This window comes from Pleomorphomonas sp. PLEO (genome assembly GCF_041320595.1).
Taxonomy (GTDB): Bacteria; Pseudomonadota; Alphaproteobacteria; order Rhizobiales; family Pleomorphomonadaceae; genus Pleomorphomonas.
In genome coordinates this window covers 5,394,677-5,451,647 of sequence record NZ_CP166625.1, presented here as the reverse complement: position 1 = coordinate 5,451,647, position 56,971 = coordinate 5,394,677, and the positions used below count along the sequence as shown (strand labels likewise).

52 protein-coding genes (2 of these 52 cut by a window edge) are annotated in these 56,971 nt (G+C 63.7%); 34 read left to right on the top strand and 18 right to left on the bottom strand.

Translation table 11 applies throughout. The annotated features are described in order from the left end of the window. The 11 genes from ptsP (AB6N07_RS25195) to nagB all read left to right on the top strand — a co-directional run. A protein-coding gene (gene ptsP, locus AB6N07_RS25195; RefSeq protein WP_370675773.1) for a phosphoenolpyruvate--protein phosphotransferase crosses the window boundary here: on the top strand, positions 1-489 show its final stretch. It extends 2,034 nt beyond the left edge of the window; 489 of the gene's 2,523 nt are visible here — the last part of the coding sequence; its start codon lies beyond the left edge, outside the window; the stop codon is at positions 487-489. After that, positions 486-1,433 carry a 1-phosphofructokinase gene (gene pfkB, locus AB6N07_RS25190; RefSeq protein WP_370675772.1) on the top strand — a complete coding sequence of 316 codons (948 nt, stop codon included), beginning with the start codon at positions 486-488 and terminating at the stop codon, positions 1,431-1,433. The genes ptsP (AB6N07_RS25195) and pfkB overlap by 4 nt, the downstream gene beginning before the upstream one ends. A 77-nt stretch (positions 1,434-1,510) precedes the next feature. Next, the gene (locus tag AB6N07_RS25185; protein WP_370675771.1) at positions 1,511-3,202 is read left to right on the top strand and encodes a fructose-specific PTS transporter subunit EIIC; all 1,692 of its coding nucleotides are present in this window, start codon (positions 1,511-1,513) and stop codon (positions 3,200-3,202) included. A gap of 353 nt (positions 3,203-3,555) precedes the next feature. Then, positions 3,556-3,879: a PTS fructose transporter subunit IIB gene (locus AB6N07_RS25180; protein WP_370675770.1), complete on the top strand. Its 324-nt coding sequence runs from the start codon at positions 3,556-3,558 to the stop codon at positions 3,877-3,879. A 158-nt stretch (positions 3,880-4,037) separates the two neighbouring features. Next, positions 4,038-5,861 (top strand): glutamine--fructose-6-phosphate transaminase (isomerizing), encoded by a 1,824-nt coding sequence (gene glmS, locus AB6N07_RS25175; RefSeq protein ID WP_370675769.1) that lies wholly within the window; start codon positions 4,038-4,040, stop codon positions 5,859-5,861. 592 nt (positions 5,862-6,453) lie between these two features. Then, positions 6,454-8,376 carry a PTS mannitol transporter subunit IICBA gene (locus tag AB6N07_RS25170; protein ID WP_370675768.1) on the top strand — a complete coding sequence of 641 codons (1,923 nt, stop codon included), beginning with the start codon at positions 6,454-6,456 and terminating at the stop codon, positions 8,374-8,376. Between the two features lie 74 nt (positions 8,377-8,450). Further along, positions 8,451-9,593, top strand: a complete 1,143-nt coding sequence (locus tag AB6N07_RS25165) for a mannitol-1-phosphate 5-dehydrogenase (protein ID WP_370675767.1) — start codon at positions 8,451-8,453, stop codon at positions 9,591-9,593. Positions 9,594-9,714: 121 nt separating this feature from the next. After that, on the top strand, positions 9,715-12,261 hold the full coding sequence (gene ptsP / locus AB6N07_RS25160) for a phosphoenolpyruvate--protein phosphotransferase (RefSeq protein ID WP_370675766.1): 2,547 nt from the start codon (positions 9,715-9,717) through the stop codon (positions 12,259-12,261). A 52-nt stretch (positions 12,262-12,313) separates the two neighbouring features. Then, positions 12,314-13,201, top strand: a complete 888-nt coding sequence (locus AB6N07_RS25155; RefSeq protein WP_370675765.1) for a helix-turn-helix transcriptional regulator — start codon at positions 12,314-12,316, stop codon at positions 13,199-13,201. 91 nt (positions 13,202-13,292) lie between these two features. Next, positions 13,293-14,501 carry an ROK family protein gene (locus AB6N07_RS25150; RefSeq protein WP_370675764.1) on the top strand — a complete coding sequence of 403 codons (1,209 nt, stop codon included), beginning with the start codon at positions 13,293-13,295 and terminating at the stop codon, positions 14,499-14,501. A 117-nt stretch (positions 14,502-14,618) separates the two neighbouring features. Beyond that, on the top strand, positions 14,619-15,365 hold the full coding sequence (nagB, locus tag AB6N07_RS25145) for a glucosamine-6-phosphate deaminase (protein WP_370675763.1): 747 nt from the start codon (positions 14,619-14,621) through the stop codon (positions 15,363-15,365). Positions 15,366-15,534: 169 nt separating this feature from the next. Here nagB and AB6N07_RS25140 read toward each other — a convergent pair whose 3' ends face one another. Continuing rightward, positions 15,535-16,983, bottom strand: a complete 1,449-nt coding sequence (locus AB6N07_RS25140) for a sensor histidine kinase (RefSeq protein ID WP_370675762.1) — start codon at positions 16,981-16,983, stop codon at positions 15,535-15,537. Positions 16,984-17,369: 386 nt separating this feature from the next. Here AB6N07_RS25140 and rpmH point away from each other — a divergent pair, with 386 nt between their 5' ends. The 9 genes from rpmH to dapE all read left to right on the top strand — a co-directional run bounded on the left by rpmH (position 17,370) and on the right by dapE (position 26,749). Then, a complete protein-coding gene (gene rpmH / locus AB6N07_RS25135) occupies positions 17,370-17,504 on the top strand; it encodes a 50S ribosomal protein L34 (protein ID WP_026781973.1) in 135 nt (44 codons plus the stop codon). Between the two features lie 12 nt (positions 17,505-17,516). Then, positions 17,517-17,966, top strand: a complete 450-nt coding sequence (gene rnpA / locus AB6N07_RS25130) for a ribonuclease P protein component (RefSeq protein WP_370675761.1) — start codon at positions 17,517-17,519, stop codon at positions 17,964-17,966. Beyond that, positions 17,963-19,771 (top strand): membrane protein insertase YidC, encoded by a 1,809-nt coding sequence (gene yidC / locus AB6N07_RS25125; RefSeq protein ID WP_370675760.1) that lies wholly within the window; start codon positions 17,963-17,965, stop codon positions 19,769-19,771. The genes rnpA and yidC overlap by 4 nt, the downstream gene beginning before the upstream one ends. 105 nt (positions 19,772-19,876) lie before the next feature. Beyond that, a complete protein-coding gene (gene yihA / locus AB6N07_RS25120; protein WP_370675759.1) occupies positions 19,877-20,527 on the top strand; it encodes a ribosome biogenesis GTP-binding protein YihA/YsxC in 651 nt (216 codons plus the stop codon). Positions 20,528-20,620: 93 nt separating this feature from the next. Then, positions 20,621-21,526 carry an acetylglutamate kinase gene (argB, locus tag AB6N07_RS25115; RefSeq protein WP_370675758.1) on the top strand — a complete coding sequence of 302 codons (906 nt, stop codon included), beginning with the start codon at positions 20,621-20,623 and terminating at the stop codon, positions 21,524-21,526. Further along, complete coding sequence (locus tag AB6N07_RS25110; protein ID WP_370675757.1) at positions 21,526-22,221, top strand: pyrimidine 5'-nucleotidase; 696 nt, start codon at positions 21,526-21,528, stop codon at positions 22,219-22,221. The genes argB and AB6N07_RS25110 overlap by 1 nt, the downstream gene beginning before the upstream one ends. A gap of 115 nt (positions 22,222-22,336) precedes the next feature. After that, on the top strand, positions 22,337-24,211 hold the full coding sequence (locus tag AB6N07_RS25105; protein ID WP_370675756.1) for a DEAD/DEAH box helicase: 1,875 nt from the start codon (positions 22,337-22,339) through the stop codon (positions 24,209-24,211). 315 nt (positions 24,212-24,526) lie between these two features. Further along, entirely contained in the window at positions 24,527-25,390 is an 864-nt protein-coding gene (dapD, locus tag AB6N07_RS25100; protein ID WP_370675755.1) for a 2,3,4,5-tetrahydropyridine-2,6-dicarboxylate N-succinyltransferase, read from the top strand. Between the two features lie 174 nt (positions 25,391-25,564). Then, positions 25,565-26,749, top strand: a complete 1,185-nt coding sequence (gene dapE, locus AB6N07_RS25095; RefSeq protein ID WP_370675754.1) for a succinyl-diaminopimelate desuccinylase — start codon at positions 25,565-25,567, stop codon at positions 26,747-26,749. Between the two features lie 36 nt (positions 26,750-26,785). Here dapE and glgB read toward each other — a convergent pair whose 3' ends face one another. Both glgB and AB6N07_RS25085 read right to left on the bottom strand, forming a co-directional pair. After that, positions 26,786-29,032 (bottom strand): 1,4-alpha-glucan branching protein GlgB, encoded by a 2,247-nt coding sequence (gene glgB / locus AB6N07_RS25090; protein WP_370675753.1) that lies wholly within the window; start codon positions 29,030-29,032, stop codon positions 26,786-26,788. A gap of 181 nt (positions 29,033-29,213) precedes the next feature. Beyond that, positions 29,214-31,409 carry an ATP-dependent RecD-like DNA helicase gene (locus tag AB6N07_RS25085; protein WP_370675752.1) on the bottom strand — a complete coding sequence of 732 codons (2,196 nt, stop codon included), beginning with the start codon at positions 31,407-31,409 and terminating at the stop codon, positions 29,214-29,216. A 129-nt stretch (positions 31,410-31,538) separates the two neighbouring features. Here AB6N07_RS25085 and AB6N07_RS25080 point away from each other — a divergent pair, with 129 nt between their 5' ends. Further along, on the top strand, positions 31,539-33,113 hold the full coding sequence (locus AB6N07_RS25080; RefSeq protein ID WP_370675751.1) for a glucan biosynthesis protein: 1,575 nt from the start codon (positions 31,539-31,541) through the stop codon (positions 33,111-33,113). Positions 33,114-33,172: 59 nt separating this feature from the next. Here the strand turns inward: AB6N07_RS25080 and truA are convergent, their stop codons facing one another. From truA to def, 3 genes are all read right to left on the bottom strand, one after another. Next, the gene (gene truA, locus AB6N07_RS25075) at positions 33,173-33,910 is read right to left on the bottom strand and encodes a tRNA pseudouridine(38-40) synthase TruA (protein WP_370675750.1); all 738 of its coding nucleotides are present in this window, start codon (positions 33,908-33,910) and stop codon (positions 33,173-33,175) included. 5 nt (positions 33,911-33,915) lie between these two features. Then, positions 33,916-34,848, bottom strand: a complete 933-nt coding sequence (gene fmt / locus AB6N07_RS25070; protein WP_370675749.1) for a methionyl-tRNA formyltransferase — start codon at positions 34,846-34,848, stop codon at positions 33,916-33,918. Positions 34,849-35,109: 261 nt separating this feature from the next. After that, the gene (def, locus tag AB6N07_RS25065; protein ID WP_370675748.1) at positions 35,110-35,628 is read right to left on the bottom strand and encodes a peptide deformylase; all 519 of its coding nucleotides are present in this window, start codon (positions 35,626-35,628) and stop codon (positions 35,110-35,112) included. Between the two features lie 187 nt (positions 35,629-35,815). On the opposite strand from def, the gene AB6N07_RS25060 reads away from it, so the two are divergent. From AB6N07_RS25060 to AB6N07_RS25040, 5 genes are all read left to right on the top strand, one after another. Beyond that, the gene (locus tag AB6N07_RS25060) at positions 35,816-36,757 is read left to right on the top strand and encodes a 2-hydroxyacid dehydrogenase (RefSeq protein ID WP_370675747.1); all 942 of its coding nucleotides are present in this window, start codon (positions 35,816-35,818) and stop codon (positions 36,755-36,757) included. A 268-nt stretch (positions 36,758-37,025) separates the two neighbouring features. Next, a complete protein-coding gene (locus AB6N07_RS25055; protein WP_370675746.1) occupies positions 37,026-38,129 on the top strand; it encodes an ABC transporter substrate-binding protein in 1,104 nt (367 codons plus the stop codon). A 105-nt stretch (positions 38,130-38,234) separates the two neighbouring features. Beyond that, positions 38,235-39,113, top strand: a complete 879-nt coding sequence (locus AB6N07_RS25050) for an ABC transporter permease (protein ID WP_370675745.1) — start codon at positions 38,235-38,237, stop codon at positions 39,111-39,113. Further along, on the top strand, positions 39,110-39,892 hold the full coding sequence (locus tag AB6N07_RS25045; RefSeq protein WP_370675744.1) for an ABC transporter permease: 783 nt from the start codon (positions 39,110-39,112) through the stop codon (positions 39,890-39,892). The genes AB6N07_RS25050 and AB6N07_RS25045 overlap by 4 nt, the downstream gene beginning before the upstream one ends. A 25-nt stretch (positions 39,893-39,917) precedes the next feature. Further along, positions 39,918-40,982: an ABC transporter ATP-binding protein gene (locus AB6N07_RS25040; RefSeq protein ID WP_370675743.1), complete on the top strand. Its 1,065-nt coding sequence runs from the start codon at positions 39,918-39,920 to the stop codon at positions 40,980-40,982. Between the two features lie 77 nt (positions 40,983-41,059). Here AB6N07_RS25040 and AB6N07_RS25035 read toward each other — a convergent pair whose 3' ends face one another. Continuing rightward, a complete protein-coding gene (locus tag AB6N07_RS25035) occupies positions 41,060-41,632 on the bottom strand; it encodes an EF-hand domain-containing protein (protein WP_370675742.1) in 573 nt (190 codons plus the stop codon). A gap of 221 nt (positions 41,633-41,853) precedes the next feature. Here AB6N07_RS25035 and AB6N07_RS25030 point away from each other — a divergent pair, with 221 nt between their 5' ends. From AB6N07_RS25030 to speB, 3 genes are read left to right on the top strand one after another with little or no spacing between them, the layout of a single operon-like run. Then, positions 41,854-42,582, top strand: coding sequence for a response regulator (locus tag AB6N07_RS25030; RefSeq protein ID WP_370675741.1), 729 nt, complete (start codon positions 41,854-41,856; stop codon positions 42,580-42,582). After that, the gene (locus AB6N07_RS25025) at positions 42,579-43,970 is read left to right on the top strand and encodes an ATP-binding protein (protein ID WP_370675740.1); all 1,392 of its coding nucleotides are present in this window, start codon (positions 42,579-42,581) and stop codon (positions 43,968-43,970) included. The genes AB6N07_RS25030 and AB6N07_RS25025 overlap by 4 nt, the downstream gene beginning before the upstream one ends. Before the next feature lie 32 nt (positions 43,971-44,002). Beyond that, the gene (speB, locus tag AB6N07_RS25020) at positions 44,003-44,905 is read left to right on the top strand and encodes an agmatinase (protein WP_370675739.1); all 903 of its coding nucleotides are present in this window, start codon (positions 44,003-44,005) and stop codon (positions 44,903-44,905) included. Positions 44,906-44,909: 4 nt separating this feature from the next. Here the strand turns inward: speB and AB6N07_RS25015 are convergent, their stop codons facing one another. The 3 genes from AB6N07_RS25015 to AB6N07_RS25005 are packed head-to-tail and all read right to left on the bottom strand — an operon-like array spanning position 44,910 to position 47,765. Continuing rightward, positions 44,910-45,956, bottom strand: a complete 1,047-nt coding sequence (locus AB6N07_RS25015; protein WP_370675738.1) for an ATP-binding cassette domain-containing protein — start codon at positions 45,954-45,956, stop codon at positions 44,910-44,912. Between the two features lie 10 nt (positions 45,957-45,966). Next, on the bottom strand, positions 45,967-46,797 hold the full coding sequence (choW, locus tag AB6N07_RS25010) for a choline ABC transporter permease subunit (RefSeq protein ID WP_370675737.1): 831 nt from the start codon (positions 46,795-46,797) through the stop codon (positions 45,967-45,969). A gap of 32 nt (positions 46,798-46,829) precedes the next feature. Further along, a complete protein-coding gene (locus AB6N07_RS25005; protein ID WP_370675736.1) occupies positions 46,830-47,765 on the bottom strand; it encodes a choline ABC transporter substrate-binding protein in 936 nt (311 codons plus the stop codon). A gap of 59 nt (positions 47,766-47,824) precedes the next feature. Here AB6N07_RS25005 and AB6N07_RS25000 point away from each other — a divergent pair, with 59 nt between their 5' ends. The 3 genes from AB6N07_RS25000 to AB6N07_RS24990 all read left to right on the top strand — a co-directional run bounded on the left by AB6N07_RS25000 (position 47,825) and on the right by AB6N07_RS24990 (position 49,569). After that, positions 47,825-48,013, top strand: a complete 189-nt coding sequence (locus tag AB6N07_RS25000) for a hypothetical protein (RefSeq protein ID WP_370675735.1) — start codon at positions 47,825-47,827, stop codon at positions 48,011-48,013. Positions 48,014-48,034: 21 nt separating this feature from the next. Then, positions 48,035-48,625 (top strand): transcriptional regulator BetI, encoded by a 591-nt coding sequence (betI, locus tag AB6N07_RS24995; RefSeq protein WP_370675734.1) that lies wholly within the window; start codon positions 48,035-48,037, stop codon positions 48,623-48,625. 65 nt (positions 48,626-48,690) lie between these two features. Continuing rightward, complete coding sequence (locus AB6N07_RS24990) at positions 48,691-49,569, top strand: EamA family transporter (RefSeq protein WP_370675733.1); 879 nt, start codon at positions 48,691-48,693, stop codon at positions 49,567-49,569. Positions 49,570-49,608: 39 nt separating this feature from the next. On the opposite strand, the gene AB6N07_RS24985 is transcribed toward AB6N07_RS24990, so the two are convergent. Beyond that, the gene (locus AB6N07_RS24985) at positions 49,609-50,253 is read right to left on the bottom strand and encodes a cytochrome c family protein (protein ID WP_370675732.1); all 645 of its coding nucleotides are present in this window, start codon (positions 50,251-50,253) and stop codon (positions 49,609-49,611) included. Between the two features lie 171 nt (positions 50,254-50,424). Here AB6N07_RS24985 and AB6N07_RS24980 point away from each other — a divergent pair, with 171 nt between their 5' ends. Both AB6N07_RS24980 and AB6N07_RS24975 read left to right on the top strand, forming a co-directional pair. Continuing rightward, complete coding sequence (locus tag AB6N07_RS24980) at positions 50,425-51,180, top strand: 3-deoxy-manno-octulosonate cytidylyltransferase (protein ID WP_370675731.1); 756 nt, start codon at positions 50,425-50,427, stop codon at positions 51,178-51,180. A gap of 129 nt (positions 51,181-51,309) precedes the next feature. After that, on the top strand, positions 51,310-52,194 hold the full coding sequence (locus tag AB6N07_RS24975) for a prephenate dehydratase (RefSeq protein ID WP_370675730.1): 885 nt from the start codon (positions 51,310-51,312) through the stop codon (positions 52,192-52,194). A gap of 3 nt (positions 52,195-52,197) precedes the next feature. Here the strand turns inward: AB6N07_RS24975 and nudC are convergent, their stop codons facing one another. From nudC to AB6N07_RS24940, 7 genes are all read right to left on the bottom strand, one after another. After that, a complete protein-coding gene (gene nudC, locus AB6N07_RS24970) occupies positions 52,198-53,133 on the bottom strand; it encodes an NAD(+) diphosphatase (RefSeq protein ID WP_370675729.1) in 936 nt (311 codons plus the stop codon). Positions 53,134-53,193: 60 nt separating this feature from the next. Next, positions 53,194-53,469: a DUF6460 domain-containing protein gene (locus AB6N07_RS24965; RefSeq protein WP_370675728.1), complete on the bottom strand. Its 276-nt coding sequence runs from the start codon at positions 53,467-53,469 to the stop codon at positions 53,194-53,196. Positions 53,470-53,660: 191 nt separating this feature from the next. Next, a complete protein-coding gene (apaG, locus tag AB6N07_RS24960; protein ID WP_370675727.1) occupies positions 53,661-54,053 on the bottom strand; it encodes a Co2+/Mg2+ efflux protein ApaG in 393 nt (130 codons plus the stop codon). Between the two features lie 30 nt (positions 54,054-54,083). Further along, positions 54,084-54,932, bottom strand: a complete 849-nt coding sequence (locus tag AB6N07_RS24955) for a transporter substrate-binding domain-containing protein (RefSeq protein WP_370675726.1) — start codon at positions 54,930-54,932, stop codon at positions 54,084-54,086. 123 nt (positions 54,933-55,055) lie between these two features. Next, a complete protein-coding gene (locus AB6N07_RS24950) occupies positions 55,056-55,940 on the bottom strand; it encodes a C40 family peptidase (protein ID WP_370675725.1) in 885 nt (294 codons plus the stop codon). Then, positions 55,937-56,287, bottom strand: coding sequence for a MarR family transcriptional regulator (locus tag AB6N07_RS24945; protein WP_370675724.1), 351 nt, complete (start codon positions 56,285-56,287; stop codon positions 55,937-55,939). Before AB6N07_RS24945 ends, AB6N07_RS24950 begins: the two co-directional genes overlap by 4 nt. A gap of 48 nt (positions 56,288-56,335) precedes the next feature. Beyond that, positions 56,336-56,971: the 3' portion of an O-succinylhomoserine sulfhydrylase gene (locus tag AB6N07_RS24940; protein ID WP_370675723.1), read on the bottom strand. The gene runs 543 nt beyond the window's last position; 636 of the gene's 1,179 nt are visible here — the last part of the coding sequence; its start codon lies off the right edge, out of view — the gene reads right to left on this strand; the stop codon is at positions 56,336-56,338.

The following is a 56,971-nucleotide window of genomic DNA, read 5'->3' as shown; positions in this document are numbered from 1 at the left end:
GAGGAGATCAGGGCCGAGGTCGGTGCGCCCGCTGTGCCGCTCGGCATCATGGTCGAAGTGCCGTCGACGGCGGTGATGGCCGACGTCTACGCCGAGTATGTCGACTTCTTCTCGATCGGGACCAACGACCTCACGCAATACACGCTGGCGATCGACCGGCAGCATCCGGAGCTGGCAGCCGAGGCCGACAGCCTGCACCCGGCCGTGCTGCGCCTGATCAGGAAGACGGTCGAGGGTGCCGCCGTGCATGGTCGTTGGGTCGGGGTCTGCGGCGGCATTGCCGGCGATCCCTTCGGCGCGTCGGTTCTGGCTGGCCTCGGCGTCAATGAGCTGTCGATGACCGTGCGCGATATCCCGGCCGTCAAGGTACGCCTGCGCACCGCGTCGATGGTCGATCTCAAGGCGCTGGCCGACAAGGCGGTCGCCGCCCGAACCGCTAGCGAAGTGCGGGCGCTCGACGCCTCCTTCGGTCAGGGAGACGAGGCATGAAGCCGATCGTTACCATCACCCTCAACCCAGCGGTCGATTTGACGATTGAAGTCGGCGGTCTCGTTCAGGGTGGTGTCAACCGCGCCGAGCGGGCGCAGCTGAATGCCGGTGGCAAGGGTGTCAACGTTGCCGGTTGCGCCGCCGATTGGGGTGTCCCGGTGACGGCGACCGGCGTTTTGGGGCGCGGCAACGACGGCGCCTTTGTTGAGTTGTTCGCCATCAAGGGCATCGCCGATCGCTTCATCCGCATTACTGGCGACACGCGCACCAACATCAAGATCGCCGACACCACCTCCGGCGAGACCACCGATCTCAACACGCCTGGTCTGGTCGTCGATGCGGAGTGTCTGAAGCGCGTTACCGCCGCCGCGCTCAACGCTGCGAAAACCGGTGCCATCGTTGTCATCGGCGGGTCGTTGCCGGCCGGTATTGCTCCTGATGCGCTCGTGTCACTGGTCGCAACGCTGAATGACGCCGGCGCCACGGTGGTGGCCGATACGTCGGGCGCGCCGCTCAAGGCGTTGCTCGCCGCCAAGGGAAAGTTGCTGCCATTTGCGGTGAAGCCCAACCGGCACGAACTCGAGGAACTGGTCGGCCGCCCGCTGCCGAATCTCGATGCGCTGGTTGGCGCGGCCCAGGACATCGTTCTGAGTGGTGTGCGGCTGGTCGTCGTCTCCCGCGGTGAAGAGGGCGCGTTGTTCGTCACGGCCGATGAAAAGCTCACTGCCCGCCTGCCAGTGATCGAGGCGCTCAGCACCGTCGGTGCCGGTGACGCCATGGTGGCCGGCATTACCACCGCGCTCGCCGAGGACAAGCCTGTCGAAGCCATCGCCCGTCAGGCAGTCGCTTTCGCCGCCGCCAAGCTGGCGCGCGTCGGTCCCCATCTGCCGGAGCGCACTGTCGTCAGCGCGCTCGCCGAGCGGGCGGAGATCACCCGTCTCTAGCGGATCCTATTCAAGAATATCCCTGAATTCTCGCCGGGGAGTCTGGCAGCGAGGAAGTTCTTCATTGGAGGATGAGAATGGCAAAGTTAGCAGTCGTGATCGGCGCGAAGGAGACGGGGAGCAAGCCCCTGATCGCCGCCGAGGCCTTGAAGAAGGCGGCAGAGGCCGCCGGTACGTCCCTTAGCATAGAGACGCGCACGCCGAACGGCGTGACGACGCCGCTCGACGAGGCGACGATTTCCGCCGCCGACGCGGTGCTCATCATTGGTGACATCGCCGATGACACCCGCTTTGCCGGCAAGACCGTCCGCAAGTTGACGCTCGACGCCGCCCTTGCCGATCCGGCCGGCGCGGTTGCCGCGCTATCGGCGGTCAAGCTGATCGTCGGCATCACCTCCTGCCCGACCGGCATTGCCCACACGTTCATGGCGGCCGAGGGCGTGGAGCAGGGCGCCAAGGCGCTCGGCTATGCCGTCAAGGTCGAGACGCAAGGCTCGGTCGGCGCGCAGAACACCTTGACGGCTGAGGAAATCGCCGCCGCCGAGGTGGTGATCATCGCCGCCGACACCAACGTCGACATGTCGCGCTTCGCCGGCAAGCGCGTCTACTCCACCGGCACCAAGGGTGCGATCGCCAACGGCAAGGCGCTGGTCGAAAAGGCCATCGCCGAGGCGGTGGTTCAGGGCGCGTCGGCTGCTGGCGGCAAGCGCGATCTCGCGGCCGAAGTGGCCGCCGAAAAGGCCGCGCGCTCGGCGCAGCGCTCCGGCCCCTACAAGCATATGATGACCGGCGTGTCCTACATGCTGCCCTTCGTCGTGGCCGGCGGTCTCTTGATCGCGCTCGGCTTTGCGCTGGGCGGCATCTATGTCTACGATGACGCCCATGCCGGCACGCTCGGCCAGGCGCTGTTCACCATCGGCAAGCAGGCCTTCACGCTGATGGTGCCGTTTCTGGCCGGCTTCATCGCCTATTCGATCGCCGATCGGCCGGGCATCGCACCGGGCGCCATCGGTGGCGTGATCGCGGGCGCCATCGGCGCCGGCTTCCTGGGCGGCATCGTCGCCGGCTTCCTGGCCGGCTATGTGGTGCTCTACCTCAACCGCTACATCAAGCTCGGCCGAAACCTCGACGGTCTGAAGCCGGTGCTGATCCTGCCGCTGCTCGGCACGACCATCGTCGGTCTCTTGATGGTCTATGTCCTCGGCCAGCCGGTCGCAGCGGCGCTGACCTGGTTGACCGACTTCCTCAAGGGCATGCAAGGGGCCAATGCCCTCGTGCTCGGCGCGATCATCGGCATGATGATGGCCTTCGACATGGGCGGTCCGGTGAACAAGGCGGCCTACACTTTCGCCACTGGCCTGATCGCCAGCCAGCTCTACGAGCCGATGGCGGCTGCCATGGTCGCCGGCATGACGCCGCCGCTCGGTCTGGCGCTCGCCACCAAGCTGTTCGCCGATCGTTTCTCGGCCGACGAGCATGAGGCGGGCAACGCCGCCGCGGTGCTGGGTATCTCCTTCATCACCGAAGGCGCGATTCCCTTCGCCGCCAAGGATCCCTTCCGCGTCATCCCCTCGCTGATGGCCGGCTCGGCCGTGGCCGGAATGATCTCGATGGCGGTCGGCTCGCAGTTGCGCGTGCCGCATGGTGGCGTGTTCGTGCTGTTGATCCCCAACGCGGTCACCAGTCTCGGTGGCTACATCGTAGCGATGATCGCCGGTACCGTGGTCACCGCCGCGCTGCTGCGGGTGCTGAAGCCAAAGGCAGCCTGACGCTTCAAGCCTATTGATCTTGCGTGATTGGCCCCGTCGGAGCATGCCTCCGGCGGGGCTTTTCGTTGACTAAGCTTGCCACCTTCGGCGGGCGAGTTTCCAAGATTCCGCAGTATAAAAGGTTACCTCGTTGGGCAGTGTGTAGCTTCGGTCCGCTCCAAGGTCCTTCCGCGTTTGGGTGTCTATGCAACGGGGCGGTCTCGCCGTCATTTCGCAGGTACGCGATTCCCAGGCGACCAGGTCCTCCTGCCCCGTTTGCAGCTTTGGCGCATTTGAAGTATCAGAGCGACTTGCGTCGAAGGAGACCGCCTGCTGATTGTTCGCAGGCGTCGGCATCGGGGGAAGGAGGCGATATGGAAAGTGGCACCAGAATCGTCGTCGTCACCGCCTGTCCGACCGGCGTTGCACTCACCTATATGGCTGCTAATCGGCTGCTCGCCGCCGCCCAGCGGCTCGGCTATCTGATCAAGGTCGAAACGCAGGGCGCCCTCGGTAGCGAGGATATTCTGACGCGCAAGGACATCGGCCGCGCCCACGCCGCCATCATTGCCGCTGACGTCGATATTGACGGGCTGGATCGTTTTCAGAACGTGCCCGTGCTCACCGTCGGCACCGCGCGGGCCATTGCCGACCCGGACGCCGTTCTGGCCGAGGCCCTGGCGCTGCCTAGAGTTTGAATCCGGCTCCCGTCGGAAAGATTTCTGTAAAACTCGGCAACTATTGTTGACTTGTCCTCAGTTATTCGACGTGACACGGTCGCTTCTGATGAAGGGCTGGGTCGTCGAATGCATTTCGGCTGATAGATCGGCCTCCAGGCAAGAGAGTTAGTTCGTCAATGTGCGGAATTATTGGAATCGTTGGTCGCGAAGGCGTCTCTGAACTGTTGCTCGAGGGGCTGAGGCGCCTCGAATACCGTGGCTATGACAGCGCTGGTGTCGCAACGCTGGTCGAGGGTGCCATTGAACGCCGCCGCGCCGAGGGCAAGCTCGTCAACCTGGAGCGGCGTCTCGCCGAGGCTCCGCTAGCCGGTTCCATTGGCATCGGTCACACCCGTTGGGCGACGCACGGCGGCCCCACCGAGGGCAACGCGCATCCGCATGCGACAGATAGGGTGGCGGTGGTCCACAATGGCATCATCGAGAACTACCAGACGCTGACTGCCGAGCTCACCAAGAAGGGCCATGTCTTCGTCACCGAGACGGACACCGAGGTGGTCGCCCACCTGATCACCGACTTTCTTCAACAGGGCAAGGCGCCGGTCGAGGCCTGCCGCCTTGCCTTCCATCGCCTGGAGGGAGCCTTTGCGCTGGCCATCCTGTTTGCCGGCGAGGACAACCTCATGGTCGGTACGCGACGGGGCACGCCGCTTGCCGTTGGCTATGGCGACGGCGCCATGTATCTCGCCTCCGACGCCTTTGCCATGGCACCGCTTACCAATCGTCTCGCCTATCTGGAGGATGGCGATTGGGCGGTGCTGACGCGCAACTCGGTCGAGATCCGCTCTGCCGACGATGCGCTTGTCGAGCGCAAGATCCATGTTTCCAACGTGTCGGCCGCCTTGATCGGCAAGGCCGGCCATCGTCATTTTATGCTGAAGGAAATCTTCGAGCAGCCACAGGTCATCGGCGACACCATCAACGCCTTCGTTTCAGCCTCCACCGGCACCATCGCGCTGCCCGACCTACCGTTCGATCCCGCGAAGGTGCCGCGCCTTACCATTGTTGCCTGTGGTACCGCCTATTACGTGGCCATGGTGGCCAAGTATTGGTTCGAACAGGTGGCGCGCCTGCCAGTCGATGTCGATATCGGCTCGGAGTTCCGTTACCGCGACACCCCGTTCGAGAAGGGCGGCGTCGCCATCTTCGTGTCGCAGTCGGGCGAAACGCTCGACACTCTGGAAGCGCTGCGCCACGCCAAAAGGGCAGGGCAGCACATCGTCTCCATCGTCAATGTGCCCGAGAGCACCATCGCTCGAGAAAGCGACCGGGTGCTCTACACGCTGGCTGGGCCTGAGATCGGCGTCGCCTCCACCAAGGCCTTTACCACCCAGCTCACCGTCATGGCCTGTCTGGTCCTTGCCTTCGCCCGTGCGCGCGGCACCATCTCCCACGAACGAGAGGCCGAGCTGGCGCTGGCGCTCCGAGAAGTGCCGGCCCGCGCCGCCGAAGTGCTGCGCCACGACGATGCCATCCAGGCGTTGGCCGGCATGGTTGCCGAAAGCCGCGACGCGCTCTACCTCGGTCGTGGCACGGCCTACCCAATCGCCCTTGAGGGCGCTCTGAAACTCAAGGAGATCAGCTATATCCATGCCGAGGGCTATGCCGCCGGCGAGATGAAGCATGGCCCGATCTCGCTGATTGACGATGGTGTGCCGGTCATCGCGCTTGCCCCCTCGGATGCTCTGTTCGAGAAGGTGGCCTCCAACATTCAGGAAGTCGCAGCCCGCTCGGGACGGGTGCTGCTGATATCCGATGCCGAGGGCGTTGCCCGCCTGGGAGGCAAGGTGCGCTGGTCGATCGAGCTTCCCAAAGTTGATCCCTTCGTGGCGCCCATCCTCTATTCGCTCCCCGTACAGCTTCTCGCCTACCATACGGCGGTGGCCAAGGGCACCGATGTTGATCAGCCCCGCAACCTCGCCAAGAGCGTTACGGTCGAGTAGCCGTCAGCGCCGCTGATTCCAGCCCTCGACAGTGCAGCGCGCCGGTCTTGAAAAGCCGGCGCGCTGCTTTTTCTATTGGTAAAAGGTATAGCTGTAAGAGCCTAGATGCTCCTCATGTCGACTTAAGTATGCTTTGGGCTGGACGGTAATCGTACAATTTTCAAGTCGTGGATATCTCCCCAAGCCAATGGTTTTCATCGTTTTTCCGCGACATCCGTGGAAGAGCGTGGCGATGTGTATCTAGAGCAGGATACATTTTTACAGTCGTGTTTATATCTTTCCACTTTTAATCATAGTGATGTCATGTTTTGATCACAATCGAACGAAGACACGTAAGAACAACCATTTAAGTGTGCTGGAGTCTGAGCGTCTGTAGGCGCTCGGAGCAGTGTTTTCGTATCTCCTGATCCGGGGAATACAGGGTCAGGATGGAGGAGCGGAGAGGCTTACGAGATAAACGACCTGGCCAGCCCTTTATGGGGTGCTGGTATTTCTTCGACGCAATTCGTTTGCGGCGACGGGGTCTTTTATTCTTTGGTCTGCCGGCCTCCTCCTTCGGCGTGACAGGACTTCGTGGAGGAGTTTCTAGGACATGGCATATACCGCAACCGGAGGGGGCGCCGCATCGTCCTCCAATCTCAAGGTGCGCGTCCAGCAAGTGGGCCGCTTCCTGAGCAGCATGGTGATGCCCAATATTGGCGCATTCATCGCCTGGGGTATCATCACCACTCTCTTCATCCCGACTGGCTGGCTCCCCAACGAGTTTTTCGCCAAGCTTGTCGGACCGATGATCACCTATTTGCTGCCGCTTCTGCTCGGTTATACCGGCGGCAAGCTGGTCTATGGTGAGCGCGGCGCTGTCGTTGGCGCCATCGTGACGGCCGGCGTCATCGTTGGCACCGATATCCCGATGTTCCTCGGCGCCATGCTGGTGGGTCCGTTCGGCGGCTGGGCGATCAAGCAGTTCGACAGGCTCATTGACGGCAAGATCCGTCCCGGCTTCGAGATGCTGGTCAACAACTTCTCGGCCGGTATCCTTGGCATGATTCTGGCCATGATCGCCTTTGCGATCGTCGGTCCGGTTGTCGAGCACGTTTCGGCGGCGCTGGGCGCGGGCGTCAACGCTCTAATCAGCACCGGTCTCATTCCGCTTGCCTCGATCCTGGTCGAGCCGGCCAAGGTGTTGTTCCTCAACAACGCCATCAACCATGGCGTCTTCACCCCGCTCGGCATCCAGCAGGCTGCCACGCAGGGCAAGTCGCTGATCTTCCTGATCGAAGCCAACCCGGGTCCGGGTCTCGGCCTGCTGCTCGCCTATATGGTCTTTGGCCGTGGCAATGCCAAGCAGTCGGCACCGGGCGCCGCCATCATCCACTTCTTCGGCGGCATCCACGAGATCTATTTCCCCTACGTGCTGATGAAGCCGCGCCTGATCATTGCCATGATCCTCGGCGGCGCCACCGGTGTGGCTGCCAACATGCTGCTTGGCGGTGGCCTGCGCGCCCCGTCGTCTCCGGGCTCGATCTTCGCCGTGCTCGGCATGACCCCGGCTGACGGCTTTGTTGGCGTCATCTCCGCCGTGGTTCTTGGCGCCCTTGTGACCTTCCTGGTCGCTTCGGTGTTGCTCAAGACCGACAAGACGGAAGAGGTTGAAGACGACCTTGATGCCGCGACTGCCAAGATGAAGGCCCTGAAGGCTGAATCGAAGGGCATGGCTGCTCCGGTCGCTACCACTTCGGCCGCCATCTCCGGTCCGGTCCGTTCGGTCATCGTTGCTTGCGACGCTGGCATGGGCTCGTCCGCCATGGGTGCCTCCATGCTGCGCAAGAAGCTTGATCAGGCTGGCCTCGGCGCCATCCGTTCGAGCAACGTGGCCATCAACGCGCTGCCGGCCGATGCCGATGTGGTCATTACCCACAAGGACTTGACCGAGCGTGCCCGTAGGGCCGCTCCCAACGCGACGCATGTGTCCATCACCAATTTCCTCGACGGCGCGGCCTATGACCGCATCGTGGCGGAGATCAAGGCAAAGGCGGGTTCCGCCACGGCTCCGGCCGGCGGCAAGCCCGAGGGTGGCGCATCTTTTAATCTCGGTGAGGAAAATATCTTCCTCGGCCTCACCGCGTCCACCAAAGAGGAAGCCATTCGCTTCGCCGGCTCCAAGCTTTTGGAGATGGGCGCGATCACCCCGAGCTACATCGATGCCATGCTTAAGCGTGAGACCATCGTGTCGACCTATCTCGGGCAGTCGCTGGCCATGCCGCATGGCACCAATGAAGCGAAGAACGAGGTTCTGAAGACCGGTATCGCCGTCTGCCAATATCCCGACGGCGTTTTCTTCGGTCCCGAACCCGAGAACGTGGCTCGCCTCGTCGTTGGCCTCGCGGCCAGGGGCAACGAGCACATGGACGTCATGTCGGCCCTCGCCAGGGTCCTCGAGAATCCCAAGGTGGTCGCCCACCTTGCGACGACCAAGAACCCGGCCGACGTGCTGCGCATCCTCGATCTCGGCTGACCTCGGCTTCTTGAAAATGGGGCCGCCCATTGGGCGGCCCTCCCTCCCCAAAAAGACAGCTTTCGGAGACGACCATGCGAGCCATTCACTTTGGCGCGGGCAATATCGGTCGCGGTTTTATCGGCAAGATTCTGGCCGATGCCGGTTGGGCAGTCACCTTCGCCGACGTCAACGAGACAGTGGTCGGCCTGATTGCCCGGGACGGGCGTTACCCAGTCGATATCGTCGGTTCCGGCAGCCGCCGCGAAGAAGTGACGGGCGTTACCGCCGTCTCGTCAATCGGCGACGATATCCTCGCTCTCATCGCGTCCGCCGATCTCGTCACCACCGCCGTTGGGCCGGCTGTGCTGGCAAAGATTGCGCCGACCATCGCTCGTGGTCTTGAAGCGCGCGTCGCCGCCGGCAATCATGCCCCGCTCAATATCATCGCTTGCGAGAACACCATCCGCGGCACCACCCAGCTCAAGGAGGCCGTGTTCGGCCACCTGCCGGCCTCCGTCGCCGCCGTCGTGGACATCGAAGTCGGTTTCGCCGACAGCGCCGTCGACCGTATCGTTCCGCCGGCCCCGCCGGTTGAGGGAGAGCCGCTTGCCGTTACCGTCGAGGAATTTTCCGAGTGGATTGTCGACCGCACCCAGCTCAAGGGCTGGACGCATGACGTCCCCGGCATGGAGTTGACCGACGATCTGATGGCCTTCGTCGAGCGCAAGCTGTTCACGCTCAATACCGGACACGCCATCACGGCCTATCTCGGCTTTGAGAAGGGCCTGCCAACGATCCGCGATGCCATCGAAGACGTGAGCATTCGCACTATCGTCAAGGCGGCAATGGAAGAAAGCGGCGCCGTGCTGATCCGCCGTTACGGTTTCGACCCTGCCAAGCATGCCGCTTACATCGAAAAAATTCTCGGCCGCTTTGCCAACCGCTTCATCCGCGACGACGTGGCGCGCGTCGGCCGCGAACCGTTACGCAAGCTTGGCAAGGGCGATCGCTTGATCCGGCCGCTGCTCGGCACGCTGGAATACCACTTGCCGCACGATAATATCGTCAAGGGCATCGCCGCCGCGCTCCATTATCGCAACGACGGTGATCCCCAGGCGGTCGAAATGCAGGCGGCTATCGCTGAGGCAGGCGTCGTCGCAGCCGTCGATCGCTTTTCCGGCAACGCACTTCCGGCAGAGGTGCTTGCCGAAATCGCCGCCGCCGCCCAGATTTAGGTCCCACGAGGCACGAGAGAGCCGTTGGCCTGCGGCCCTTTTCCTCGCATCGCCATCTCCGCCGGACATCGGTCATGGAGGGGAGGCTTTGTCTCGATAGCAGGTATTGGGAGACACGCGCATGACCACCTCGACCATCTCCGTCCGGGCCCCGCTTAAGGGCCGGATCGTGCCGCTCGGCGACGTTCCCGATCCGATGTTCGCACTCGGCATGATGGGCGACGGTCTCGCCATCGAGCCGGAGATCGGCGAGGTGCATGCACCGGTGGCCGGCACGGTGACCTCGGTTCATCGCCGCGGTCACGCCGTGAAGATAATGACCGAGGACGGTGCGGAATTCCTCGTCCATGTCGGCCTTGAGGCGGTTGCGTTGCGTGGTGCCGGTCTCAAAGCCGTCGTGGCCGAAGGCGATCGGGTGGCGGCCGGCGACCCTCTCATCCGGTTCGATCTCGCCGCGCTTGCGGAGAGTTGCGGCATCGTGACGACGCCTGTCCTCGTGACCAACGAAGACGCGTTCCACGTCACCACCCGTAAGTCGGACGGCGTGGTCGACTTCGGCGATGAAGTCATGACGGTGATGCCGATCGGCGTGGAAGCGCCACCGCCAGTGTCGCGGATCGAGCGGGATATTGTCCTCGAGATGAGTGAAGGCCTGCATGCTCGTCCGGCGGCCTTGCTCGCCGCCAAGGCCAAGCAATACGCCAGCGCCGTCGAGGTCGTGCTTGGCGAGCGCAAGGCCAATGCCAAGAGCCCGGTATCTCTGCTCACGCTTGGCAGCCGTTGGGGTAGCCGGCTTGTCGTCTCGGCCGAAGGGGCCGACGCAACGGCGGCGCTCGACGGGGTTATCGAGGCGATTGCTTCCGGCCTTGGTGATCCGGTCGTACCCTACGTCGATGCCGGCCAGGAGACGCTCCCGGGCGTTACCGATGCGCCCGACGTCGAACAACCAGCCATCGATCTTACCCCATTCGGCCCCGAGGACAGGCCGTTGCTCTGCGGCGTTGTCGCCGCTCCAGGCCTCGCCATCGGCCGCGCTGTCCATCTCAAGGAAAAGGTCACCCGCCCGGCCGAGGAGGCCGGCGACATGGTGGCCGAAAGCGAAGCGCTTGATGCCGCCCTTGCCCGCGTCCACCAGCATCTGAGCGAGCAGGCGACAGTCGGCCGCACGCCTCAGCAGCGCGAAATCATGGCCGCCCACGCAGCGCTTTTGGAAGACACCGAACTTCTCGAGGGTGCCCGCGATCGCATTGCCCGTGGCAAGAGCGCCGGTTGGGCCTTTTCCGACACCATTTCCGGCCAGGCGGCACTGCTGCGCGGACTCGACAATGCCCGCCTTGCTGAACGCGCCGCCGACCTCGTCGACCTCGAGCAGCAGGTGTTGACTGTGCTGGCCGGCGGCTCGCCGGAGAGTTTGGCGCTGCCTGAGGACGCCATCGCCATTGCCGATGATCTCTTGCCGTCGCAGTTCATGGCCTTCGGCGACAGTCTGCCTGCCGCTTTCGTGGTCGCCAAGGGCGGCCGCACATCGCATGTCGCCATCCTGTCGGCGGCAAGCGGCGTGCCGATGCTGGCCGCCGTTGGCGTCGACGCCCGCCGCATTCCCGAGGGCACGCCGCTGATCGTCGACGCCGAGCGCGGCGAGATCCAGGTGAACCCAACTGAAGCAACCATCGCCGCCACGCGCAAGGCGGCGGCCGAGCGTGAAACGCGCCGTGCCGCCAATCGGGAGGCGGCGCTGACCGACTGCGTGATGGCCGACGGCACGCGTCTGCCGGTCTACGCCAATGTCGGCTCGGTGGCCGACGCGGCGCGCGGTCTTGCTTTTGGTGCCGAAGGCTCCGGCTTGCTCAGAACAGAGTTCCTGTTCCTCGACCGACCGAGAGCGCCTACCGAGGCCGAGCAGCAGGCCGAATATCAGGCGATTGCCGATGCCCTGCGCGGCAAACCGCTGACCATCCGCACCCTTGATATCGGGGGCGACAAGCCACTGCCCTATCTCAAGCAGGCGGCGGAAGAGAACCCGATCCTCGGCGTGCGCGGCATCCGCGTCTCCAAGCGGCGACCTGACCTGCTGCGCCAGCAGTTTCGCGCCATCCTCAAGGTGACGCCGGTCTCGGTTGTCCGCATCATGATGCCGATGATCGCCGACATCGGCGAACTCCGGTGGGCCAAGGCGATCTTCGAGGAAGAAAAAGCAGCACTCGGAGTCACGGCCGACGTGCCGCTCGGCATCATGATCGAGGTGCCGGCCGCCGTTGCCATGGCCGAAAAGCTGGCGAAGGAGGCCGATTTCTTCTCGATCGGCACCAACGATCTCACGCAGTACGTACTGGCCATGGATCGCGGCAATACTGAACTCGCCCCGGAGATCGACTCGCTGCATCCGGCGGTGTTGAAGACGATCGGCGACGCGGCGGCGGCTGGTGCCCGTCATGACTGCCCGGTGGGCGTGTGTGGTGGCCTGGCCTCGGAGCTGCCCGCCGCGCCCATCCTGATCGGGCTTGGGGTCACCAGTTTGTCGGCCACGCGCTCAGGCATTCCCGACCTCAAGGCGTTCATTCGTACGCTCGACAGGGAGACCTGCCGTGCCGTGGCGGAGGAGGCGCTGACGCTCGACTCGGCCGCCGAGGTGCGGGCGATGGTGGCGCGGCGCTGGCCTGACCTCTGACGATCCGCTGCCGGCAAACAGGCAATTCGTCGCCGTAACAGGGAGGCGCACTATGTCACATGCAAATATGACGCTTGACGATTTCGCCCGTGGCGATGCGCTCCCCGTGGCGGATGGCTGGCCGCGTCACATCGTCTTTGGCCTTGACGCCGCTGCGCCGCCACTCGGTGCGCTGCAGGTGCAGTTTGCGCGCTTCGAGTTGGTGATCGCCGGCACCTATACCAACGTCCTGTGTGATCGCGATGCGCAGATCAGTGAGTGCGAGCTTGGTCCTGGAGATGGGCTAGTTGTACCCGGCAACTGCTGGAATCAGCCGCTTTGGGATAAGGACGTGGAGGTCCTGAGCCTCCTTTTCGGCGCCACCCATCTCGGCGTCAGCCTTGTGAGATGGAGTGCCGGCGAGCAGCGCTTCGTCTCGGTCGAAAAACGCAATTGCCTGATCCCCGGCAACGGGCCTTTGCAATATATGGTGGAGGCCATAGCGGGCTATCGCGATGACACGGGATCGACCAGTCTTGATGCCCGCCTGCTGGCGCAGTCCATTCTCGAATATTCCCGCCGCCTGATTGCCAATCCGGTGCCGGAAGAGGATCGGCAGTCGTCGGCCTTCTTCCGCGCCGCCTGTCTCTATATCGAAGAGAACTTTGATCGGTTGATCACCCGCGACACGTTGGCTGCACACCTGCGCATCAGCCCCAACTATTTCTCGCGCGTTTTCCGCGAGCAGGGGGCCATGACTTTTTCCGACTACCTGACGCAGGTGCGGATCGGAAAGGCCAAGTTCATGCTGGAGAAATACGACTTGCCTCTGTCGCAGATCGCCCAGCGCTGCGGCTTCAACGACTTCAACTACTTCTATAAGGTATTCAAGAAGGTGGTCGGTCGCACGCCCACCGAATACAGGAATTCGGTGCAGGCCGGAGCTTCGGTCAAGGCTTGAGCAGGGGTGCCTGCGTGTCAGGGCTGTGAAGCGGCGTGTTTGGGTGTATGCATCAATCCCGTGACGTTGCTCTCAGGAGACCTGCGGCCCGATGATCCCAGACGATACCGCGACGCCGGTGCTGCGCCAGATCTCGGTGCGCGCCGTCATGGACGTGCTCCTCAACTCCGGCGCCACCTCGCGGGCCGCCCTTGCCAAGATCACCGGCCTTTCCAAGCAGACGATGTCGGAAGTGATCCGCGTACTGGAGAGCGGCGGCTTCGTCCGCGTCAAGGGCGTCACCTCGGGCAACGTCGGTCGGGCGGCGGTGATCTACGAGGTCGATCCCTCGGCCGGCTACGTCATCGGTGCCGAACTCGGCGTCACCTCGCTGCGCCTGTCACTTGCCAACATTGTTGGCGATGTCATCGCTTCGGTTGAAGAACCTTCGGATGAGTTGTCGGGAACCGCGCTGGTTTCGGCGCTTGGGCGGCTCGCAGCGGAACTTGTCGCCACGGCCGGCATCGAACGGCAGAAGGTTTTGGTCGCAGCCGTAGCCATGCCGGGCGTCGTCGAACCGGACGGCGGCCGGCTTTCGCTGTCGCCCAATCTGGAAGGGCTGGGCGATGTCGACGTTCGCACCCTGCTCTCCGCCGAGCTAGGCTGCGCGGTTGTCATTGAAAATGATATCAATGCGGCGGTCATCGGCGAGTCTTGGAACGGATGTGCCGTTGGGATCGAAGAGGTCGCCTTTGTTTCGCTCGGTACCGGTATCGGTCTCGGCGCACTCAGCGGTGGCCGATTGATCCGGGGTGCAAGTGGAGCGGCCGGCGAGATTGGCTTCCTGCCGATCGGCGGCGATCCGGCCGCCCCGGAAAGCTTGAAGCGTGGCGCTCTTGAAAGCGCCATCGGCAGGCGTGGTATCCGTGAACGATATCGAGCGCTGGGCGGGGCCTCTACACTGTCGACGGCCGATATCTTCGCCGTTGCCCAGACAAGGGAGGATGCCATCGCCATCGCCGCGGTCTGCGAGGCTGCTCACACCGCGGCTCTGGCGATGGTGGCCGTCCATGCACTGCTGGAACCCAAAAAGATCGTTGTTGGCGGCATTGTCGGCTGCTTGCCCGGCGTGGTGGACCGGATCAAGGACGAATTGCCCCGCGTCAGTCATCGCCCGATTGCCGTGGAAGTCTCTGTCTTGGGTGCGCGGGCCGCTTTGACAGGGGCCGTCGCCCTTGCCCTCAATCAAGCCCACAACCTGCTCTTCAGCCCGGCGGACCTGCCGATGCCACTGCGTCTGCCCGCCGCTACGCATGGATGAGTGTCATCCAAATTTTATGTTCGGCATCTTGACGAACTAATTATTGATCGCCATCATCTATGCAAATGGATGACTGTGGCCGCCGACAGGGCTGGTCGCCGATTGATGGAGTTTAAGATGCGGATCAATCATTTTCCCACGACCGTGGCGGCGGCCCATGCCGTGGCCGACCGCATTGCCGAGCGTCTCAAGGCGACGCCCAAGAGCGTTCTCGGTCTTGCCACCGGCGCCACCATGGAGCCGGTCTACGAGCGGCTGGTTGCGCTTTATCGTGCTGGCGAAATCAGCTTTGCCGGCGTCACGTCCTTCAATCTCGACGAATATGTCGGCCTGCCGACCGAGGATCATCGTTCCTATCGCTCGACCATGGACAGCCAGTTGTTCGATCTGGTCGACATAGACAAGGCCCGCACCTTCGTACCTGATGGCCTTGCCGCCGACCCCGCCGCTTTCGCGAGCCGCTACGAGGCGATGATCCGCGAGGCGGGCGGCATCGATTTGCAACTCCTCGGCATCGGGCGCAACGGTCACATTGGCTTTAACGAGCCGGGCGCTGATTTTGCTGCCCGCACCCGTGTTGTCGATCTCGAGGCATCGACCCTTGAGGCCAATTCGGCCTTCTTCGACGGTGCGCTGCCACCCACCCAGGCCATGACCATGGGTATCGGCACCATTCTCGATTCACGGGAGATCATCGTTCTCGCCACCGGTGCGACCAAGAGCGAGGCTGTTCGCGCCGCGATCCTTGGAGAGATCGGTTCCGAATGCCCGGCAACCGCTCTACGTCGCCACGCCAACGTCAGTTGGTGGCTCGATGCCGAAAGCGGTGTTGGCGTGACCGGTGAAAGTTTGGCGGCCGAGTAATACCAAGATGCATTGAAGCGGATTTCTCATGCCGCTGATGCAAATGAGAAACCGGCAATGGTCTCGATGAGCGGATGCGTTGGTATCTTCGCGAATTGATATAATCTGCCCACCTGCTCCGAAGAACCGAGCGACGGCGCCGACAGCGCCGTCGCTTTTTCTATGGCTTTTAGGCAGCGGCGAGAGCCGGTCTGTCGGGGATCTCGATGACGAAGGTAGCGCCGGGGCCACCGTCGATGCAGGAGATCGTGCCGCCATGCGCCTTCACCAGCTCGGCGACGATGGCAAGGCCCAGACCGGTGCCGCCGCTCCTTACAGAACCGGCAAACGGCTTGAAGAGCGATTCACGCGCCTTTTCTGGAAGGCCCGGACCGGTGTCGGACACGCGGATACTCACCTTGGAGCCATTGCGCTCGGCGGAGATGGTCAGCCGGCGGACCAGGGCGTCGTCCTTGTGCTGTTCCAGCGCCTGAGCCGCGTTACGAACAAGATTGACGAGCACTCGGAAAAGTTGATCTGAATCAGCGTCGACCTCAAGGTCGTCGGGGACTGCGTTCACCCATTCGATACTGGCGTGGTTGAGGAGACCGGTCGTTTCCGCGACATCGGTGGCCAGCCGGGACAGCGATACGAGCCGCCGCGCCGGCGGAGCTTCCTGCGCCTTGCCATAGGCCAGCACCGACTGGCAGTAGTTGATCGCCCGATCGATGGCCGACACCAGCTTGGGCGCGAACCGCTGCACCGACGGATCAGGAATGGCCGTCAGGCGGTCGGAGATAAGTTGGGCCGAGGCCAGCAGGTTTCTGAGGTCGTGGTTGATCTTCGACACCGCGAGGCCCAGCTCGACAAGCCGCTTTTGCTGTTTGAAAAGCTCCTGGATGCGCTGCTGCATGCTGGCGGCGGCGAACTCGGCGCGGCCGATCTCGTCCGTCCGGCCGCCGTAGCGGACCAGATAGGTATCCCCTTCAGGCTCCTGCGCCCACTTGTAGATCGCCTTCCCAAGGCGGCGCATCGGGATGACCATCAGGTATTGAATGGAAAAGAACACCAGCACGCCGACCAAAGCGGAAATCAAGAAGGAAACCAGGAGCAATCGGCCGGCGAAATGCAGAAGCTCCTCCCTGAGATGGGTCTCGGAGAATACGACTTCGATCTCGCCCTCGTCGTCATAGGTGCCGGTGACGCGGATGGTCCGATCTCCGCCGAACAGCATCGTGTCGATCGCCTCGGCGACAATGCCATGCGTCTGCTGGTTGTCGAAATCGATGCTGCGGGTGACCGTCGGCGGTGCATCGGCCATGGCGACCAGCTGTTTCATGCCGGACGAGCGCACCGCCACGGCATAAGCGTCGAGGCGGTTGAGAAGGTCGGCCTGAATGGTGCGCGGAAGTGCCGTTTCCGGGTAGGTCGTTAGCGTATGCGCGACGATCCCTGCCGTGCGGATCTTCGATTCGATATAGTTTCGCTGGTAGGTGGCGATGGCCGGTACGAACAGCAGCACTTCTGCGAACATCACGAAGAGAATCGTGAAGATCAGGAGTTTGAAGGACAGACTGAACGTGTGAGTAGTCGGGAAATGCGGCTTGTCGGTGCCGCCGGAGTTGTCAGTCTGGACCATTATGGAAGATTCCGAAAAAAGAATGCTCTCTATCTGTCGCTTCGCGCGGAAATTGGAAGAGGCACGCGTCCGAAATAAGGTAAAATTCTGTCGCTTTGCCACATTCCTCGCCAATATTGACCTCGACTCGTGCCCGTAGGCGTCAGTAGCGTGAAGACAGCCGGCAAAAGGCCAGCGGTCCGCCATTGATGCGTTGACGTGCCACCATCCGTCCCGTATAAGCCCCTCCGATCGGAAGGGCGCCACCGGTCTTTCGGCCGGCTTGGCCGCATGTGCTGTGGCCGATTTCCCAGTTGAGACACGAGAGCTATCCGAAGGCGGGGCGCGCGGCGCACCGAGGCCGGACAGCCGCAAGAACGAGGGGCCCGCCGGGCGGGCAAACGACCATGAAGCGGACTTACCAGCCGTCCAAGCTCATTCGCAAGCGCCGCCACGGTTTCCGTGCGCGCATGGCCACCGCCGGTGGCCGCAAGGTGATCGCCCGCCGCCGGGCCCAGGGGCGCAAGCGTCTGTCGGCGTAATCGGCCTCGTCCATGGCGGACGCCGGCCATCCGGCTCGCGAGGCGCCTGACATGCAGCGGCTGAAGAAGCGGAACGACTACGTGAAAGTCGCCCGGGGTGCCAGAACGCCCCGGCGCGGCTTTTTGCTGCAATCGATCCGTCGCCCTGAAGGGGCGGCGGACGGAGCCGAAGCGGACGCCCGTTTCGGTTTCACGGTGACCAAGAAGATGGGCAATGCCGTGGTGCGCAACCGCATCCGGCGCCGTCTCAAGGAAGCGGTACGGCTCGCCGGTGCCGCGGCCGCTGATCCTGGGCGCGATTTCGTGCTGGTCGGCCGCCGCCCGGCGCTCGAGATGCCGTTTGCCGACTTGGTTGCCGATGTCGTCGGCGCCGTTCGCGCCGCGGCCTCCGGCAAGACGGGGCCGCGCGGCGGCAAGGAGGCGCTGAAGCCGGCGCCGAGCGAGGAAGAAACAGGTCCATGACCGAAAACCGCAATATGATTCTGGCCATCGCCCTGTCGCTGGCTGTGCTGCTCGGCTGGCAGTATTTCGTCGCCGGGCCCCGGCTCCAGAAGGCGCAGATCGCCGAGCAGTCGGCCCAGCAGCAATCAGCCGGCCAGAGCGCGCCGGCCGACGGCAAGGCGGCCGGGGGCACCACCGCCGAGGGTGGCGTGGCGCCGACGGTCGGCCTCAACACCACGGCGGCCTTCGTGTCCCGCGAGGAGGCGCTCGCCAAGAGCCCCCGCGTTGCGATCGACACGCCCGAGCTGACCGGTTCGATCAGCCTGTCCGGCGCCCGTATCGACGATCTGTCGCTGAAACTTTACCACGACACCATCGAGCCGACGTCGCCGCTCGTGAAACTCCTCAACCCCTTTGGCACCAACGATGCCTATTACGCGGAATTCGGCTTCAAGGCCGCTGCCGGCGGCGGGGTTGCGCTGCCGGGCGCCGAAACGGTCTGGACGGCGCCGGAGGGCGCGCGCCTGACGCCGTCGACGCCGGTGAAGCTGACGTGGGACAATGGAGCTGGCCTCGTCTTCACCCGCGAGATTTCCGTCGACGACCACGTTATGTTCACGGTGAAAGACAGCGTCGCCAACAATTCGGCGACTGCCACAACCGTTTATCCTTATGGCCTCGTCACCCGTTACGGCACCCCTCAGGTGCCGGGTACCTGGGTGCTGCACGAAGGCTTGCTCGGCGTGTTCGGCAGCGAAGGGCTTACCGAGGCGACCTACAAGAGCCTCAAGGACAGCGAAGGCGTGAAGCCTGCCCCCGTCAGCACCGGCTGGCTCGGCATCACCGACAAGTATTGGGCGACAGCGCTGATCCCCGACGGTGGCGTCAACTTCCAGCCGCGCTTCTCCTGGGCGCTGGCCGGCAATATCGATACCTATCAGGCTAATTACCTCCGCGATCCGCTGCAGGTGCCGGCCGGCGGTAGCGCCGTGACCGAGACGCGCCTGTTCGCCGGTGCCAAGACGGTGGCCCGCGTCGACGCCTATGAAAAGGAATTGGGTATCGTCAAGTTCGACCGGCTGATCGACTGGGGCTGGTTCTACTGGATCACCAAGCCGATGTTCTGGCTGATCGACTACCTCTACAAGCTGGTCGGTAACTTCGGTATCGCCATCCTGCTGGTGACGCTGATCGTCAAGGCCATCTTCTTCCCGCTCGCCAACAAGTCCTACGCGTCGATGAGCAAGATGAAGATGCTGCAGCCGGCCATGGCCGACATCAAGGCCAAGTACCCGGACGACAAGGTCAAGCAGCAACAGGAAACGATGGAGCTATACAAGCGGGAGAAGATCAACCCGCTGGCCGGTTGTCTGCCGATCGTCGTGCAGATTCCCGTGTTCTTCTCGCTCTACAAGGTGCTCTACGTGACCATCGAAATGCGTCACGCGCCCTTCTTCGGCTGGATCCATGATCTCTCTGCCTCCGATCCGACCACCATCTTCAACCTGTTCGGGCTCATCCCGTGGACGCCGCCGCACATGCTGATGCTGGGCATTTGGCCGATCATCATGGGCATCACCATGTTCGTGCAGATGAAGCTCAATCCGACGCCGCCCGATCCGACGCAGGCGATGCTCTTCACCTATATGCCGATCGTTTTCACCTTCATGATGGCGTCGTTCCCGGCGGGTCTTGTCATCTACTGGTCGTGGAACAACTCGCTGTCGATCCTGCAGCAGTCGCTGATCATGAAGAAGCACGGGGTCAAGATCGAGCTGTTCGACAATCTGAAGTCGACCTTCGCCAAAAAGCCGAAAGCCGGCTGACGCCCAGGGCTCACGGCTCACACGACCTACGGACCGGCTTTCACGCCGGTCCGTTTCTGTTATGAGGGCTGAGAATGCCCACTGCTTTCCTTGAGGAATGCCACGATGGACGACACGCGCACCGCGACTGATCCAGAGGCGACGCGCCTCCTGTTCGCTCGGCCCTGGAATTTTGTTCGCGGCATGGCGCAGGCGGATGATCTGCCGCCATTCGCCGGTACCATCGAGGTGGCCTTCGCCGGACGGTCCAATGTCGGCAAATCGAGCCTGATCAACGCGCTGACCGGTCAGCAGGGCCTTGCCCGCACCTCCAACACGCCCGGCCGCACGCAAGAACTCAACCTGTTCCGACCGGAGGTCGATAGCGGCCTGCTGATCGTCGACATGCCCGGTTACGGCTATGCCGAGGCGCCCAAGGAAAAGGTCGACGTCTGGAACGCCATGATCCGCGACTATCTGCGCGGCCGCCCCAATCTCCGCCGTGTCTACGTGCTGATCGACGCCCGTCACGGCCTCAAGAAGAACGATGAAGACGTTCTGACGCTGCTCGATAAGGCGGCTGTCTCCTATCAGATCGTGCTGACCAAGGCCGACAAGCTGAAGCCGGGTGGCATCGACAAGGTGCTCGCCGAGACGGCCGAGCGCATTCGCAAGCGTCCGGCCGCCTTTCCTGAGGTTCTCGCGACGTCCAGCGAAAAGGGTGCCGGTGTGGAGGAGCTTCGGGCGGCGATTTCACGGTTGCTCGCCGGCGCCTGACGGATAACTGGGCGCCCGGCAGGCGGTTCAGCCGTTGAGCCTTGCCCCTCGATCGGCTATAGGCCTTGTCGATCCAAACGACGCGAGGCCGTCATGACCACATCCACGCCCGAATCCACCGAAGCGATGCTGTCGCGCGCCCGCATCATCTCGGAGGCGCTGCCCTACATGCAGCGCTACGACGACAAGACCATCGTGGTGAAATACGGCGGCCATGCCATGGGCGACCCCGATCTTGCCCGTGCGTTCGCCCGCGACATCGTGCTCCTGAAGCAGTCGGGCATGAAGCCGATCGTCGTGCATGGCGGTGGCCCGCAGATCGGTGCCATGCTCGATAAGCTCGGCATCAAGAGCGAATTTAAGAACGGCCTGCGCGTTACCGATCGTGCCACCATGGAAATCGTCGAGATGGTGCTGGCCGGCTCCATCAACAAGCAGATCGTCTCGGCGCTCAACGCCGAGGGCGGGCGGGCCATCGGCCTCTGCGGCAAGGACGGCAACATGGTTACCGTCGAGAAGGCGACGCGCACCATGCGCGACCCCGACAGTGAGATGGAGAAGGTCATCGATCTTGGCTTCGTTGGCGAGCCCAAGGTAGTCAACCCGGCCGTGCTCGACATGGTGGCCAAGGAAGACTTGATCCCGGTGGTGGCGCCCGTCGCCCCTGGTGTCGATGGCGAGACCTATAACGTCAACGCTGATACCTTCGCCGGCGCCATCGCCGGCGCCCTGCACGCCGCGCGCCTGTTGTTCCTGACCGATGTGCCGGGCGTGCTCGACCGCGACCATCAGCTCCTCAAGCAGCTGACGCGCGCCGAAGCGCAGGCTCTGATTGCCGACGGCACCATTTCCGGCGGCATGATCCCCAAGGTGGAGACCTGCTTCGACGCGCTGAAACGCGGCGTCGACGCGGCAGTGATCGTCAATGGCAAGACGGCGCACGCGGTTCTCTTGGAGATCTTCACCGAGACAGGCGCCGGCACGCTCATCAGACGCTGATGACGACCGACAAATTGCCCGCCGGCGATAACCTCTCGGTATTCGCCGGCGTCCGAGACTGGATCTTCGATCTCGACGACACGCTATATCCGCCGGAAACTGGCGTCTTCACCGCGGTGATGAGCCGCATCCGTGCCTATACGGCGCGGGTGACGGGCGTCACGGCCGAGGACGCTCTCGCCCTGCAACGGAACTACGCCGCCCGTTATGGCACGACGCTGCGCGGGTTGATGGAGGAGCATGGCGTCGATCCGGAGGACTTTCTAGTGGAAGTCCATGCGGTCGATCGGTCGGTGCTCACCCCGAATCCGGCGCTTGCCGCGGCGCTTTCTCGTTTGCCTGGGCGCAAATTCATCCTCACTTCCGGCACTCACGCACATGCGGGGGAGACGCTTTCGCGTCTTGGTCTCGATGATCGCTTCGACGGTATGTTCGATATCGTCGATGCCGACTATCTGCCCAAACCGGCCGAGGCCACTTACGCCGCCTTTCTCGCTCGTTTTTCCGTCGAGCCCACGGCCGCCGCCATGTTCGAGGATACGCCGCGTAATCTCGTTGTGCCGCGCGCTCTCGGCATGCGCACCGTTCTGGTGGTCGGACAGACAGCGGCACGTCACGACGTGCCCCCCGCCGATTTCATCACCGCCGATCTTCCCGCCTTTCTGACCCACGTTGCCGATACGCTTTCCGGCTGACGAGCCATGCACTACCGGGGCTGGTGGAACGGGGCTTTCGCCTGTATGAGAGGGTTCCTTTTTCTCGCGCCGTGCTGGCCTTGCCGTTGCCCGCGCGTTCCCTCCCAGGAAGCTCATGTCTTTTTCTCAAGCTCATCCCGCGTTGGCGCGAGCACTCGCCGCCCGTGGTTACGCCGATCCTACCTCCGTCCAGTTGGCCGTCGCCGCGCCTGAACTTGCTGGCGCCGACATGCTGGTGTCCGCCCGCACCGGGTCCGGCAAAACCGTTGCCTTTGGCATGGCGCTTGCCGAGCGCCTTCTCGGCCCGGCGGAAATTTTCGCGCCGGCCGGAAAGCCGCTCGCTCTCGTCGTCGCGCCCACCCGCGAACTCGCGCTGCAGGTGGCACGCGAACTCGCCTGGCTCTACGGCGAAACCGGCGCCCGCCTTGTTTGTTGCGTCGGCGGCATGGACCCGCGCCGTGAGCAGCGGCAGCTGGCGCAGGGCGCTCATATCGTCGTTGGCACGCCTGGCCGCCTCTGCGACCATCTCGATCGCCGCAATCTCGATCTGAGCGACGCGGTGGCCGTCGTGCTCGACGAGGCCGATGAGATGCTCGATCTGGGCTTCCGAGAAGACCTCGAGAAGCTGCTCGGCGCCGCTCCTAGCGATCGCCAGACGCTGCTGTTCTCCGCCACGCTGCCGTCCGATATCGTCCGTCTCGCCCGCGACTTCATGCGGCCGGATGCAACGCGCGTCGATGTCGCCGAGGACGGCGAGGTCCACGCCGATATCGACTATCACGCCGTTCGCGTCTTCCCCCACGAGATCGAGAAGGCGGTGGTCAACCTTCTCCGCTTCCACGATGCGATCACCTCCCTTGTCTTCTGCGGTACCCGCGAGGGCGTGAAACGCCTCACCGGCGCGCTTCTCGAGCGCGGCTTTTCGGTGGTGGCTCTATCCGGCGAGATGGGGCAGGGCGAGCGCAACGAGGCACTGTCGGCATTGCGCGATGGCCGCGCCCGCGTCTGCGTTGCCACCGATGTGGCGGCGCGCGGGCTCGACGTGCCTGATCTCGGCCTCGTCGTTCACGCCGATCTGCCGCATGACAGCGAGGTGCTGCTGCACCGTTCCGGCCGTACTGGCCGGGCTGGTCGCAAGGGTGTCTCCGTCCTGCTGGTTCCCTCCAACCGACGCCGTCGTGCCGAGAGCCTTCTCGCCGGCGCCGGCATCGAACTGTTCTCCGAAGCAGCGCCGTCGGCCGATACGATCCACAGGCTCGATGAAGAACGCCTCCTCGCCGATCCGCTGCTCAGCGAGGAGATGGGTGAGGACGAGCGCGCCTTCGCAAGCCGGCTTGCCGAGGGGCGGACGGCCGAGGAACTGGCAGCCGCCTTCGTTCGCCTCGCCCGCACCCGACTGCCGTCGCCCGAAGAGATCAGCGACCCCGTCGAGCCCAAGTCTCGCCGCGCCGACGCACCCGAGCGGCCTAAGCTGCGTGAGTCGGTCGATTTCACCGGCTCGGCCTGGTTCCGCTTGTCGGTCGGCCGTCGCGACGGCGCCGAGGTAAAGCGCATACTCGCCTTCCTGTGCCGCCAATCCGGCTTGAAGGGCCGCGACTTCGGCGCCATCCGCCTCGCCGACGGCGAGACCTTTGCCGAGGTGGCACCGGGCGGCATCGCCGCCATGGAGCGGCTCTCCGCCGCTGGCAACGACGAGAATGTTATCATCTTCCGCGCCGACGGACCGCCGTCAGCGGCACCGGCCGGTCCCCGCAAGGACAAGCCGCGGCGTGAGGACGATCGCCCCAAGGGCAAGGTGAAGCCGCCGCGCGACGGCAAAGCGCCGTACAAGGAAGCGCCACGCGACGGCAAGGCGCCGTACAAGGAGGCGCCACGCGACGGCAAGGCGCCGTACAAGGAAGCGCCACGCGACGGCAAGCCACCTTACAAAGAGCCGCGCGACGGCAAGGCGCCCTATAAAGGCAAAAAGAAAGACCGAAAGGCCGGCTGATCGATTGCCAGCTGCAAGGGCTATCGAGATAAATACTTATGCGACCCTCTGCTTGTGGCGCCTGGAGCTGTCTTCTCGGAGCGTCAGGCGCCGGTTTGCCCATCTCCGCCCCATGGCGACGGGTATAACCCTTTGAGTCGGAGATGGTTTCGCCGGTCTGAGCTGACCGTTGTCATGCCGTGCCATCTTCGCGGCGACGGGCATAGAGGCGTAAAGCGTTGTGTCGTGGCAAGTGCCGCTTTTGTTGCGCGCGCCGGGCAAAACCCCTAAAGCACGAAACCGATGCCAACCCTGCATGGCCATTCGGAGATCATCATGACCGAGACTGCCGCCACGGCCGCCTATGCCGACCTCGCCGCCACACTCGACGTTGCTTGGGAGGACCGCGCCTCCGTCACTCAGGAGACGAAAGGCAAAGTGCGCGACGCCGTCGAGGCGGCTCTCGATCTGCTTGATGGCGGTAAGGCGCGCGTCGCCGAGAAGATCGATGGCGAGTGGGTGGTCAACCAGTGGCTCAAGAAGGCCGTGCTGCTCTCCTTCCGCTTGACGCCGACGGCGTTGATTGCCGGTGCCCCCGGTGGCGCCGCCTGGTGGGACAAGGTCCCCTCGAAGTTCGAGGGCATGGATGCCGCCGCCTATGAAGCCGCCGGCTTCCGCGCCGTTCCCGGCGCCATCGTCCGCCGCTCTGCTTATATCGCGCCGGGCGCGGTGTTGATGCCGTCCTTCGTCAACCTCGGCGCCTATGTCGACACCGCCACCATGGTTGACACCTGGGTTACCGTCGGTTCCTGCGCCCAGATCGGCAAGAACGTCCACCTCTCGGGTGGCGTTGGCATCGGCGGCGTGCTCGAGCCGATGCAGGCCGGCCCGACCATCATTGAGGACAATTGCTTCATCGGCGCCCGTTCCGAGGTTGTCGAAGGTGTCGTTGTCGGCGAGGGTTCGGTCATCTCCATGGGCGTCTTCATCGGCAAGTCGACCAAGGTCATCGACCGCGCCACCGGTGAAATTCACATGGGCAAGGTCCCGCCCTATTCGGTGGTGGTCTCCGGCTCGATCCCCGGCAAACCGCTGCCCGGCCAGAACTGGGGCCCGTCGACCTATTGCGCCGTCATCGTCAAGAAGGTCGACGCCCAGACCCGCTCCAAGACCTCGATCAACGAGTTGCTTCGCGACTGACCGAGCTGTCAATTCGTGTTATCCGAACGGCCGGTGGGAAACTGCCGGCCGTTTGCATTCTTGAGCAACTCCAGCAAAAGTGGAAACCGGTTTTGCGTCCGGAGTTGCGTCTTTACAAAGGACGGAGCTTTTCCGGTGAACATGATTTCAGCGGAAAAGCTCTAGGAGAAGGACATGCCCCACGATCCCGTCGCCATCGCTCGCGACCTTCTGATGTGTCCCTCGGTGACGCCAGCCGAGGGTGGGGCACTCGCCTTTCTGGACAAGCTGTTGGCGCCGGCCGGGTTTCAGGTGAAACGACCCATCTTCAGCGACTCGGGCACGCCCGACATCGAGAACCTTTTCGCCGGCATCGGTGCCGGCAATCGCCATCTCACCTTTGCCGGTCACACCGACGTGGTGCCGCCGGGCAAGCCGGAGCTCTGGAGCCACGGACCGTTTGCCGGCGACATCGAGGGGGGCAGGCTCTACGGCCGCGGCGCCGTCGACATGAAGGGCGGCATCGCTGCCTTCGTCGCGGCTGTCCTCGATTTCGTCGAGGATAATGACGACTTTGGCGGTCGCATCTCCTTTCTCATCACCGGCGACGAGGAGGGGCCGTCGATCAACGGCACGGTGAAGCTGCTCGACTGGGCAGTGAAGCGCGGTGAGCGCTTCAGCCACGCCATCGTCGGCGAACCGACTAACCCGACTGCCCTCGGCGATATGGTCAAGGTCGGCCGGCGTGGTTCTCTGTCAGGTTTCGTCAAGTTGAAGGGCGTTCAGGGCCACGTCGCTTACCCGCATCTTGCCGATAATCCGCTGCGCGTAGCGCCGTCCGTGATCGCTGCCCTGATGGATCCGCCGTTCGACGTCGGCAACGAGCGCTTCCAACCGTCCAACCTCGAAGTCACCTCGGTGGAGACGGGCAACCGCGCCACCAACGTCGTGCCGGCCGAAGTGGAGATCGCCTTCAACATCCGCTTCAACGACATCTGGACGGTCGAGGCGCTCCATGAAGAGATCGCGGCGCGAGTGCGCTATGCAATCGAGGCGGCGCCACTACGCACTGGTCGGTCGGAGCCACTCGCCTATGAACTGACGTTCGAGCCGACCAACGCCGTCTCTTTCCTGACCCACGATGCGACGCTGATCGGCGGTCTGTCCGATGCGGTCGAGGCAGTCACCGGCCGCCGGCCGGAACTATCCACCACCGGCGGCACCTCGGACGCGCGCTTCATCAAGACCTACTGTCCGGTTGTCGAGTTCGGCCTCGTCGGCCAGACCATGCACAAGGTCGACGAGAACGTCGCGCTTGACGATCTTCACCGTTTGAAAGCGATCTACAGAACGTTCCTGGACAGGTATTTCGCAGAGTAGGGAGGCCTCGTCGGCCTCCCATCCAGGCGAGACGTCTCAGCTCTGCGCCTTGCTTTTCTTTGCCGGTTTCGGCTCCACGGCCGGCACCTCTCCATCCCAGCGCAGGATGACGACGGAGAGCGGCGGCAAGGTCAGGTCCAGCGAGAAATTCATGCCGTGGCTCGCAGTGTCCGAAGCCGTGAGCCGCCCCTTGTTGCCCATGTTGGAGCCGCCATAAATCTCGGCGTCGGAGTTGAACACTTCGCGCCAAAGGCCGGCGCGCGGCACACCCACCCGGTAGCCCGAGCGCGGCACCGGTGTGAAATTACCGACGACGAGGCAAGGCGCATCCGTCTCGAAGCCCCAGCGCATATAAGCGAGCGTCGATTGCTCGTTGTCGTCCACCACTACCCACTGGAAGCCTTCCGGCTCGAAGTCGCGGGCGTGCAGCGCCGGCTCGGCCCGGTAAAGCGTGTTGAGGTCGCGCATCAGCCGCTGGACGCCGAGGTTGCTCGCCCGGCCCTCCAGCCAGAGGTCGATGGTGCCGTCGTTGTTCCATTCCCGGCCCTGGGCGATCTCGTTGCCCATGAACGTCAGCTTCTTGCCGGGGTGCGTCCACATGAAGGCGTAGTAGGCGCGGATGTTGGCGAAGCGCTGCCACTCGTCGCCGGGCATACGGCCGAAGATTGAGCGCTTGCCATGCACCACCTCGTCGTGGCTGAGCGGCAGCACGAAGCGCTCTGAGTAGGCGTACATCAGCGCGAAGGTCAGCTGATTGTGGTGAAACTTGCGATGGATGGGCTCGAGCGCGAAATAGTCGAGCGAGTCGTGCATCCAGCCCATGTTCCATTTGTAGGAAAAGCCCAGGCCGCCATCGGCGAGCGCGGCGGTAACGCCCGGCCAGGCTGTGGATTCCTCGGCAATCATCAGGGCATCGGGCACTTCATGGGCGATGACGCCGTTGAGGTGCTTGATGAACGATACGGCTTCCAGGTTTTCCCGGCCGCCATACTTGTTGGGGATCCATTCGCCCGGCTTGCGCGAATAGTCGCGGTAGAGCATCGACGCGACGGCGTCGACCCTGAGGCCGTCGATGTGGAAGCGCCTCAGCCATTCCAGCGCCGACGCCACCAGGAAGCCGATCACTTCGGTGCGGCCGAAGTTGTAGATCAGCGTGTTCCAGTCCTGGTGAAAGCCTTCGCGCGGATCCCGGTGTTCGTAAAGCGGCGTGCCGTCGAAATGCGCAAGGCCGTGAGCATCGGTCGGAAAATGCGCCGGCACCCAGTCGAGAAGGACGCCGATGCCAGCTTCGTGGCAGGCGTCGACGAAGCGGGCGAAGTCGGCCGGCGAACCGTAGCGGGCGGTTGGTGCGAACAAACCGAGCGGCTGGTAGCCCCAAGAGCCGCCAAACGGATGCTCCATGATCGGCAACAGCTCGATATGGGTGAAGCCCATGTGCTTGACGTAGGCGACCAGATGCTCGGCAAGGAAGCGCCAAGTTACCGGCTTACCGTCCGGCCGCTGCCAGGAGCCGGCATGAAGCTCGTAAATGGTGAGCGGCGCCGTCTTCGACTGGAAGGCGGGGCGGTTACGCATGAAGGTGGCGTCATGCCACTCGAACGGCTTGGGATCGGCGACGATGGAGGCCGTCGCCGGTGCCAGTTCATATTGGCGGGCGACAGGATCAGCCTTGTCCGGCAGAAGTTCGCCCTGTGCGCCGATGATCTCGTATTTGTAAGCTTCGCCGATGGGAAGGCGTGGAATGAACAGCTCCCAGACGCCGCATTCGCGACGCAGCCGCATCGGATGGCGACGGCCGTCCCAGGAATTGAAGTTGCCCACCACCGAGACGCGCCGTGCGTTGGGTGCCCAGACGGCAAAACGAACGCCCGGCACGCCGCCTACCTCGGTAACCACGGCGCCCAGCATGTCGGCGAGGTGCCGGTGTTGGCCCTCGGCGAGCAAATAGACGTCCATCTCGCCGAGCAACGGCCCGAAGGAGTAGGGGTCTTCTGACTCCTGGCTGCTGTTCGGCCACTCGACGTGGAGACGGTAGAGACCCGGATCGCCTTGCGCAAAGGCGACCCAAAGACCACCCTCGACATGCTGGAAGTCGGTGAGCTTGCGCCCATCGGCTGAAATCAATGTGATGGCGCGAGCATTGGGCTTGAAAGTACGGATCACCGTGCGTGCGCCGGATACCCGATGCGGCCCCAGCAGTGCAAAGGGATCACCATGGGTTCCCTCGGTGATCGCCCGGACCCCACCGTCCGTCAGTCCCTCACGCACCCCGAGATCCACCATCGACCCGCCTCCCGAATTAGATCGTTGTTCCCCGACGTTACGCGTAAGCCAAGGCGAGGGCAAATGGCTTTCTGACCAATCAAAGCATGCAATTGGGACCGCTTATGCCGACGTCCGGCTTCAAGCGACGCGGCACGAAACGGGCATTTCGAAGCGTCAATCACCTGTCGTCCGGGACGGGTCAGCCGGCCAACATCGACTTAAGACGTGTAAAGCGGCGTCGGATCCGGTCGCCGGAAAGCGCCATCTCAAGCGCCCGTGGTTCCGCCACCAGAACGACCAGTTGCCGGCCGCGCGTCGCCGCCGTGTAGAGGAGGTTGCGGGCCAGCATGATCGCATGGTCGCGCAAGAGCGGGATCACCACTGCCGGGTATTCCGAGCCTTGGCTCTTGTGAATGGTGATGGCATAGGCGCGCGTCAGCGACTCAAGATCCTCAAGGCCGTATTTGACGTCGCGACCGTCGAAGGAAACGACGATCTCGTCCTCTGTCTGCCGGATCCTTTTGAGAATGCCGAGGTCGCCGTTGAACACGTCGCGATCGTAGTCATTCTCGATCTGCATCACCTTGTCGCCGGTGGCATAAGTCTGACCGAAGCGCTCGATGCGGTCGAGCGGCGCGCCGTTCAGCAGCTCGGCAAGGCGGTCGTTGAGATTCCGAGCGCCACAGATGCCCTTCTGCATCGGCGTGATGACCTGCACGTCGCGCATCGCATCGAGTCCGAAGCGGCGTGGAATGCGGTTGCCCACCACCTCCAGGATCTTGGCGAGCGCGTCGTCGGCGCCGCGCGCTTCGATGACGTAGAAATCGGCAAGCTCACCGGAGGGCGGCGGTTCGGGCCATTCGCCACGGTTGATGCGGTGGGCGTTGACGATAATCCTGCTTTCCTCGGCCTGCCGGAAGATCTCGGTGAGCCGGGCGACCGGCACCAGGCCGGAGGCAATGACGTCGGCGAGCACCTGTCCCGGCCCGACGGACGGCAACTGATCGACGTCGCCGATCAGAATGAGCGCCGCGTTGAGCGGGATGGCCTCGACCAGCGCGGCCATCAGCGGCACGTCGACCATCGACGCCTCATCGATCACCACAACGTCGGCCTCCAGCGGTTCGGACGCCGAGCGTTTGAAGCCACCGGTGGTCGGGTCGATTTCCAGGAGACGATGGATCGTCTTCGCCTCGCGCCCGGCCTGTTCGGCCATGCGGCGGGCTGCCCGGCCGGTTGGGGCGGCCAGCGCCACCGTCAGCTTTGCCGCCGCGACGGTGGCCAGTAGCGCTTCGAGCAGCGTCGTCTTGCCGACGCCCGGGCCGCCGGTGATCACTGACACTTTCGCACCAGCCACCAACGCCAGCGCCTCGTGCTGCGATGGGCTGAGCTTCATGCCCTTTCGTGTCTCGAAGCGCTCGACGGCGGTGTCGACATCGATCCGCCCCCAGGGTGGTCGCCCCTCGGCCAATGCTTTCAGGCGGCTGGCGACGGAGCGCTCGAAGCGAGCGAGGCGACGAACGGCCAGATAAGCCGTGCCGTCGATGTCGAAGGTTTCGACTTCGCCCTGGGCGATCGCCCCCTCCACTTCAGCCGCGACGGCGTCGGCGTCGATGCCCAGCAGGCGCTCGGCTCGTTCGAACACATCGGCGCGCGGCACGGCGGTATGGCCGTCGTCGGCGGCGCTTTCGATGGCGTGGGCGATGCCGGCCCTGATGCGCTCCGGCGCGGATCGGTTGATGCCGAACTTCTCGGCAATCTCGTCGGCGCCCGCAAAGCCGATGCCGCGTACCTCGCGGGCAAGACGGTAGGGATCTTCCTCCACCAGCTTCACCGCGTCCGGACCCAGCACCTTCCAGATGGAGACGGCACGCGCCGTGGCGATGCCCTTGTCCTGGAAGGCGATCATCACGTCCTTCACCGCTTTGCGCTCGCGATAGCTCTCGGCAATGCGGGAGGCGGTCTGTTTGCCGAGGCCAGGAACGGTGACGAGCCGCATCGGCTCTTTCTCGATGACGTCGAGCGCCTTGGCGCCGAACACCTGCACGATGCGCTCGGCCATGGCTGGCCCGACCCCAGAAATCAGGCCGGAGCCGAGAAAACGAATCACCGCGTCCTTGCCGGTCGGCTCGTTCGTTTCGATGCGATCGGCGCGGAATTGCAGGCCGTGGACCTTGTCGGTCATCCATTGGCCCTCGGCGTCGATCTTTTCGCCGGCGGCAATCGTCGGAACGTGACCGACAACGGCCACCGGATCCTTGCGGCCGCGCACGCGCACCTTCAGCACCGAGAAGCCATTTTCCTCGTTGTGGAAGGTAACGCGCTCCACCGTGCCGGTAAGGCGCTCGAACAGCCGCTCGTCCGGAGGGTGGGATTGTCGGGAATCATCAATCATCACATTAGTTATGCCGCGTTCGCCTACTGTTCGTCGAGCCTTGATCGGTCTATGTATGCGCCCGTCGCGCCTCGCCCCGGTATCAGCCGGCAAAGTGGGTGCCGATCTTCGCCGGAGTAATACCCTCTCATGTCGTCCGAGCTCACCCGCCGTGACCTTCTGGCCATGCTGGCCGCCCTCGGGCTCGTCCCGAACCTTTCCGTGACCGAGGCGCGCGCCGTCGAGGCGTCGACCAGGCTCGGCAAGCCCAAGCCCTTTTCCTTCAGCAAGTTGATGACGGCCGCGAAAGACCGCGCCGCTGCCGCCTATGTGCCGGAGGTGCCACGCGCCTTCGATGCCCTCGAAGCCATCGACTACGATCGACATTGGGAAATCAAGTTCAAGGACGACCATACGGTGCAGGCTGCCGGCGGCAAAGCGCCGCTTCGCTTCTTCCATCTGGGCCGCTATTTCAAGCTGCCGGTCGGCATCTACCTGATCGACGGCGACAAGGCGCAGGAAGTCCTCTACTCGCCCGACTACTTCACCATCCCCAAGGATAATCCGGCGGCCGGCCTGCCTGGCGACATTGGCTTTGCCGGCTTCCGCGTCATGGACGAGACCGGCCAGCGCGACTGGTTGGCTTTCCTTGGTGCCGCCTATTTCCGCTCGTCGGGTGCACTCGATCAATACGGTCTGTCGGCACGCGCGCTGGCCATCGACGTCGCCATGCCGACGCCTGAGGAATTCCCGCGCTTCACCAATTTCTATTTCGGCGCCTCCAAGGACGGCCAGTTCGCCATCTATGCCGACCTGGAAGGGCCCCGCGTTTCCGGCGCCGTGCGGTGGGACGTCAGCCGCGACGAAGATCGGACGGTCGTCATGGATATGGCCGTGCGCTTCTATCCCCGCGAAGACATCGCCCGCTTCGGTGTCGCGGCCCTCACGTCGATGTTCTGGTACGACGAGACCAACCGTCAGCGGGCGCCCGACTGGCGGCCGGAAATTCACGATTCGGATGGTCTGTCGATCTGGAACGGTGCCGGCGAGCGCGTCTGGCGACCACTCAACAACCCGCTCAACGTGATGACGTCGACCTTTGTCGACAAGAACGTCAAAGGCTTTGGCCTCTGCCAGCGTGACCGCAATTTCGAGGACTACCAGGACGACGGCGTTTTCTACGAGAAACGGTCGACGGTGTGGGTGGAGCCAAAGGGGGAGTGGGGCGACGGCGCCGTGCAACTCGTCGAGATTGCCACCGATGACGAAATCCACGACAACATCGTCGCTTACTGGCTGCCGGCGGAGCCGGCCAGCAAGGGCAGCGAGATTGCCTTCGACTATCGTCTGACTTGGGGTTCCAATGAGCCGCGTCCGGCTTCGGTCGGCCGTGTCTACTCGACACGTCTCGGCTTTGGTGGCGTTCCCGGTCAGGAGCGTCCGGCTGGTGTCGTCAAATATGTGATCGATTTCGACGGTGGCGACCTCAAGGACTACAACCAGTCATCGGGCGTTGAGGCGGTGGTGTCGGCGTCTTCCGGCTCAATCTCTGGGGTCTACACGCTGCCAGTGGTCGGTACGACCCGCTGGCGTGCTGTGTTCGATTTCAAGGGTGATGGTCCCAACCCGGTCGACATGCGCCTCTATCTCCGCGCCGGCGACAAGACGCTGACCGAGACCTGGCTCTACCAGCATCTGCCGACGACCTTCGTCTGGCCGAAGTGAGGCGGACGTTCATCTGATTTGGCGAGGGCGGGGAGGAAACTTCCCGCCCTTTGCTTATGTCAGTAATCCACCCGCATCAGGCAGAGCCCTTCCGGTGGCGCCACCGGTGCGCAGGCGCAACGGTCGACGGCCTCCAGCGAGGCCTGGAGGTCGGCGGCCGTCCAGCGGCCGTCTCCGACTTTCCTCAGTCCCCCCACCATCGAGCGCACCTGATTGTGCAGGAACGAGCGTGCCGAGACCAGGAAGTGAATCTCGCCGCCGGCTGCGACGACGTCGAGCTGGTCGAGCGTCTTCACGGGACTTTTCGCCTGGCAGTCGGAGGAACGGAAGGTGGTGAAATCGTGCCGGCCGAGAAGAACTTTGCTGGCTTCCGCCATACGTTCTACGTCAAGCGGCACCGGTACGTGCCATACGAGATGGCGCTCTAGGGTCGGCGGGGCTCGCCGCGAGAAAACGCGATAGAGGTAGTGGCGCCTTACGGCGGAGAAGCGAGCATCGAAGCTATCCGGCACTTCCTCGGCTGAAACGATGGTGATGGCATGCGGCCGAAGATGCACGTTGCCGGCATCACGGATGGTGTCGGTACGGAGCGTCTTGGCGATGTCGAAATGGCAGACTTGGCCCAGCGCGTGCACACCCGCGTCGGTGCGCCCGGCGCCTTTGATGACGACCGTCTCTCCGGCAAAGCGGAAGATCGCCCGCTGCAGATAATCCTGGACGCCGGTTCCCTCGGCCTGCGACTGCCAGCCGCAAAAGGCGGTGCCGTCATATTCGATGAGAAGCCGGTAGCGGGGCATGGCGGTCAGCCGAACTTGAAGCCGGAGGCGAGGCGGGCGCCACGCGCGAAATCGGCGAAAGCCATCGCCTTCGAGCCGGCGCGTTGCACGGTGACAAGGCGCACGGCGCCCTCTCCGCAGGCGACGACACCGTCGGGCGACAGCAGTGTGCCGGCCGCTCCCGCCCCATCCGCTCGCTCGCTGCGGAGAAGCTTGATCCGTTCCTCGCCCTTGCCAAGGTCGGCGGCAAACCAGGCGCCTGGAAAGGGGGAAAGACCGCGAACGTGGTCGTGCACCGCCGAGCCTGTCAGCCGCCAGTCGATGCGTGTCTCCTCGTTGGTGATCTTCGAGGCGTAGGTGACCCCGTCCTCAGCCTGGGCGGTGAAGGTGAGCGAGCCGCCCTCGATCTTGCCGAGCGCCTCAGCCATCAGCGCGGCCCCAGTCGGCGAGAGAGCGTCGTGCAGCTCGCCGGCCGTCATGTCCGAACGGATGACGACACGGGCAGTCAGCGCCACCGGGCCGGTATCGAGCCCTTCTTCCATCTTCATGACCATGACGCCGGACTCCGGATCGCCGGCCATGACGGCGCGGTTGATCGGCGCGGCGCCGCGCCAGCGTGGCAGCAGCGAGGCATGCAGATTGAGGCAGCAGAAGCGGGGAGCGTCGAGCACGGGCTTGGGCAGGATGAGGCCATAGGCGACAACTACGGCGACATCCGCGTCGTGGTTGGAGAAGGCCGCCTGCGCCTCCTCGGTCTTCAGAGTTTTGGGCGTCAACACCGGAATGCCGAGTGCGTCGGCCCGCGCATGCACCGGTGAGCGCCGGAGGTCCATGCCCCGCCCGGCCGGCTTCGGCGCCCGCGTATAGGCGGCGACCACCTCGTGCCCCGCTCCGACGATGGCGTCGAGCACCGGCACCGAGAAGTCGGGCGTTCCCATGAAGACGACCCTGAGCGGCATTTCGACCCCGTTGACGGTTGTTCTGCCCGCCTTTCATACCATGCGGGCGGCGCCGTCAAGCGTTAGGGGGCGTATCGATCCTATGAAGCCGCGTCAGCGGCTTCCGGCGCCAAGCGGCGCCCGCGCGGAGCGCGAAAGCCGAGGGCCGGAGGCCCGCCGGCGATTGAGGCCGGAAAAACTGCGTCAGCGGCTTCCGGCGCCAAGCGGCGCCCGCGCGGAGCGCGAAAGCCGAGGGCCGGAGGCCCGCCGGCGATTGGCCAACTAAATTCGCGCCTTTTCCTTGGACGCCTTGATGAACTTCTTGGTGACGCGTTCGCGCTTCAGCCTGGAGATGTGGTCGATGAACAGCACACCTTCGAGATGGTCGATCTCGTGCTGCAGGCAGGTGGAGAGCAGACCGTCCGCCTCCAGCTCCTCCGGCTCGCCGGCGAGGTTGGTATAGCGAACGCGGACGCGGGCAGGGCGCTCGACTTCCTCGTAGAACTCGGGGATGGAGAGGCACCCTTCCTCATAGACCGACAGATCTTCGGACTTCCAAAGGATTTCCGGATTGATGAAGACGCGCGGCTCCTTGACGTCCTCGTCGTGCGATACGTCGATGGTGATGAGGCGGGTCATCTCGCCCACCTGCACGGCGGCGAGCCCGATACCCGGCGCCGCGTACATGGTTTCGAGCATATCCTCGGCGAGCTTGCGAACGCCGTCATCGACGCGGGCAATAGGAGCCGAGGTCAGACGAAGCTGCGGGGCAGGGAGAATGACGAGAGGACGTGTTGACATGAAAAGTCAGATACGCAAGGCAGCTATTCTCGTCAATAGCAACCATCCGGGCAATCCCTGAAAGCGGTAAGGGCGGCCTCAGGCATTGTGGGTGAAGCTTGGGCGTGGCGAAAGGGAAAGGAGCGAGGCTTGCCTTCCCTGCGTCCTGCCGGGCAATGTGGCGCCACCTTCATACTCGGGAAACGCCATGACCATTCTCGTTGCCGTTCGGGGCTGGAAGCCCGACCACTGGATCCATGCCTTGCGGGAAGCCGCGCCCGATCGGAGGGTCGTCCTGCCTGGTGATGACTTCGACGTCGCCACCGTCCGTTACGCGCTGGTCTGGAAGCCGGAACCCGGCTATCTCGCGACCTTCCCCAAGCTTGAGGCAATCTTTTCGTTGGGTGCCGGTGTTGACCACCTCACCACCGATCCCGATCTTCCAGACCTTCCCGTCGTCCGGATTGTCGATCCCGACCTCACAGGCCGGATGACGGAATGGGTCGTGCTCAATGTGCTGCTGCATCACCGTCGTCACGCCGCCTACGCGGCGGCGCAGGCTACCGGCAACTGGCGGCCGCTTCGTCAGTGGGCGGCGAGCGCCGTGCGTGTCGGTGTCATGGGGCTTGGCGAACTCGGTCGTGACGCGGCGCGAGCGCTGACGGCGCTGGGATTCAAGGTGAGCGGCTGGAGCCGGACCGAAAAGCAGATGGATGGCGTCGACTGCTTCCACGGTGAAGAGGGCCTTGCTCCCTTTCTTGCGCGCACCGACATTCTCGTTTCGCTGCTGCCATTGACGGCCGAGACCGAGAACCTGATCGATCGTGCGGCCATTGACGCGCTCGCCAAGGACGGGCCGCTTGGCGGGCCGGTGATCCTCAATGCCGGTCGAGGCCGGTCACTGGTGGAGGCAGATGTTGTCGACGCACTGGCGGACGGCCGGCTGAAAGGCGCCAGCCTCGATGTTTTCACCAGCGAACCATTGCCGCCGGAAAGCCCGCTCTGGCAGGCTCCCAATCTGTTCCTGACGCCGCATGTCGCTGCCGAGAGCGACCCGGTGGCGCTCAGCCGCTACGTGATCGGCGAGATTGCCGCTTACGAGGCTGGCCGGCCGCTCCGTCATCTCGTCGATCGCCGCAAAGGCTACTGAGAGCGCAAGGAAAGACGTTAGGCGGCGAAAAAGGCACCCCCCCTAAAGGCCTGGGTGAATTGACGGGGCTCACAACAAACTGTCATATAACTCAGGTAACGAAGAACGCGGAGACGGCGAACCTTTCCCGGACCGCTCGCGGCATCCTGGATCGGCGCGTCATCTGAATCGCGCAGGCTCGCTCGCTTTTTTTCGAAGGCGGGACTGGCCGTTGCCGAAGAGTGGGACATCCGGGTGCAGGGGCACCCGGCCAACAGGGGAACCCGTCATGTCGTTCAAGCTGTTTCTCGCGTCGACCATCGCCGCGCAGGCCGTCCTGTGCGCAGCCGCGCCGGCATTTGCCGCCTCGCTCGACGATCTTGTCGCCGCCGCCAAGGCGGAAGGCAAGCTGACCACCATCGCTCTGCCGCACGACTGGTGCGGCTATGGCGCCGTCATCGACGGCTTCAAGGCCAAGTACGGCCTCGAGGTCAACGAACTCAATCCGGACGCCGGCTCGGGCGACGAGATCGAGGCGATCAAGGCGAACAAGGGCAACACCGGCGACCAGTCGCCCGACGTTGTCGACGTTGGCCTCAGCTTCGGCCCGTCGGCCAAGAAGGATGGCCTGCTGCAGCCCTACAAGGTCTCGACTTGGGACACCATTCCCGATAGCGCCAAGGATGCCGAGGGTTACTGGTACGGCGACTATTATGGCGTGATGTCCTTTGGCATCAACAAGGACATCATCAAGACGAGCCCGGCCGACTGGGCCGACCTGCTGAAGCCCGAGTTCGCCAATGCCGTAGCGCTGGCCGGCGATCCGCGCGCCTCGTCGCAGGCCATTTCCGCCGTCTTCGCCTCGGGCCTGTCGGCCGCAGGCGGTGACGTTGCCAAGGCTGGTGAAGCCGGCCTCGGTTTCTTCAAGGACGTCGTCGCTAAAGGCAACTTCGTTCCGGTGATCGGCAAGTCGGCCTCGGTCGCTCAGGGCACCACCCCGATCGTCGCCGCCTGGGACTACAATCTTCTGTCCTGGCGCGACACGCTGGCCGGCAATCCGCCGATCGACGTCGTCGTTCCGAAGACCGGTGTGCTCGCCGGCGTCTACGTTCAGGCGATCTCGGCCTACGCGCCGCATCCCAACGCCGCCAAGCTGTGGATGGAATACCTCTATTCGGACGAAGGTCAGCTTGGCTGGCTGAAAGGCTATTGCCACCCGATCCGCTTCAACGATCTCGCCAAGAACGGCAAGGTGCCGCAGGAGCTGCTCGCCAAGCTGCCGCCGGCCGAGGCCTATGCCAACGCCATCTTCCCGACGCTCGACGAGCAGGCGTCCTATAAGGAAACCATCACCAAGAATTGGGACAGCGTCGTCGGCGCCGACGTCAAGTAAGGCCCGGCACGGCCGGAAGGCCGTCTGACCCTGATTCACGGTTCCGCCTTCCGGCTAGCGCTGGAGGGCGGATTTCCGCGATCGCCGATCCGGATAGCGAACAGCATGGCTTCCAACGCTTCGCCTGCCAGTCTTCCTCGTCCGCGCGTCCCTTGGGCCGTCGTTGGCGTCACGCCTTTCATGGTCTTTGCCGTTCTATTCCTGATTTTGCCGACCCTTTTTCTGGTGGCCGGCGCTTTCCAGGATAGCAACGGCGCCTTCACGCTCGCCAATCTCGGCAAGCTGTGGACGCCGACCATTCTTGCTTCCTACTGGATATCCATCAAGGTGTCGGTCGCCTCGGCGCTTATGGGCGCGCTGATTGGTGCGTTCATTGCCTACGCGGCGGTGTCCGGCGGTCTGCCGCAATGGATCCGGCCGACCATCATGACTTTCTCCGGCGTTGCCTCGCAGTTCGCCGGCGTACCACTTGCGTTCGCCTTCCTGGCAACGCTCGGCCGGCAGGGCCTCGTCACGCTTTTCCTGTCGTTCTTGGGCCTCAACATTTACGCGCAGGGCTTCAATCTCCTGTCCTTCTGGGGGCTAACGCTCACCTATCTCTATTTCCAGATCCCGTTGATGGTGCTGATTGTCTCGCCGGCGATCGAGGGGATCAAAAAGGAATGGCGCGAAGCGGCGACCATCCTCGGCGCCTCCAATTGGCAATACTGGCGTCATATCGCCGGGCCCGTGTTGCTGCCGAGCTTCCTTGGCGCGGCGCTGCTGCTGTTTGCCAACGCCTTCGGCGCCATTGCTACCGCCTATGCGCTGACCGGCTCGTCGCTCAACATCGTCACCATCCTGCTTTATGCGCAGATCCGGGGCGACGTTCTGCATGACCAGAACCTCGGCTACGCCATTGCCTTCGGCATGATCGTCATCACCGGTCTTTCCAATCTCTGCTACATCCTGCTCCGCGTGCGCAGCGAAAGGTGGCTCAAATGAAGACCAGCCGTATTGGCCACTGGCTCGCCATTCTCATCGGCACGCTCTATTTCCTGGTGCCGCTCGCCGCCACGTTCGAGTTCTCTCTGAGGAAGGTCCGGGGCGTCTACAGCTTCGAAGCCTACCGCGTGGTGCTCGCCGATCCGCATTTTCAGGCTTCCTTCAGTTTCTCGGTGGCCCTCGCCATCGTCACCATCATATTCGGCATGGCGATCATCGTGCCGATGGCCTACTTCGTCGAATTGAGGCTCAGGAAGCTCCGGCCGTTCATCGAGTTCGTAACGCTTCTGCCGCTGGTGGTTCCGGCCATCGTCATCGTTTTCGGCTATTTGCGTCTTTACAATTCGTCGAGCCTTTTGCCGCTCACCAACTCGTCGCTCGGTACCAACTTTCTGCTCGCCTGCGGCTATGTGACGCTGGCGCTGCCCTACATGTATCGTTCGATTGAAACAGGTCTCCGCTCGATTGACGTGCGGACGCTGACCGAGGCTGGCGAAAGTCTCGGTGCCTCCTCGGGGACCATCATCTGGCGCGTCATTCTGCCCAATATTCGTTCGGCAATGCTGTCGGGCGCCTTCCTGACCTTTGCCATCGTCATCGGCGAGTTCACGTTCGCCAGCCTGCTCAACCGGCCGGCCTTCGGTCCTTATCTTCAGCTTATCGGCGCCAATCGCGCCTACGAGCCGGCGGCGCTGGCCGTCATGGCCTTCATGATCACCTGGGCCTGCATGGGCATCATCCAGGTGATCTCCCGCAACGCCGTCGCCGCCCGCCACTAGTCGGCCCACCCCACGGAACCGCCCGATGTCCTTCATCGAAATCAGTCATCTCAAGAAGTCTTTCGGTCCGAACACCGTGGTCCACGACTTCGACCTTTCCATTGAAAAGGGCGAGTTCATTTCTTTCCTCGGCCCGTCGGGCTGTGGCAAGACCACGATTCTCAGAATGATCGCCGGTTTCGAGACCGCCTCATCGGGCTCGATCCGGGTCGGCGGCGCCGAAATGACAAACCTGCCGCCGGCAAAGCGCAACGTCGGCATGGTGTTCCAGGCTTATGCGCTTTTTCCCAACCTGACGGTGGCGGGCAATATCGGGTTCGGTCTCAAGATCGCCGGCAAGGAAAAGGGCGAGATCGACGCGCGTGTCGCCGAGATGCTCGAACTGATCAAGCTGCCGGAGCTTGGCGATCGTTACCCCTATCAACTCTCCGGTGGTCAGCAGCAGCGCGTGGCGCTCGCCCGTGCCTTGGCAATCAAACCGCAGGTCCTGTTGCTCGACGAACCGCTGTCAGCCCTCGACGCTAAGATCCGCGTTTCCTTGCGCGAGGAAATCCGCTCATTGCAGCGAGAGCTCGGCATCACCACCGTTTTCGTCACGCACGACCAGGAAGAGGCACTGTCGATCTCCGACCGCATCGTCGTTATGAATCAGGGACGCGCCGACCAGATTGGCACGCCCTCCGAGATCTATAACAACCCGGCGACACGCTTTGTTGCCAGCTTTGTCGGCACGCTCAACCTTCTGGAAGCCCGTGTGGTCGATCCGGCGACAGGCCGCGTTTCGATCGACGGTCAACCGGTCGTGACCAAGCGCGACATGTCCGCTTTCGGGATTGCCGACGAGGCGATCGTGGCACTGCGGCCTGAGGCGCTCCTCCTCGGCGGCGGCGACGACGACCGCAACACGCTGACAGGCACCGTCGAAGAGGTGGCTTTCCTCGGCGCGGTCATCCGCGTGCGGGTGCGGCTTCGGGAGGCGCGGGTATCGCTCGATATCTTCAATGATCCGGCGCTCGAACTGCCGAAGATCGGCATGTCGGCCAGTGTCTCCTTCAAAAAGGAAGACCTTCTGATCATCGCCTCCCATTGAGGTGGGAGGTCTGCGCTTAGCTCATGAAGAAGGCCGCTCTCCGGGGAGAGCGGCCTTTAACTGTATTATGTTGGCAATCAGGGCGCCGGAGCAGGTGCCGGTGCCTCGTTGGCGGGAGCGGCATCGTCCGGACCGGCATCCTGGCCCATCCAGCGCATCATGCCGGGACCATGATGGCGACCGTGCTTGCCGTCGCGACCCCAGCCCTCGCGGTTGGGCCGGTCGGGAAGCGAATAGGTGCCGTCGTCGTTGCGGTCGAGGAAGCCGAGCATGCGTTCGCCAGCCGCTTCCATTTCGGCCTTGGTGATCTTTCCATCGCCGTCGGCGTCGAGGCGCTGGAAGGCCCGAACCATCATCTCCCGGTGCTGCTTCCAGAACCAGGACTCGAAGTCCTGAATGGTGATCCCGTCCTTGCCGCTGGGATTGGCTTCCGCGAACATCTTGTCGCGGTAGGCGGCGATCTCCGCGGCGTCGAGCTTGCCATCCTTGTTGGTGTCGGCCTCGGCGAAGATCTTCATCGGACCACCTTCCGGACCAAAGCCCATCGGCCCCATGCCCATCGGCCCCATGCCAGGGCCGGCAGCGAAGGCGACCGTGCCGATGGTGATCACAGAGAGGGCGGAAATCGTAGCGAGTGTGAGCGCTTTCACGGGAGCTTCTCCTTGTTGTTCGTTCCGCCCACGGCTCGATGGGGGTGCCCGTCGGCGGTCAGATCAACATAGGGAGCAATTGTCGCTCAAATTCGCCGATTAGGGGCGTGGTTGTATTGACCGGTAACTGCACCGGTAAATGATACATCTCGATACCATTTCCTTTGGCAGCGATTCGCCGGATCGTTATCCTTGGAAAACGGACCGCTCGAGTATTTGTCATGACCGAACCTCAGCCGCATATCTTGGTGGTCGACGACCATCGCGAAATCCGAGACCTCATCGGTCGATATCTCCTGAAGAACGGTTTTCGCGTGACAACGTCCGAAAGCGCGGCGGCTGCCCGCAAGGCTTTGAAGGCGGCGGCCGTCGACCTGGTTGTCCTCGATGTCATGATGCCAGGCGAGGACGGCCTCAGCCTCTGCCGCTTCCTGCGCGAAAGCTCGGAAACACCGGTCATCCTGCTCACCGCCATGGCCGAGGATACCGATCGTGTCGTTGGCTTGGAAATTGGCGCCGACGACTATGTCACCAAACCGTTCAACCCCCGTGAGCTCCTCGCCCGTATCCGCGCCGTGTTGAGACGGACGCAAGCGGTCCCCAAGCCTCGCGACCCACTGGAAGCCCGGCAGCTGAAGTTCGACCGCTTCGTGCTGGATGCCCGCCGCCGCGAACTGATTGGCGGCGACGGCGTGGCCCTGCCGCTGTCGACCGCTGAGTTCCAGTTGCTGACGGCCTTCCTGAAGCGCCCCAACATGGTGCTGAACCGCGATCAGCTGATGGATCTCACCTCCGGTCGCACGCCGCAGATTTTTGACCGCTCCATCGACAACCAAGTGAGCCGGCTTCGCAAGAAGATCGAGGTTGACCCGAAGAATCCAGAGCTGATCAAGACCGTTTGGGGAGGCGGCTATATCTTCGCCGCCGAGGTTCAGGAAATGTCTGAGTGAAGGCGCGCCTCTTCCCTCGCAGTCTCGTTGGCCAGCTCTCGGTACTGCTGATCGCCGCCGTGCTGGTCGCCCAGATGATAACCTTGGCTTTCTTCGCCGAAAGCCGGCGATCGGCGATCGACGCGGCGGCGCGCGAACAAGTGCTCGGTCGCATCGCGACCCTTGCCAATTTGATCGAGGAAACACCCGTCGGTCAACGCGATCGTATTCTTGGCGCGCTCAGTACCTATCGCATCAGCTATTCGGTCACGCCGGAGCCGCTGGTCAAAGAAGCTGGCGGGGTTTGGCCGGACGGAGAGACACGCGACAAGCTCAACGAGATATTCGGGACTCAACGGGAGGTGCGTGTTCAGTTCGCCGACAAGGATCGGGATGAAGGCGACCAGCACAAGATGATGCGAGGCAACGGTTTTGGCCCTGGTGGCCGACAGATGCCGCGACCATGGCCGCCGACACTGGCGTTGTCGGTGCGTCTGTCCGATGGCGCTTGGCTCAATTCCGAAACGCTGCTGCCGCGCCCCCAACTCTGGGCTTGGCCGGTGGTCATGTCGACCTTGTTGACGGTGATTGCCATTTCGCTGGCTACGGCCCTATCGGTGCGTCGCATCACCAAGCCGCTCAGAGAGCTGGCGCAGGCCTCCGACCGGCTTGGACGTGGCGAGGGCGTGCCTGACCTGCCCGAACGTGGTCCGGAAGAGATCGTTCGTGCCAACCGCGCTTTTAACGCCATGCAGGCGCGTGTCAGTCGCTTCGTCACTGACCGTACGCGCATGGTGGCGGCGATCAGCCACGATCTTCGTACGCCGCTCACCTCGCTGCGACTCAGGGCCGAGTTCATCGACGACGATGAGACGCGCGAGCGGATGGTCGATACCATTGACGAGATGACTCACATGGCCGAAGCGACGCTGGCCTTTGCGCGCGACGACGCGACCGCCGAAGAGTCCCGCAACACCGATCTCGTGGCGCTGGTCGAGGCGGTGTCGGCCGACTTCTCCGACCTTGGACATGACGTTACCCTGGAGGGACCGGAACATCTCTATCTGCTGGTGAGGCAGGTATCTCTTCGCCGTGCTCTGCGCAATCTTGTCGAGAACGCCGTCCGCTATGGCCTCCGCGCCCGCGTCCGGCTTGAGCGCTCTGTGACCGGCGTCGTCATCGCTGTCGATGACGATGGCCCAGGCATTCCCGAGGACAAGATGGAGGAAGTATTCGCTCCCTTCACTCGATTGGAGACCTCGCGCAATCTGGAAACGGGTGGCGTGGGGCTTGGTCTTGCCACGGCGCGTTCGATCGTTCGCGCTCATGGCGGCGAATTGACGCTTGCCAATCGGCCCGGCGGCGGTTTGACTGCGGCGATTCATCTGCCGGTCGCCGCCGAGACATAAAGCGGTGCCGGAAGCGCACATGCAGGAGCGTCATGTCCGGTACTCCGACCTTTGCCGTCGCCCCGAGCTTCATGGGCCTCGGCCGTTTCAATCGTAGCGCCGCCTACACGCTGGCCGGCATTCCCCTCGACATCGGCGTTACCAACCGCACCGGCGCCCGCTCGGGTCCAGCCGCCGTCCGCTCGGCCAGTCGTATGCTGACCGATGGTGATCATCCACATTTCTGGATCGATCCGACGCGGCTCGATATCGCCGACATCGGTGACTTCTCGATCGCTCTTGGCGACCTTGCAGAAAGCTATCGGCTGATCGAGGCGCAAGCCGAAGGGCTGGATCACCTCCTCGCCATCGGTGGCGAGCATGGCATTACGCTGCCGCTGCTCAGAACGTTGCGCCGCAAAGTTGGTGCGCCACTTGGCCTCGTTCACTTCGACGCCCACGTCGACACGTGGCCGGACAATTTCGGTCAGGTCTACGGCCACGGGTCGCCGTTTTATCACGCCATCGAGGAGGGCCTCGTCGATCCCCAGCGGATGATCCAGATCGGCATCCGCTCGCCGGTGCAGCGCGAGGTGTGGGACTGGACGATAGGCAAGGGCGTCACCATCCTCACCGCCCAGGACGTCCACGCGCTGGGGCCGGCGGTGGTCGCCGAGCGCGTTCGCAAAGTGATCGGTACCGGCCCGGCCTATTTCAGCTATGACGTCGACTGCCTTGATCCGGCCTTTGCGCCCGGTACCGGCACACCCGAATTCGCCGGGATACTCCCCTGGCAGAGCCAAGCTATTCTTCGGAGCCTGACGGGGATCAACTTCGTCGGCATGGATGTCGTCGAAGTGGCTCCCGCCTATGATGTGTCCGAGATCACCGCGCTCGCCGCGGCCACGGTGATCTGGGACTACCTCGGCCTTATCGGGTCGGCGAAGAAGGGCTGACGGGCTACTTCCGGAGGATGGCCTTCACGATCGCTTCGGAGCCAATCACTCCGACGATCTGGCCGTTCTCCTCTACCAGCACCGGCTTGCCGCTGGCGACAGAGGCGGCCATCACCTCGCGGATCGGCGTTGAGGGCCCGACCACGGTGGCGTCTTTGTCGGGCGGATTCTCGCCGACCGGTACCATGACGTCGGCGGCACGCAGCACGTTGAGCGGATTCATGTGGGCGACGAATTCGGCGACATAGGGCGTCGCCGGGGCCAGCATGATTTCCTGCGCCGTGCCCACCTGCACCACGCGGCCACCGGCCATGATCGCGATGCGATCGCCGAGCTTCATCGCTTCGTCGAGATCGTGGCTGACGAACAGGATGGTGCGTTGCAGTTCGGCGCGGAAGCCGATCAACTCGTCCTGCAGCTTGTCGCGGATCAGGGGATCGAGGGCCGAGAACGGCTCGTCCATCAGCAGGATCGGCGCCTCGGTGGCAAACGCCCGGGCAAGGCCGACCCGCTGCTGCATGCCACCGGACAGTTCCTGCACCCGACGTCCGGCCCATTCGGCGAGATGGACTCGCTTGAGTTCTGCCTCGACACGCGCCGCGATTTCCGCCTTGGGCGTGCCGGAAAGCTCAAGGCCGAGCGCCACGTTGTCGGCCACCGTCCGCCAGGGCAGCAGGCCGAATTGCTGGAACACCATGGCGACGCGTTGACGGCGGATGCGGCGTAGCGTCGAACGATCGCACCGGGCGACATCAACCTCTTCCTCGCCATCGCGCACGAAGAGGCGGCCCCGGCTCACCCGATTGAGGCCGTTGACGGCCCGGATCAGCGTTGACTTGCCCGAACCGGACAGGCCCATCAGCACCAGGCATTCGCCCTCGCGCACCGAAAAGGACGCCTGCATGGCGCCGACGGTGAGGCCGGTATCGACGGTGATCTCGGAGGGGGAGAGGCCGGCATCGATCAGTGGAAAGGCCGCCTCCGGCTTTTTGCCGAAGACGATATCGACGCGCTCAAAGCGCAGCGCGTCGCGAACGCGGGAGGGTGACACAAGAAACTCCTCAGCCGCGGATCCGGCACATACGGTCCAGCATGATGGCGATCAGCACGATGGCAAGACCGGCGGTGAACCCCATGCCGATGTTGACGGTGTTGAGCGCTCTGACCACCGGCACGCCGAGACCGTTGGCGCCGACCATCGCGGCGATCACCACCATGGAGAGCGACAGCATGATGGTCTGCGTCAATCCGGCGAGGATCTGCGGCATGGCGTAGGGCAATTCCACCTTGACGAGGCGCTGCAATGGCGTGGCGCCAAAGCTGTCGGCCGCTTCGAGCAAAGGTCTAGGCGTCGAGGAAACACCGAGCGCGGTGAGGCGGATAGAGGCGGGCAGGGCGAAGATCACCGTGGCGATCAACCCCGGCACCATGCCGAGGCCGAACAGCACCAATGCCGGAATGAGATAGACGAAGGTGGGGATCGTCTGCATCAGGTCGAGCACCGGCCTGAGCGCCGCCATCGCCCAGGCGCGCCGCGCCGCCAGAATGCCGATCGGTACGCCGAGGCCCATGCACACCGCCGACGAGGCGACGACAAGGGCGAGCGTCTGTGTCGTCTCCTTCCAGAAACCCTGGTTGACGATGAAGAGCAGGGAAACGGCGACGAATAGGGCAAGCGGGATCGAGCGCTTCAATATGAAGGCCAGCGTGGCGATCAGCGCCACGGTCACCGGCGGCGGTGGGGCCTGCAGCGCCAGAACGATCCAGCCGACGGCGCCGCCGAGTACGGCGGCGACGGCGTCGAAGCCGCCGCTGCCGTTTGCGGTCAGCCAATCGACCAGCGTCTTGGCCCAGGGACCGACCGGAATCTTGTAGGCCGTGAGGAAGTCCATGATGCCTCAGTCCCCCATTCGCCGCGTTATCGTCAGAGTCCCAGCGCCGTCTTCACTGCGGTAAGGCCGTCCTTGCCGTCGCGGGTCGTCACGCCGTCGAGCCAGGCGCCGAGCATGTCGGGATGGGCTTTCAGCCACGCCTTGGCGGCATCCTTGGCTTCGGTGCCATTGTCGAGAATGTCGCCCATGACTTCATTTTCGAAAGCCAGGGTGAACTTCAGGTTATGGACGAGGCGGCCGAGGTTGGGGCAGTCGGCGGAGAAGTTCTTGCGCGTGTTGGTGTAGATGGTGGCGCCGCCGAAATTCGGGCCAAACACGTCGTCGCCGCCTTCGAGATAGGACATCTCGAAGCGGGCATTCATCGGATGCGGCTCCCAGCCGAGGAAGACGATCGGCTTCTTGTCCTTCACCGCCCGGCTCACCTCGGCGAGCATGCCCTGCTCGGAGCTTTCCACCAGCTCAAAGCCGGTGAGGCCGAACTTGCCGTCGTTGATCATGCCGAGGATCAAGCGGTTGCCATCGTTGCCCGGCTCGATGCCGTAGATCTTGCCTTCGAGTTCGGTCTTGAATTTGGTGATGTCGGCAAAAGACTTGAGGCCGGCGTCGAAGGTGTATTTCGGCACGGCCAGCGTGTACTTGGCGCCTTCGAGGTTGATGCCTGTCACCTCGATCGTTCCCTTGTCGACGTAGGGCTTGAGGTCGGCCGCCATGGTCGGCATCCAGTTACCGAGAAAAACGTCGATGTCGCCATTGGCCAGGGAGGCGAAGGTGACCGGCAAGGCAAGGAGCTGTACCTCCGGCTGATAGCCTAGCCCCTCCAGCACCGCCGAGGCAGCGCCGGTGGTGGCGGCGATATCGGTCCAGCCGACGTCGGCGAAACGCACCGTCGTGCAGGCGTCGCCATCGGCGGCGAACGCGGGGCTGGCGAGGGCAAGTGCGATCGGTAAGGCGGCAAAGACGAACTTCATCGGCGGTTTTGCTCCTTGGACCTTCGGAGAGAGAGACCCGATCGGCCCATGAAAGGTTTATGACCATGTGGAGCGAAATGAATACGCATTTTCCTGTGCTTGCCAACGATTTTTTGGGAAATGGCCGTGGATTACTTCACTCGCGCACCGGAAATCCGCGTGTTTCGGTGTATTTATCGGCCTGCAACAATGAGATCTACGCTGTTTGGTTTTTATTGATTGAGCAGTCAATTAAAAATATGCTGTGATCAGCAGCAAGGGAGAAGGGGATGCCGAAACTTGGCATGCAGCCGATTCGCCGGAAGGAACTGATCGTCGCTACCGTCGCGGCCATTCACGAACGTGGGCTGAACGGCGTCACTATGGGCGATATTGCCAAACGGGCCGGAGTGTCGCCGGCGCTTGCCCATCATTATTTCGGTTCGAAGGATGAGCTGCTGTCGGCGACCATGCGGCATCTTCTCGGCGAGTTCGCGCTCGCCGCGCGCCGTCGCCTCGCCGAAGCCGTGGGTCCCCGTGCCCGCGTCGACGCTATCCTTGAGGCGAGCTTCGCTCCCGAGCAGTTCTCGCCGGCATTGATCTCCACCTGGCTCGCCTTTTACATGCAGTCGGTGCACGACAAGGCGGCTGCGCGTTTGCTCGCCATCTACCTGAAGAGACTGGAAGCAAACCTCCGACACGATCTCCGACCGCTGGTCGGTGACGGCGCGGTGGCGCTCGCTCGCGGCATCGCGGCGATGATCGATGGGCTTTGGTTGCACGCGGCCTTGCCCACATTGCATCGCTCGCCGGGGGAGGCGCTCGGCATCCTCCGCGATTACGTTGACGGTCGCCTCGCCGCCGTCGCGCGGGCAAACTGATTTCCGAGTTTGCGTCAGGCGCAGCGCACGGCTAGGCTCCCTTTTCCTCCCGGAGCCTTTCGCCCATGCCCGTTCGCCATATCGCCCTCGCCGTCCTCGTCACGGCGATCTGGGGTTTCAACTTCGTGGTGATCCGCCTCGGCCTGGGTTCGGTGCCGCCGCTGTTGCTCGCCGCCTTGCGGTTCGTGGTCGCTGCGCTGCCGGCTCTTTTCCTCGCCCGGCCGAAGGTGCCTGCGGCGCGAATGGTCGCCATCGGCATGACGCTATTCGTCGGCCAGTTCGCCTTCCTGTTTCCGGCGATGAAGCTCGGCATGCCACCGGGGCTGGCTTCTGTGACGTTGCAGAGCCAGGCCTTCCTGACCATCCTGTTCGCCTCGGTTGCCCTTGGTGAAAGGCCGAAACCGCGCCAACTGGCCGGTGCCGGTGTTGCGGCTCTCGGTCTTCTGACCATTGCTGCGACGGTGGGCGGCGATTTCACGACGATCGGCCTCGGTCTCACCATTGCCTCGGCGGCGAGTTGGGCGATCGGCAACGTGCTGATGCGGGGCGCCGACAAGGTCGACATGCTCGCCATGATGGTTTGGCTGAGCCTCGTGCCGCCGATTCCGTTGTTCTTATTGTCACTCGTCTTCGAAGGGTGGCCGGCGATTGTCTCCGGCGTTACCGGCATCGGCATGGTCGGCGCCGGCTCCGTCCTTTACCTCGCTTTGCTGGCAACCCTGGTCGGCTTCGGACTTTGGGGCTTTCTTCTCAAGAACCACCCGGCATCGACGGTGGCCCCCTTCTCGCTTCTGGTGCCGCTGTTCGGCACGCTGTCGTCCTGGCTGGTGCTCGGGGAAACCTTTTCAGCGCAGCGCGTCGCCGGCATGGGGCTTATTCTCTTGGGGCTAGCCACTATCGCGTTGCCGCTGCCGGCGTTTGCCAAAAAACAACGGGCGGCCTGAAGGCCGCCCGCGCTCAGCGTTCCTCGTTCAGAAAATCTCTTACGGCAGCGGAGCCGGATTGGCAGACAGCGACCGCAGATAAGCGATTACATTGGCGCGGTCTTCCGGCTTCTTGAGGCCGGCGAAAGCCATCTTGTTGCCCGGCACCTCAGCCTTGGGGTTGGTGAGATAGACGTCGAGCGTCGCAAAATCCCAGGTATGGCCTTCACCGAAGGTCGTCATGCCCTGCGAGTACTTGAAGCCTTCATGACTGCCCGGCTTGCGGTTGACCACTTCCCAAAGGCCGGGACCGACCTTGTTGTCGCCCGTGTTGGCAAAGGAATGGCAGGCCGTACAGACCTTGGCGGTCTTCTCGCCGGCTGCTGCGTCCGCTGTCTTGAGACGATCGGCGATCGGCGCCACGTCCGAGGAAGCGCCGGCAGCGGCCGCCGCAGGTGCCTTGGCATCCGCCTGCGCAGCGGCGGGGGCTTGGGTCGCGGCAACCGCCGGCGCGGCCTTCATGTCCACCACATAGCCAGGCGCCGTCGGCTCCTGTTTGGTGAAGATCTGGTCGGATACGAAATCGATAGCAAAAGCGACGACGGCGACCGCCAGCACGGCGCCGAGAATCTTGTTGGGTTGCAGCGACATCGGGGACACCGGCTCCTTGGAGTCGCGCGGCGCCCGCCCCGGCGCGCGTGACATTTGGCGATCTGAGAGTGGACCGCGCCAGAGGTTTTCTGGTCACACTTGGCAGCATATACGGGATTTTGCTCGTTGCTGCAAACTATCCTCAGGTCGCGTCGCGCCTTATAAAGCGGCCGCTCGGGAACGTGTCGGTCGGCGTCGTGTCACCGCCTGTCGGGAGGATTTCAGGTGACCGAAAAAACGCCGAACGCCCTTGTGATCATTCCTTCGCGCCTCGGATCGATACGCCTGCCGGAAAAGCCACTCGCCGATATTCATGGTGAGGCGATGATCGTCCATGTCTGGCGGCGGGCGGTCGAATCCAGAATCGGCGAGGTGGTCGTCGCCTGCGATCATCCCTCCATCAAGGCGGTGATCGAGGCAGTCGGAGGCCGGGCAGTGCTGACGCGTCCCGACCATCCGAGCGGTTCAGATCGTATCTTCGAGGCTCTTTCCAAGGCCGATCCCGAGGGAAGGATCGAGGTGATCGTCAATGTGCAGGGAGATCTGCCGACCATCGCGCCGGCCTCGGTACGGGCTTGTTTCGATCCGCTCCTCGATCCTGCCGTCGATGTCGCGACACTGACTGCCGAGATCACCCGTTACGAGGAGAAGGTCGACCCCAACGTGGTCAAGGTGATTGGCTCGCCGATAGCCGAACGCCGCCTCAGGGCACTCTATTTTACACGCGCCACGGCGCCTTATGGCGACGGGCCGCTCTATCACCACATCGGTCTCTACGCCTATCGCCGCTCGGCGCTCGCCCGCTTCGTTACCCTGCCGCCATCGACGCTGGAAAAGCGCGAGAGGCTCGAGCAGCTTCGCCTTCTAGAGGCCGGCATGCGCATCGACGCGGCCATCGTCGACGACGTGCCGCTCGGCGTCGATACTTTGCACGATCTTGAGCGAGCCAGGGAGATCGTCGGCGCCTCACTCAAGGGATGACAGGCCGCGAAAGCCGTTTCGTTTTCTCTGAGCGCAATTCCAGCCGCAAAGCCGGTGTCCACTTTTGCTGGAATTGCCCTGGCGCTGCTGCTATGCCGCTCTCCGCCTGATGAAAAGCGGAAGAGAACGATGTCGGACAAGCTAAAGGTCGTGTTCCAGGGTGAGCCGGGCGCCAATTCCCATCTCGCCGCCCTTGAGGTCTATCCCGATTGCGAGCCCGTTGCCTGCCCGACGTTTGAGGACTGCTTTGCCGCTCTGGCCTCCGGCGCCGGCGACCTCGGCATGATCCCCATCGAGAACTCGACGGCTGGCCGCGTCGCCGACATCCACCACATCCTGCCCCACGCCGACGTCCATATCATCGGCGAGCATTTCCTGCCGGTGCACCACCAGCTTCTCGGTGTTCGCGGCGCGCGTCTCGAAAACGTTCGGATTGCGCAAAGCCACGTTCAGGCGCTCGGCCAGTGCCGTCAGACCTTGCGTACCCTCGGCATCACGCCGGTGGTCGGCGCGGACACCGCCGGATCGGCTCGCGAGATCGCCGAGGCCGGCGATCCGACGCGCGCTGCCATCGCCTCCTCACTCGCCGCCAAGATCTACGGCCTCGACGTGCTGAAGGCCGACTGCGAAGACACGCTTCACAACACGACGCGTTTCATCATCCTGTCGCCGCAGTCCGCCGCGCCGCCGCCGCGCGGCACGCCGACCGTCACCACCTTCATCTTCCGTGTCCGCAACATTCCGGCGGCGCTCTACAAGGCGCTGGGTGGATTTTCGACCAACGGCATCAACATGACCAAGCTGGAGAGCTACCAGCTTGAGGGCCAGTTCTTCGCCACGCAGTTCTATGCCGACGTCGAGGGGCATCCCGACGACCCGGCGGTGAAGTTTGCCCTGGAGGAACTCGAGTTCTTCAGCCGCGAGGTCAAGGTGTTCGGCAGCTATCCGGCCAGCCCGTTCCGCGACAAGATCCGCGAGCCGGCGGCCCATCTGGGACTCCGGCCCGGCGAATAGGCCTCACTTCAGGTCGGCCCACACCTCGATGAGATGGCGGGCGACCGCCAGCCTCGGCGGGCAATGAAGCTTGCCGACCTCGGTGGTTGCCAGCATGACCTTCACTTCGTCGCGGTTGAACCAGGCGCAGTCGTCCATCTCTTCCTTATCGACCAGGATATCGGTGGAGATGGCTTCGCCGTAGCAACCGAGCATCAGATTGCCCGGGAACGGCCAGGGCTGACTGGCGTGATAGCGGACGGCGCCGACATCGATACCGGATTCTTCCTTCACTTCGCGACGGACCGCGTCTTCCACCGTCTCGCCCGGCTCCATGAAGCCGGCGAGGCAGGTATACATGCCCGCCTCGAAGCGCGGCGTGCGGCCGAGCAGAACGCGGTCCTCACCGTCCTGGATCAGCATGATGACAACGGGATCGGTCCGTGGGAAGTGCTGGGTGCCACAGCTGGTGCAGGTGCGCTGATATCCGGCGGCGATGCTCACCGTCGGCGCGCCGCAAACACCGCAAAAGCGGTGGCGCTGGTGCCAGAACAGCGTGGCGCGCGCCTGCGCCACCGGGCCAAAGCCATCGGCCCCAACCAGTGCGTCGCGGGCAAGGCTGCGAAGATCGACGAGGGCTTCGCCGGGCTCCAGCTCTGGCTCGGTTTTGAATTCACCGGCGAACCAGGGCCGTCCCTCGGGATCGAGACCGAGGAAAATCTGCGTTTCCGTTTCCTGGAACAGGGCACTGGCCGCGTTACCCTCGAAATCGAGGCGCCCGGACTTTACCAGCACGCGGTCGCCGAACAGCATCATCAGCCGGCGGTGCGGATCGTCGAGATGGCGGCGCACCAGCGCCTCGTCGGTGCGCTGTTCGGAGTGGCGATGAAGCCGGTTGACCGAATAGGTATTGTGGCTCGACCAGTCGAAGCCGGAGGAAGGATCGGGAGGCAGGATCATCTTGAAGTTCGCTTTCCGCGCGCCGGCTCCAGGCGCCGGCGGCATATTTGACGGCACCGCTCAGAAGCGATTGCGACCGACGTTGAGAAGCCGCAGCACCAGCCAGACCGGGATCACCACCACGGCGCCCAACAGGAAATAGCGCCAGACACGGTCGATGGCGTCGAAACCCATCCCCCAGATGCGGTTGGCGAAGCGCATCGCCGAAGCGACAATGTCGTAAGGCTCGACGCCAAGGGCGGCGAGTACGACGCCAACCACCAGCGAGAGAATGACGAGCCGCAGGAGAAGGCGAGCCGGGCTATCGCCGAGCAGGCGCTGGAAACGGTCGGACATGAAGGCGCTCCGGCTTTCCGGGGTGGGGAGGTTGCCGACAGATAGGCGCGGTGGCCGGCCTTGTCCAGCCGTTGAAGGCGATCAACCGAGGCAATCTTGAAGCCGCCTCAGGCGGCTTCCGGCGCCAAGCAGGGTCGCGCGAAGCGGGCCCGACGTGGCGAGCACCGCCCCGTCGACGCTTGAGGCGGAAACTAATTCAAAGTGCGCGCGGTCATCGGGCTATCGAGCGAGAAGGCCGGGATGACGATGTCGAGCGCTGTGCCGCGATCGTCGACCATGTGGTAGGTGCCCGACATGATGCCGCTCGGCGTCGATAGCGGACAGCCGCTCGTATACTCGAAAGCCTCGCCCGGCTCGATAATCGGCTGCTGGCCAACGACACCCGGGCCGTTCACGGTGCGTTGGAGACCGTTGGCGTCGGTGATTTCCCAAGAGCGCGTCATGAGCTGCACGGCGCGCGGGCCGTGATTGGCGATAACCACCCGGTAGGACCAGACGTAGCGGTGCTCGTCGGGTTCGGATTCGCCAGGCAGATAGCTGGGCTCGACGTTGACGACGATCTCGTGGCTGACAGCGGTGAACATGGCGGGCGCGTCCCGGTTTGCTAATCGGCGTCAGTAAAGGCTTTCGGGGAAGAAGCGCAAGGCGAGATCGGCGAGTGTGCCGTCGGCATCGAGCGCGCGTAGCGCGCCGTCTATGCTGGCTTTGAGCGCCAGGTTGTCGGCGGCGAAGGCGATCTTCATGCCGTCGCCAAAATAGGCCGGTTCGGTGTAGGCGCCGCCGGAGAAGGCACAGCAACCATGAGCGGCGGGCCCGGCCAGCCAGAACGAGGCGCCAACGGCACCGGTGAAAACGGCATCGACCTCGCCGGCTTTGAGCAGCGCGAACAGCTCTGTCTCGCCGCCGACGGTGCGCGGCTTTGCTGCCGGAAAGAAATCGCGGATGAAATCGGCGTAGCGGCTGCCGGCAACGACGCCGACCGACTTGCCCGAGAGCGTGCGCGGCGATGGCTCCACCAGCGCCGGCCATCGGCGAACGAAGCGAGCCGGCTCGCGGAAGTAGGGAACGGAATAGGCGAGGTTGCGACGCAGCGCCGGCGTGTCGGCGACGCCTGCGGCGATGGCGTCAGCCTTGTTGTCGCGTACCGTCTCCAGCAATAGGGAGAACGGCCGCACCTGCACGGTGCAGGGAATAGCGAGCCGCGTGCAGATGGCCCGGGCGACTTCGACGTTGAAGCCGGTGATCAGGCCCGAACCATCGATGAAGTTGAACGGTGGGAAATCGTCGGACGTCACGAAGCGGATGGACGGCGGATTCGCTCCGCTAATCGGTCCGGCCGCGAGCGGAACGATCTGGGGGTAGTCGACGTCCGCGGCCCGCGCATCCACACCGGGCCAAACAAAACCTACGGCACAGAAAAGAACGGCCAGGATCGTGCCGGTCAAGGTGTTTGATACGCGCATGTTCGATGCAATCTGGCGGCCGCCTATTCGGAATGCCGTGAAGCTAACCGAACTTAGGGGGCGGTGAAAGCCTCGTATCGATCTCCACCGTCCCGATGTTTGGCATGGGAGGCAAGGCGCCGGTCAGCCCTTCGCCCGATAGCCGGCGAGGCGGCGAACGCTCGTGACCGGTATGCCGCCCGACGCAATGCGGGCGATGGCAGCTCCGAGCGGCTCGATCACTGTGGCCATATGAAAGCCATTGGCATGCAGCAATTGGTCCGGACCGGCGATCATGCCGACGTGCCCTTTCCAGAACACGAGGTCGCCGCGTCGGAGGTCGTCGGGATCGCCATTCCAATCAATCGGCTGGCCCACCATGGCTTCCTGCTGGTCGGTATCGCGCGGCGCGGCGACGCCGGTCTCGGCGAGCGCCCGCTGGACGAGGCCGGAGCAATCGATGCCGAGACTCGACGAGCCTCCCCAAAGATAAGGCGTTCCGACATAGGTCGCGGCAACGGCGATGAAATCAGCGGCTGGAGGCGAGCCGATCGGTGAGAGATGCTTCATCACCGTGGCCGTGCCGTCCGACAACAGCGCGTAGACGAGATTGCGCCGTTCCACCTCGCCTGAAACGGTGACGAGCGCCCCTTGAACCAGTGGATAGGCGACGGGCAGCTTGAGGTCGGACCCCGAAAAGGCAAAGGAGCGCAGCGCCGTCACGGTATGCGTCGGTTCGGGTGCCGAGAAGGAGAGAGCCTCGGCCGCCAGGTATCCGACGTAGCCGTCGCGGCCGATCTGGGAAAAGGCCCATCCCTCGCCATCGACCTCCAGCACCCTTACCGCCTCGCCGTGTAACGCCTCGCTGTCGAGCGAACAATCGAAGCGCGGCTCGCGCCGGAGCCCGGCGATCGGCGCCACGACGCGGGCGGGCCTTGGCTCGGCGTATTTATCGGATGCGACCACGCCCGCGAGCGCGGCATCCGCGAGGTCGGGACGAGCGAAGGTGATCCGGCGGTCGGTCGTCAACGCGGTAGCTCCTTGGCTTTGTCGACGATGACGTCGGCGAGATGTTCGAGGAACAGCGCCCCTTCCACCGTGCGGTGGACGATGACGTTACGTCGATCGGCCTCATCGCGCCTGCGGCCGAGAAGCTTCAGTTCGCCCATGGTGTCGAGGGCGCGGGTGATCGCCGGCTTGGTGACGCCGAGCTTTTCGGCAAGGCCGCGCACCGTATGCGGCGGCGGCTCGAGGTACACGGTGAGCAGCACAGTGATCTGGCGTGGCGATAGATCGGGACCGTTCTCGCGCACCGTAGCGAGCGAGACGTCGTGCCAGAGTTTGAGAGCCTGAGCGGGGCGCATGTCGATCGGCATGCGCCCCTTCTACACCGAATTCATTTCGGAGGCGTTATTATCCAGCGGTCAGCCGCCGAGCGCCTGCTCGAGGTCGGCGATCAGATCGTCGACATGTTCAAGGCCGACCGAGAGGCGCAGAAGACCTTGACGGATGCCGAGTTCCTGCCGGACCTCCTCGGTGAAACGCTGGTGCGTGGTGGTCGAAGGATGGGTGACGAGGCTCTTCGCATCACCGAGATTGTTGGAGATCTTGATGATGCCGAGTTTGTTGAGGGCGGCAAAGGCGCCGTCGCGGCCACCCTTCACCTCAATGGCGATCATGGTCGAACCGCCCGTCATCTGCTTGGCGCAGATGTCAGCCTGCGGATGGCTGGCCGAACCCGGGTAGATCACCTGCTCGATCTTAGAATGCCCTTCCAGGAAGGCGGCAATCTTCGCCGCGCTTTCGGTCTGGCGCGTCACCCTGAGCGAGAAGGTCTCAAGCGCCTTCAGCATCACCCAGGCATTGAAAGGGCTCATGGTCGGGCCGGTCTGACGCAGGAACACCTGCAGGTATTTCTCCAGGAACTCTTCGTCACAAAGGACCACGCCACCCAGGCAGCGGCCCTGGCCGTCGATATGCTTGGTGGCCGAATAGGCAACCACATCGGCGCCGAGTTCGAGCGGCTTTTGGTAGAGGGCGGTGGCGAAAACGTTGTCGAC

Bases quoted from the DNA above. Each gene is read 5' to 3' on its own strand.
- AB6N07_RS25030 (WP_370675741.1), top strand. From the start codon at position 41,854: ATGACCGAACCTCAGCCGCATATCTTGGTGGTCGACGACCATCGCGAA.
- AB6N07_RS24955 (WP_370675726.1), bottom strand. From the start codon at position 54,932: ATGCGCGTATCAAACACCTTGACCGGCACGATCCTGGCCGTTCTTTTC.
- yidC (WP_370675760.1), top strand. From the start codon at position 17,963: ATGACCGAAAACCGCAATATGATTCTGGCCATCGCCCTGTCGCTGGCT.
- glmS (WP_370675769.1), top strand. From the start codon at position 4,038: ATGTGCGGAATTATTGGAATCGTTGGTCGCGAAGGCGTCTCTGAACTG.
- AB6N07_RS25110 (WP_370675757.1), top strand. From the start codon at position 21,526: ATGACGACCGACAAATTGCCCGCCGGCGATAACCTCTCGGTATTCGCC.
- glgB (WP_370675753.1), bottom strand. From the start codon at position 29,032: ATGGTGGATCTCGGGGTGCGTGAGGGACTGACGGACGGTGGGGTCCGG.
- pfkB (WP_370675772.1), top strand. From the start codon at position 486: ATGAAGCCGATCGTTACCATCACCCTCAACCCAGCGGTCGATTTGACG.
- choW (WP_370675737.1), bottom strand. From the start codon at position 46,797: ATGGACTTCCTCACGGCCTACAAGATTCCGGTCGGTCCCTGGGCCAAG.
- AB6N07_RS25005 (WP_370675736.1), bottom strand. From the start codon at position 47,765: ATGAAGTTCGTCTTTGCCGCCTTACCGATCGCACTTGCCCTCGCCAGC.
- AB6N07_RS25150 (WP_370675764.1), top strand. From the start codon at position 13,293: ATGATCCCAGACGATACCGCGACGCCGGTGCTGCGCCAGATCTCGGTG.
- AB6N07_RS24945 (WP_370675724.1), bottom strand. From the start codon at position 56,287: ATGCCGATCGACATGCGCCCCGCTCAGGCTCTCAAACTCTGGCACGAC.
- AB6N07_RS25155 (WP_370675765.1), top strand. From the start codon at position 12,314: ATGTCACATGCAAATATGACGCTTGACGATTTCGCCCGTGGCGATGCG.
- yihA (WP_370675759.1), top strand. From the start codon at position 19,877: ATGGACGACACGCGCACCGCGACTGATCCAGAGGCGACGCGCCTCCTG.
- AB6N07_RS24990 (WP_370675733.1), top strand. From the start codon at position 48,691: ATGCCCGTTCGCCATATCGCCCTCGCCGTCCTCGTCACGGCGATCTGG.
- AB6N07_RS25060 (WP_370675747.1), top strand. From the start codon at position 35,816: ATGACCATTCTCGTTGCCGTTCGGGGCTGGAAGCCCGACCACTGGATC.
- AB6N07_RS24965 (WP_370675728.1), bottom strand. From the start codon at position 53,469: ATGTCCGACCGTTTCCAGCGCCTGCTCGGCGATAGCCCGGCTCGCCTT.
- AB6N07_RS24985 (WP_370675732.1), bottom strand. From the start codon at position 50,253: ATGTCACGCGCGCCGGGGCGGGCGCCGCGCGACTCCAAGGAGCCGGTG.
- AB6N07_RS25180 (WP_370675770.1), top strand. From the start codon at position 3,556: ATGGAAAGTGGCACCAGAATCGTCGTCGTCACCGCCTGTCCGACCGGC.
- truA (WP_370675750.1), bottom strand. From the start codon at position 33,910: ATGCCCCGCTACCGGCTTCTCATCGAATATGACGGCACCGCCTTTTGC.
- nudC (WP_370675729.1), bottom strand. From the start codon at position 53,133: ATGATCCTGCCTCCCGATCCTTCCTCCGGCTTCGACTGGTCGAGCCAC.
- AB6N07_RS25140 (WP_370675762.1), bottom strand. From the start codon at position 16,983: ATGGTCCAGACTGACAACTCCGGCGGCACCGACAAGCCGCATTTCCCG.
- AB6N07_RS25040 (WP_370675743.1), top strand. From the start codon at position 39,918: ATGTCCTTCATCGAAATCAGTCATCTCAAGAAGTCTTTCGGTCCGAAC.
- dapE (WP_370675754.1), top strand. From the start codon at position 25,565: ATGCCCCACGATCCCGTCGCCATCGCTCGCGACCTTCTGATGTGTCCC.
- rpmH (WP_026781973.1), top strand. From the start codon at position 17,370: ATGAAGCGGACTTACCAGCCGTCCAAGCTCATTCGCAAGCGCCGCCAC.
- ptsP (WP_370675766.1), top strand. From the start codon at position 9,715: ATGACCACCTCGACCATCTCCGTCCGGGCCCCGCTTAAGGGCCGGATC.
- AB6N07_RS25185 (WP_370675771.1), top strand. From the start codon at position 1,511: ATGGCAAAGTTAGCAGTCGTGATCGGCGCGAAGGAGACGGGGAGCAAG.
- AB6N07_RS25050 (WP_370675745.1), top strand. From the start codon at position 38,235: ATGGCTTCCAACGCTTCGCCTGCCAGTCTTCCTCGTCCGCGCGTCCCT.
- rnpA (WP_370675761.1), top strand. From the start codon at position 17,517: ATGGCGGACGCCGGCCATCCGGCTCGCGAGGCGCCTGACATGCAGCGG.
- AB6N07_RS25000 (WP_370675735.1), top strand. From the start codon at position 47,825: ATGACCATGTGGAGCGAAATGAATACGCATTTTCCTGTGCTTGCCAAC.
- apaG (WP_370675727.1), bottom strand. From the start codon at position 54,053: ATGTTCACCGCTGTCAGCCACGAGATCGTCGTCAACGTCGAGCCCAGC.
- AB6N07_RS25085 (WP_370675752.1), bottom strand. From the start codon at position 31,409: ATGATTGATGATTCCCGACAATCCCACCCTCCGGACGAGCGGCTGTTC.
- AB6N07_RS25105 (WP_370675756.1), top strand. From the start codon at position 22,337: ATGTCTTTTTCTCAAGCTCATCCCGCGTTGGCGCGAGCACTCGCCGCC.
- AB6N07_RS24975 (WP_370675730.1), top strand. From the start codon at position 51,310: ATGTCGGACAAGCTAAAGGTCGTGTTCCAGGGTGAGCCGGGCGCCAAT.
- AB6N07_RS25170 (WP_370675768.1), top strand. From the start codon at position 6,454: ATGGCATATACCGCAACCGGAGGGGGCGCCGCATCGTCCTCCAATCTC.
- AB6N07_RS25080 (WP_370675751.1), top strand. From the start codon at position 31,539: ATGTCGTCCGAGCTCACCCGCCGTGACCTTCTGGCCATGCTGGCCGCC.
- nagB (WP_370675763.1), top strand. From the start codon at position 14,619: ATGCGGATCAATCATTTTCCCACGACCGTGGCGGCGGCCCATGCCGTG.
- argB (WP_370675758.1), top strand. From the start codon at position 20,621: ATGACCACATCCACGCCCGAATCCACCGAAGCGATGCTGTCGCGCGCC.
- def (WP_370675748.1), bottom strand. From the start codon at position 35,628: ATGTCAACACGTCCTCTCGTCATTCTCCCTGCCCCGCAGCTTCGTCTG.
- fmt (WP_370675749.1), bottom strand. From the start codon at position 34,848: ATGCCGCTCAGGGTCGTCTTCATGGGAACGCCCGACTTCTCGGTGCCG.
- dapD (WP_370675755.1), top strand. From the start codon at position 24,527: ATGACCGAGACTGCCGCCACGGCCGCCTATGCCGACCTCGCCGCCACA.
- AB6N07_RS25165 (WP_370675767.1), top strand. From the start codon at position 8,451: ATGCGAGCCATTCACTTTGGCGCGGGCAATATCGGTCGCGGTTTTATC.
- betI (WP_370675734.1), top strand. From the start codon at position 48,035: ATGCCGAAACTTGGCATGCAGCCGATTCGCCGGAAGGAACTGATCGTC.
- AB6N07_RS25055 (WP_370675746.1), top strand. From the start codon at position 37,026: ATGTCGTTCAAGCTGTTTCTCGCGTCGACCATCGCCGCGCAGGCCGTC.
- AB6N07_RS25045 (WP_370675744.1), top strand. From the start codon at position 39,110: ATGAAGACCAGCCGTATTGGCCACTGGCTCGCCATTCTCATCGGCACG.
- speB (WP_370675739.1), top strand. From the start codon at position 44,003: ATGTCCGGTACTCCGACCTTTGCCGTCGCCCCGAGCTTCATGGGCCTC.